The following is a 54,281-nucleotide window of genomic DNA, read 5'->3' on the forward strand; positions in this document are numbered from 1 at the left end:
GGTCTGGCCCTGGTCAGCAACCACCTGTTGACCGCCGATCAGATCCCCGACGCCGCAACGCGCGCCATGGCCTGGCTGGGACTGATGTCCCTGCTGCTCGGTGCGGTGAGTCTGCTGGACTGGCAGCTCACCCGGCGAGCCAAGCTGGCGCGCGACGAGCTCTGGTCGTTCATCCATCGCCAGGTGCTCAAGGTGTGGTGGCTGCTGCTGTCGGCCGGCGTGCTGGGCACCTTCGCCACCTTTTTCTTTGGCGGCGCCTACCTCGTCTTCCCCCTTTGGCTGGTGCTCGTCGGCCTGGGTCTGTATGTGCATGGCCTGTTTTCGGAGCAGACGGTCGAGTGTGTCGGCGGTCTGCTCATCGCCCTCGGGGTGTGCTCGGTGCTGTTTCGTTTGGATGCACAGTCCTTGCAGTACCTGGCTGCAGCCGCCTTCGGCCTCGGAATGCCGCTACTCGCCCTGCTGCAGGGCCAAAGGCATGCAACGTCGACACCGTTTTGGCTGCGCGGCGCCAAGCTGCTGCTCTGGCTGGGCGTGGTGCTTGTCCCGCCGCTGCTGGCACAGCGTCTGGCCGACGCGCAGCAGCCCGCCGCCGCTCCGCTGCAGACCTTACAGGAATATGCCCGCAATCCGCTGACGCGGCAGACCGTGCTACTGCCTGCCGGGCTGTCCATACCGGTGCACGTCGAGGTGTCAGGCGATGCCTTTTCTCCCAGCGACAGTTCGGTGCTGCCCCTGGTACTCAAACGCCCGGTGGAAGTGCTGGTCGAAAACGGTCGGCCGACGGGGCAATGGCGCTACCCCGCAGGTCCTTGGCAGCACGAAGGCTATCCAACGGCCCTGCTCATTCCCTGGATGCGCGCCACGCTGCAACCGGGCATCGGCCCGCAGTTGCAAATCGGGCTGGTGGTGAATATGACCGCACGCGCCCCGTCCTGATCCGCCCTCTTTCAACCCCAACTGGAGTTTTTGATGCGAAACCTGCTCTTACCTCTACTGCTCGCCAGCGCCTCGCTGGCGGCCTGCAGCAGCCTGCCCCCCGGCCCCGCTCCCACGGCGGCCGAAACGTCGAAGCTACCCGTGGTCACCATTGGTCAGCCGCTACCCAGCGGCGACGCCTATGTGCTGTACTTCCCCGCCGGGACGCCGCTGCCCATCCGCACCGTGGTGGACGGCAGCGCCTTCACCCGGGGCGCCGAATCCACCCTGCACATCGTGCTCAAGCGCGGCATTTATGGCTACCGGCAATACGCCAGCCTGGACGGCCAGCACTGGATGCCCTGGGACCAGATGCTCAAGACCCAATTCCAGATGCACATCCCCGGCAAGGACGGAAAAGATGCCGCCGTGCTGCACCTCCAGATGGACGCACTGAATCCGCCCGCGCCGTGAGCATCGACGCCCTTGATCCCTTGCTGCACCAGCCGCTGCGCACGCAGATCGCGGCCTATCTGGCTGGTGCGGGACAAGCCACGTTCTCCGACCTCAAGCGCCTGATCGGGGTGTCTGACGGAAACCTCGATGCCCACTTGAAAAAGCTGCTCGCCGCGGACTATGTGCAGGCACACAAGATCACCGACGGACCACGCCCGCAAACCGTCTACGCGCTAACGACTACGGGTCGTGAGGCACTGCTGGCCTACGTGGCCGCGCTGCAGGGCTTGATCGCTTTCGCGCAGGTCGAGCCGACCCGCCTGCAAGAGACCGATAATGCCGCAGCGCAGCCCGCGCAAGGGGTTACTTGAATCGTGCAGATCGGCCCTACAGACCTGCCAAAGCCGCGAAAACAATCAGCCCGTCACGTCAGGGTTTGATGTATTCAAACCCCGCGTGTTCGAGCTGCATGATGCGCAGCACCCCGGCGGGCACGATGACCGCTTGCGGCACCAGTACCGGCAGGTGGCCGAGTTTTTTCGCCATGCCTTCCATGGTGTTGTGGCAAGCGTCGAATTCGATGCCTTCATCGTTCAACGAGGAAATGCGCTTGGCCTCCGGGCTGTTCTTGAACAGCATCTTCAGCCCCGGGCCATAGGCCACCACCACTACGCGCGCGTTTTCCTGGCCCACGGCGTCGAGAATGTTCTGCGCGTTGTTGAGCACCAGATCCCAGCGGGCGGGTTCATCTTCGCTCACCTGCAACACCACGTCGTATTTGGCGAACGGCAGCTTGTGAATGTAGGTCGGCGCGTCGAACTTGAAGTCGTTGAGCATCGACGGATTGGCCGCCTGGGCCTGCATCAGACCGGCGCCCAGCAGGGCAAAAGCCAGAGTCAGATGGCGCGCGGGGCGCATCAGCTGGCGGTGAAGGGGGGTATGAATCATGTTTGTCTCCTCGGTATGGATTGAATGTTTTTAATGCTTTTTATCACGCGTTGACGACGGCATTTGCATCAGGGTGTATCCCCCGTCACCGGCTGTTGGTCGCCACTTGCCGACGCACTTTGCGCAGGGCCGCCCGGCACGCAGCCAGCCCTGCACAAGCGGGCGCTCAGAAACTGACCACGGGCAGGCCGCGCTGCTCCCACTCGTTCATGCCGCCGGGGTATTCGCGCAGACCCTTGCGCCCCATGATGCGGTCGATCACGAACCAGGCGCCAGCCGCGTACTGCCCGGTGTTGCAGTACACGATGCCCGGAGCGACGCGCTGCACGCCGCCACCAGCCAGCACCTTGCGGTAGACGTGCGCAGAGAGAAACCGCCAGGAGCCGTCATCCGCGTTGCGATAAAGCAGTTCGGCCGGAAGGGGAGAGGCGTCGGCCAGCCTTCCGGCAGCCGGCACCACGGGCGTGCGCTCGAGGCCCGCGATCTGAGCCAACGGGCGTGCGTCCAGCAGCAGACCATGCGCACGCTGCGCCGCCTGCACTTCGGCCGTTGTCGCCAGCAGCGCCGGGTTCGGCGCCCGGGCCTTCCACTTGCTGGAACTCATGGGGGCGATGGCGTCGGTATCCACGTCATAACCGGCAGATGTCCAGGCGTGCATGCCGCCATTGAGAATCGCAATCTGCTCCTGCGGCACGCCGAACACCTGCAGCTCCCAGGCGAAGAACGCCGCCTCCTGCAGCGAGGTGGCGTCGTCGCCGGTAGGCACGATCACAATGGGCTTGCCCGGCTCCAGTTGCACGGCCTGCATGGTTTGTTCAAACTCCTTGGCCGTGGGCAACATGAAATCGATCTTCTTGCCGTCGATCACATGCTTTTGCCGCAGGCCCCAGAAGTTGACCGACAGCGCGTCCGGAATATGCCCGCCCACCTCTTCGAGCACCTTCTGCCCATTGACCGTGGCGTACTTGGGATCGTTGGTGAGCGAGCCCAGGCTGTCGCGGATATCGACGATCTGCACCTGCTTCGCGTGGTCATGCAGCCAGGGCGGCGTCACTAGCGCGCCCGGCAGCACAGCCGCCTGCGCGGCACTCGTCACCGCAGCGAGCGCGAACAGCCATGCCCCTATCCACCCCTTGGGCAAACCCCTTCGAGCGATTTTCATTCGACTCCTCCAGTTGTAATGATGATTGGAGTGCCGATTATTCGCAGAAGCAGCGCAGCAAAAACAGGGATTTCTTTGGCTGACGGATATCGAATTTATGGATGATCCCGCGCGAATCTCCAACTACCGAGTGTTCAACTCTGCACCAGCCGCTTGGATTTGGCGATGGAAAACAACATACCGGCGCCGAGCATGAGGGTGATGAGGGCGGTGCCGCCATAGCTGACGAAGGGCAGCGGCACGCCGACCACCGGCAGGATGCCCGACACCATGCCCATGTTGACGAAGGCGTAGATGAAAAAAATCAGCGTGACCGACGCGGCCAGCAGGCGCGAGAACAGCGTGGGGGCGTTGGCGGCGATCATCAGCCCCCGCACGATAAAGAAGATATAGGCGGCCAGCAGCATGAGATTGCCGGCCAGGCCCCACTCCTCGGCCAGCACCGAGAACACGAAGTCGGTATGCGACTCGGGCACGAAGTTCAGATGCGCCTGGGTGCCGTGCAGATAGCCCTGGCCGAACACCCCGCCGGAACCGATGGCGATCATGCTTTGGATGATGTTGAAGCCCTTGCCCAGCGGATCGCTCTGCGGGTCGAGCAGCATCATCAGCCGTTGGCGCTGGTAGTCGTGCATGAAGTGCCACATCACCGGCGCGCTGGCGGCGGCGAGCGCAAACAGCAACGCGATGACCCGCCACGACAGCCCGGCGAAGAAGATGACGAAGGCCCCGGTGAGCAGCACCAGCAGCGCGGTGCCGAGGTCGGGCTGCTTGGCGATGAGCGCCACCGGCAGCAGCAACAAGGCCGTGGCGATGAAAAAATCCTTCACCCGGATCTGGCCCTCGCGCTTCTGGAAATACCACGCCAGCATCAGCGGCACGGCGATTTTCATCACCTCCGACGGCTGTACCACGGTGACGCCCAGATCGAGCCAGCGGCGCGCACCCTTGCGCACCAGCCCGAACAGGGCCGTGGCGATGAGCAGCGCCACGCCAAAGGTGTAGACCGGCACGGCGATCTGCATCAGCCGCTGCGGCGGCACCTGCGCCGCGACGAACAGCACCAGAAAACCGATGGCCAGATTGCGCAGATGATCGTCGAACGGCACATGCGCATCTTGCAGCGCGGAAAACAGCACGATGCAGCCGATGGCCACCAGCCACAGCAGCGCCGCGGCCAGTGGCGCATCGAAGCCGGTGAGATAGGGGCGCACTCGCCGCCAGAGCGGCGGACGGCCGAAGGTCGCACTCATAGCCTTACCCCTTCCGATTCATCACTCACATCGGGCCGGGCGCCGAAGCGGGTGAACAGCGGCGCGCGCAAACCACCCGTGCAGGCGGTGCGCGGGTAGTTGCCCACGGCCTCCGCATCGAAGGCGGTGGGCTGGGCGCGTGCCCGAGACGCAGCCGCCGGTGCAGGTGCGGGCTTCGCCGCAACTCCTGCGGCCCCCATCGCGGCGGCTCCAGAAGCAGATCCAGAAACCGAACCAGAAGCAGCGCCCGCCGGGGCGGATGTCGCCGGAACAGGCGGTGTCTTGGCGCCAGGAATGATCGGCACGCCTTCACGCTCGCCCGCATAGGCAAACTGCACCGGCTGCGGCTTGGCGCCGCTGATCTTCTCGATTTCCTCGTCGGTGGGGTAGAGGCCGAGCAGGTGATAGTCGAGCGCCTTGCGCGCGATGGGCGCGGCCGCAACCCCGCCAAATCCGGCGTTCTCCACAATCATCGCCAGGGCGATCACCGGGTTGTCGGCCGGGGCGTAAACCACATACAGCGCATGGTCGCGCAGATGATGGGCGATGTCCTTGGCGTCATAGGTCTGGTTTTGTCCCACGCTGAACACCTGCGCGGTGCCGGTCTTGCCCGCGGTGGTGTAAGGCGCGCCCTTGAAGGCTTCCGCCGCCGTGCCGCCGGTCTGGTTCACCGCCATCATGCCGCCGTGCACCACCTGCCAGTACGCCGGATCGAGGTCGATGCGCTGGGCCACTGGCGCGACCACCGGCGTGAAGCGGCGCGTGCCCATGTCTTCGATCGCACGCACTACGCGCGGCTCGTAGCGCGTGCCCTGATTGGCCAGCGTGGACAGCGCCGTGGCCATCTGCAGCGGGGTGAAGCTGTTGTAGCCCTGGCCGATACCCAGACTGATGGTGTCGCCGGGATACCAGCGCTGCTGCGCCGGGCTGCGAAAGGCCTTGCGCTTCCACTCGCGCGAAGGCAGCACGCCCTTGGCCTCGCCCTTGAGATCGATGCCGGTGGCCTGACCGAAGCCGAACTGCTGCGTCCACTTGGCCATGCCGTCCACGCCCCAATCGTGCGCGACCATGTAGAAATACACGTCGCACGACACCTGTATGGCCTTGTGCATGTCGACGATGCCATGCCCTCCCGGCACGTCATCGCGAAAACGGTGTCCGGCGAACATGAAAAAACCGGGGTCGTGAAAGCTCCACTGCGCGGTGCGGATGCCGTCGGTCAGCGCGCCCGTCGCCAGATAAGGTTTGTAAGTCGAGCCCGGCGGAAAGGTACCGCGCAACACGCGGTTGAGCAGCGGCCGGTCGGGCGAGGTGTTGAGCGCGTCCCAGTTGACCTGATCGATGCCGTCGACAAACAGGTTGGGATCGAAGGTGGGCATGGAGACAAAGCTCAGCACTTCACCGTTGCGCGGATCGATGGCCACGCAGGCCCCGCGCCGCTTGCCGTAGAGGTCTTCGATGAGCTTTTGCAGGCGGATATCGACTCCGAGCACCAGATTCTGTCCGGGCGTGGCGGCCACGGTCTTGATCTTGCGCACCGGCCGCCCCACGGCATTGACCTCGACTTCCTCATAGCCGGTGATGCCGTGCAGCTGCGTCTCGTAAGCCTGCTCCACGCCCAGCTTGCCGATATGGTCGGTGCCGAGGTAGTTGCTGGCGTCGTCACTGTCGTCGATGCGCTGCTGCTCGGTCTGGTTGATGCGGCCGATATAGCCCAGCAGATGGCAGCCCAGCGCGCCCAGCGGATAGTTGCGAAACAGCCTTGCCCGCACATTCACGCCCGGAAAACGAAAGCGCTGCGCCACGAAGCGAGCCACCTCATCATCGCTGAGCTTGTTGAGAATCGGCAGCGACTGAAAGCGCCGCGACTGCCCCAGCAGATTGTTGAAGCGCCGCTCGTCGAACGGCGTGATGGGCACGATGGCCTTGAGCGCCTCAATGGTGTCCTGCAACGTGCCCTTGACCTTCGACGGCGTGATTTCCAGCGTGTAAGCCGCGTAGTTGTTGGCCAGGATGATGCCGTTGCGGTCGAGAATCAGCCCGCGCTGCGGCGGAATCGGCACCAGCGCAATGCGGTTGTCCTGCGCCTGGGTCGAAAACTGCCGATGCCGCACCACCTGCAGCCACACCCAGCGACCGATCAGCAGCGCAAAGCTCAGCACCACCACGGCCGCGGCCAGAATCAAGCGTCGGCGAAAGCGGAACAGCTCGCGTTCGATGTTGCGCAGCTCGGTCATCGCAAAGAGGCGTAAATAAAGATTGAGCCCGTTGCGGGCACAAGGTTCAGCACGGTCGCCATCACAAAGGCCGATTGCGGTCGGAATCCGGCGCGCGCCGCTGCGGCGCCAGCAGCAGCCAGGACAACAAGGGCCACAGCGCCGCCTGCACAACCGGCGCCAGCAAAAATGCCCAGCCTGGAAAGCTGCCGCCGGCCCACATGCCCACCAGCAGCAATAGCACCTGCGTGGCCACGAACAGCGGCAGCACATGCAAAGCCTGCTGCAGCGGCGGAAACCACAGCAGCCGGCGGTGCAGCGTGATGGCGAAATAGCTCAGCACCGTGTAGACCAGCGCATGCTGCCCCAGCACCGAACCCTGCTGCACATCCACCGCCAGCCCCAGCACGAACGCCACGGCCATGCCCACGCGGCGCGGCTGATGCACATTCCAGAACACCAGGGTGAGCGCGACGAAATCGGGCATCCACGCCAGACGGCCCAGCGGCAAAAAGTCGATCAGCAGCGCTATCAGCAGACTCAGCGCGATGAACCAGGGGTTGACCGGCAGCAGCAACACCTCGCGCGCGCCGCCCGCAGGAGCCTGCGCGGAAGGCATGGCGCCCTGATCGGAGCGACGGCGGCGGGGCAGGAAAGACACGGCAGTCAGATTAGCGTGAGGCGGCAGCGGCAGGCTTGGGCACCGCCTTGCCCGACTTTTGCACCTGCGGCTCGGTGGCCTTGACCGATGGCCCCGCCACCAGCGGCGTGAGCGGCTGAAGCACCAGCACATGCCGTCCGCCTTCGACATCGGCAAGCGGCGCACACATCACCCGGGCAAACGCGGTATCGCGCTGGCGCGTGACGGCAGTCACCCGCGCCACGCGCAGGCCCGCCGGATAGATGCCGTCCACCCCGCTGGTCACTAGCACATCGCCCACGCGCACATCGGCGGCAGCGGGCATCCAGCGCAGCTCCATGCCGCCCTGGCCCAGCCCCGGCTCGCCGTACACCACGCCGCGCTCGCCGGTGCGCTGGTTTTGCACCGGCACCACGGCGTCGCGGTCGGTGATGAGGGTGACTTCGGCGCTCCACGGGTAGTCGCGCGTGACCTGGCCGAGCAGCCCGGTTTCGTCGATCACCGGCGAGCCGAGTTCAACGCCCTGCAGACTGCCGCGGTCGATCACCACGGTGCGGCTGAACGGATCGCTGGCCTGCGCACTGATCTGCGCCGCCACCGACTTCGGCGGCAGGCTCTGCTGCAACTGGAGCAAACCGCGCAGGCGGTTGTTTTCCAGCCGCAACTGCGCTTCGAGCTGGGACTGCAACGACAAGGCCACATTGGCGCGTTGCAGTCGGCTGATTTCAGCTTGCGCCTTGGCCGGCGCTTCAAGATAGCCGCTCAGTTGCCGCGACCAGTCCACCGGCGCCTGAGCCATGCGCTGCAGCGGATAGATCGCCACCGACAGGCCCTGGCGCAGCATGGGCGTGACCTTGAACCGCACGTCCAGCGCCATCAGCAAAATGGCCAGCGCGGAGAACAACACCAGCCGCGTGAGCGCAGAAGGCCCCTGCCGGAAAAACGGCGGAGGTGAACGCTCAAGAGTGCCGTAGGCCATGGGAACGAGAACAAACGCAGGGCGGAAAGGGCTCAAATCGAAGCGGCTCGAATCGAAACGGCCCGGCTCGGGGGCGCAGCGCGATCAGTGAAGTACTGCGGAGCGCCGAGAGAAGATCGCCGATCAAAAAACCGCCGCAAAACAACCGCAAAAGGCGCCGCTTACTCCGACGTGAAAATGGTGCCCAGCCGATCCATGCGCTCCAGCGCCATGCCGCTGCCACGCGCCACGCAGGTCAGCGGGTCTTCGGCCACCAGCACCGGCAGGCCGGTTTCTTCGGCCAGCAGGCGGTCGAGGTCGCGCAGCAGCGCACCGCCGCCGGTGAGCATCATGCCGCGCTCGGCGATGTCGGCGCCGAGTTCGGGCGGGGTTTGTTCGAGCGCGTTTTTCACCGCCGAGACGATCTGGTTGAGCGGATCGGTCAGCGCTTCGAGAATTTCGTTGGAACTGATGGTGAAGCTGCGCGGCACGCCTTCGCTCAAGTTTCGGCCCTTGACTTCCATCTCCTTGACCTCGGAGCCGGGAAAGGCCGAGCCGATTTCCTTCTTGATGGCTTCGGCCGTGGGCTCGCCGATCAACATGCCGTAATTGCGGCGGATGTAGTTGATGATGGCCTCGTCGAACTTGTCGCCGCCCACGCGCACACTGCCCTTGTACACCGTGCCGCCCAGCGAAATGACGCCCACTTCCGTGGTGCCGCCGCCGATGTCGACGATCATCGAGCCGGTAGCTTCACTGACCGGCAGCCCGGCGCCGATGGCCGCAGCCATGGGCTCTTCGATGAGGTACACCTCGCTGGCGCCCGCGCCCAGCGCCGACTCGCGAATGGCGCGGCGCTCGACCTGGGTGGAGCCGCAGGGCACGCAAATGATGATGCGCGGACTGGGCCGGAACATCCGGGTGTCGTGCGCCATTTTGATGAACTGCTTGAGCATCTGCTCGGTCACGGTGAAGTCGGCGATCACGCCGTCTTTCATCGGGCGGATGGCCTCGATATTGCCAGGCACCTTGCCCAGCATCTGCTTGGCTTCCTTGCCCACGGCCTGAATGGTTTTTTTGCCGCTGGGGCCGCCCTCGTGGCGGATGGCGACAACCGACGGCTCGTCGAGCACGATGCCCTTGCCGCGCACATAAATGAGCGTGTTGGCGGTGCCGAGGTCGATGGCCAGATCCGTCGAAAAATACTGCCGGAATGTTCGGAACATGGAATATGGGGGCGCCAACCGCGCGCCCGGCTTTCTGGAGGTGTGTGAAATAAGCAACAAACAGGCTTGATTTTTCGGTCAAATCCCGTGCGCCAAATCGAAGCATCATAACCCATGCATGCGCATAAAATGACGTTTTCCGCACCCATCTGCAGGGGAAGCTCCCCGATCCGCCCGCTCGCCGAGCGGCATGTTTTGCGTCCCTGTTTTGCGTCCCTGATTGCCGCCGCCCCACCATGTCACTCACTCTTCCCGATATCGACCGCCTGGCGCAACTCGCCCGGCTGGATCTGACCGCCAGCGAGCGCGACCACATGCTGACCGATCTCAACGCGTTTTTCGCCGTGGTCGAGCAAATGCGTGCGGTCAATACCGACGGCGTCGAGCCGCTGGCGCACCCGCTCTCCGCCGTGCAGGACATGCCGTTGCGCCTGCGCGAAGACGCCGTGACCGAGGGCAATATCCGCGACGCCGCGCTGCGCAACGCGCCCGACGCACAAGACGGCCTGTTCCTCGTGCCGAGGGTGGTCGAATGAGCACATCCCTGACCGATTTCGCCACGGCCGACCTGCGCACCCTGTCCGCCGCGCTGGCCGCACGGCAAGTGTCCAGCGCTGAGCTCACCCGCGCGGCGCTCGACCGCATCGCCGCCCACGCCGATCTGGGCGCTTTCCTCCACGTCGATGCTGACGGCGCGATGAAGTCCGCGCAAGCCGCCGACGCCGCCCGCGCCGCGGGCGACACCCGGCCGCTACTGGGCGTGCCGGTAGCGCACAAAGACGTGTTCGTCACCCGCACCCTGCCGGCCACCGCCGGTTCACGCATGCTGGCCGGTTATGTCAGCCCGTTCGACGCCACCGTGGTCGCCCGTCTGGGCTCGGGCGCGGACGACTTTGCAGGCGCGGGCATGGTCACGGTCGGCAAGACCAATATGGATGAGTTCGCCATGGGCTCGGCCAACGAAAACTCGGCTTACGGCCCGGTGCGCAATCCTTGGGACTTGGCGGCCATTCCCGGCGGCTCCAGCGGCGGCTCGGCTGCTGCGGTGGCGGCAAGGCTCGTCCCCGCCGCCACCGGCACCGACACCGGCGGCTCAATCCGCCAGCCCGCGGCCATGTGCGGCATCACCGGCATCAAGCCGACCTACGGTCTGTGCTCGCGCTACGGCATGATCGCCTTCGCCTCCAGCCTCGACCAGGCCGGCCCGATGGCGCAGACCGCGTGGGACTGCGCCGCCCTGCTCACCGCGATGACCGGGTTCGACCCGCGCGACGCCACCAGCGTGGAGCGCGCCGTGCCCGACTATGTCTCCGCGCTCGATCAACCCCTGCCCGGCGCCACCGCCGCGCAGCCGCTCAAAGGCCTGCGCATCGGCCTGCCGCGCGAGTACTTCGGCACGGGCCTTGCCGCCGATGTCGAAGCCGCCGTGCGCGACGCCCTCAAGACCATCGAGAACCTGGGCGCCACCTTGGTGGACGTCTCGCTGCCGTTGACAGAACTCTCCATTGCCGCCTACTACATCATCGCGCCCGCTGAGGCCAGCTCCAACCTGAGCCGCTTCGACGGCGTGCGCTTCGGCCATCGCACGGCGCAATACAAAGACCTGGCCGAGATGTACGGCAAGAGCCGCGCCGAAGGCTTCGGCGCCGAGGTCAAGCGACGCATCATGATCGGCGCCTACGTGCTGTCGCACGGCTATTACGACGCCTACTACTTGCAGGCGCAGAAGATCCGCCGCCTCATCGCCGACGATTTCGTCCGCGCCTTCACCCAGTGCGACGTGATCGCAGGCCCGGTGTCGCCCACCGTCGCCTGGAATCTGGGCGACAAGGCCGACCCGCTGGCCAACTACCTGGCCGACATCTACACCCTCTCGGCCAGTCTGGCCGGGCTGCCGGGCATGAGCGTGCCCGCGGGCTTCGGCGCGGGGGCCAACGCGCGCCGCCCGGTCGGCCTGCAACTCATCGGCCCGCACTTCGCCGAAGAGCGTCTGCTGCAGGTCGCACACCAGTTCCAGCAGGTGAGCGACTGGCATCGCCGCAGCCCCTTCTGAGCCCACCGATGGATCTGCACACCTGGCTGACGTTCTTCGCCGCGAGCTGGCTCATCAGCCTCTCGCCCGGCGCGGGCGCGATTTCGTGCATGACCACGGGGCTGCGGCACGGCTGGCGTGTGGGGGTGTGGAACATCTTCGGCCTGCAACTGGGCATCGCCGCCATTCTGGTGGTGGTTGCCGCTGGGCTGGGCGCGCTGCTGGCCGCGAGCGAAACCGCGTTCAGCGTGATCAAGTGGTTCGGCGTGGCTTATTTGCTGTGGCTGGGCATCCAGCAATGGCGCGCCCCGGCGCATGGGCTGGTCGATGCCGACGGCAGCGCAAAAAACACCACGCCTCCCACGCGTGGCCAGCTCGTGCTGCGCGGCTTTCTCATCAACGCCAGCAACCCCAAGGGGCTGGTGTTCATGCTGGCGGTGCTGCCGCAGTTCATCAACCCGGCAGCGCCGCAACTGCCGCAATATCTGCTGTGCGGGCTGTCGCTGTTCATCACCGACATCGTGGTGATGAACGGCTACACCTTGCTGGCCGCGCGGGTGCTGCGCGCCCTGCGATCAAAGCAGCATCAACTCTGGCTGCAGCGCAGTTTTGGCACCCTGTTCATCGGCGCCGCGCTGCTGCTTTCGGCGTTTCGCCGTTCAAACTAATCAAGGAATCTTGTCATGCAATGGGAAGTGGTCATCGGGCTGGAAACCCACGTTCAGCTCTCCACCCAGTCCAAGATGTTTTCCGCCGCGTCCACCGCGTTCGGCGCCGCGCCCAACACTCAGGCCTGCGCCGTCGATCTGGCGCTGCCCGGCGTGCTGCCGGTGGCCAACCGCGCTGCGGTGGAACGCGCCATCCGCCTCGGTCTGGCTCTGGGCGCCACCATCGCGCCGCGCTCCGTCTTCGCGCGCAAGAACTACTTCTACCCTGACCTGCCCAAGGGCTACCAGATCAGCCAGTACGAGATTCCCGTGGTGCAGGGCGGGGTGGTCGAGTTTCTGGTGGACGGCAAACCGCGCCGCCTGCAGCTCACCCGCGCCCACCTCGAAGAAGACGCGGGCAAGTCGCTGCACGAAGCCGGGCTGTTCGACCGCGCGGGCAACGCCGCCAGCGGCATCGACCTCAACCGCGCGGGCACGCCGCTGCTCGAAGTCGTCACCGAACCCGACATGCGCAGCGCCCGCGAAGCCGCCGAATACGCCCGCGCGCTGCATGCGCTGGTCATGTGGCTGGACATCTGCGACGGCAACCTGCAGGAAGGCTCATTCCGCTGCGACGCCAACGTCTCGGTGCGCCGCCCCGGCGAACCCTTGGGCACGCGCTGCGAAATCAAAAACCTCAACAGCTTTCGCTTCCTCGAAAAAGCCATCGAATTCGAGGTGCGCCGCCAGATCGAACTCCTCGAAGACGGCGGCAAGGTGGTGCAGGAAACTCGGCTGTACGACCCCGACAAGGGCGAGACCCGCACCATGCGCACCAAGGAAGACGCGCACGACTACCGCTACTTCCCCGACCCCGACCTGCCGCCGCTGGTCATCTCGCCCGAGTGGATCGAGCGGGTGCGCGCCGACATGCCCGAGCTTCCCGGCCAGATGGCCGCGCGCTTCGTCGCATCCCACGGCCTGAGCCTGGATGCCGCGGCGCAGATGACCCAGACCCGCGCCCACGCCGCCTATTTCGAGGCCTGCGTCGCCGGGGGCGCCGCGCCCAAACTCGCAGCCAACTGGATCATGGGCGAACTTGCCGCCCAGCTCAACCGCGACGAGCGCGACATCGGCGCCAGCCCCGTGAGCGCCGCGCAACTCGCCGCGCTCACCCGAAAAATCGACGACGGCACCCTGTCGAGCAAGACCGCCAAGGAAGTCTTCGCCGCGCTGTGGGCGGGCGAGCAGGGCGGCGATGTGGCCGCCATCATCGACGCCCGCGGCTTGGCGCAGGTCAACGACAGCGCCGCGCTGCAGGCCGCCGTCGACGCCGTACTCGCCGCCAACCCGAAGAACGTCGAGGAATACCGCGCCGGCAAGGACAAAGCCCTCAACGCCCTGGTCGGCCAGGTCATGAAAGCCACCGGCGGCCGCGCCAATCCACAGCAGGTCGGTGAGATGCTGAAGAAAGCCGTGGGTTGATGCTGTTTTGCCTCGGCGTGCTCTTGGTACGAAAACCAGCGGGCAAGTGCTGTGAAGCGAGACCTGACCTCAAACTCTTTCTTGTGGCCCGCTCATTCGGCCTGGTGGCAAGCCACGCATAGCTTGTTGCCATCGGGATCACGGAAATACGCGCCGTAGTAGTTGGCGTGGTACTCAGGCCGCAGTCCAGGCTTGCCTTCGCATATACCCCCGCTGGCGAGAGCCAAGGCGTGAACCTGATTGACTTGCTCTCGGGAATGAGCGAGGAACGCGACCATTTGCCCATTGCCGGGCTGATGCGGTTGTTGGTTGTAGGGACGGCCGATCAAAAACAAGGGCCTCGGATCCGGCGAAGATTCCCAACCAGCCCAAGGGCGCTCGGGCTCTTGGAAACGGAATTGCACGCCAAGTGCATCGAGCACCGGCTTGTAAAACGCCATTGCTCGGTCGAAGTCGGTGACGCCGACCATAACGTGCGAGAACACTTGCCTTCTCCTTCGACAGCAAGCTTGGGGGCTAGCTTGATCGCTTTCAACCGTTCTGCCTAAGCTCAAATCGTAGCCTCTCGCCCTGCCGCCCCCCCTTATTCCTTCCGGCTGGCCCCCGCAGCCGATTCCAGCCACTGCCTCGCGGCCTGTGCCAAGATGGCATTCACACCGCCCTCGACGGTCACAGCCTGCTCGCGCAGGCGTTGCGCCAGATCGGCGGGCAGTTTGCAGGTGAGTTGCACCTGCTTGGGCGCACTCTCCTTGGGTTTGGTCTCGGCTTTCGCGGCCACGGCCTTGGCGCCCTGACCGAAGCGCTGCGGGATCGTGCCCGACTTCAGCTTGCCGTCGAGTTTCTTGGCAAGGTGCTTTTCAAGGTCTGTCTTTTTCATGCTCATGGGCTACCCCCGGTGGTGTGGACGGGCATTGTCCTCCACACAGGCCCCCCACCTCGGCGCGGCGCAAGGTGACCCGAAAGACGAGGCCCTGCGCCTACAAGGTGTTTTTCACCACCCGGCCGTTCTTGATGATGCACTTGAGATGCTGATCGGGTTCGAGCAAGGGCTTGAGCGAGCGCGACACATCGCCATCGACCACCAGCAGATCGGCCCAGGCGCCGGGTTCGATCACCCCCAGTTTGGCGCCGAGATAGGGATTGCGCTGACCGGCAAGCGCCAGCAATTCGCCGTTTTGCGAGGTGGCCTGTTTGAGCGCGTCCAGGGGCGAATACCAATTTTCCAGGGCGACCAGCCGCACGGTTTGGTAATGGGTTTTTCCCGGCGCGAACAGAATGTCGCTGCCCCAGCCGGTTTGCATCTTGTGTTTGATCGCCAGTTCGTAGGCCCGGCGCGTTCCGGTGGCGATCTCGTCGCTCTTCGCCTGCGAGCCGGGATCGGCCATTGGCGTCGGGGCGGCCTCCGGCAGGAAGGGCTGCAAAGACCACCAGATGCCTTTGTCTGCCATCAGGCGCACGGTGGCCTCGTCGGTCAGCTGGCCGTGTTCGATGACCTTGATGCCGGCCTCGATGCTGCGCTGCATGCCCTTGGGTAAATAGACGTGGGCCATGACGTAAGTGCCCCAATCCTCGGCGGCTTCCACCGCCGCGCGCAGTTCGGGCAGGGTGAACTGCACCGAATCGAGTGGATCGTAGAGCGACGACGCGCCGCCTCCGGCCATGAGCTTGATCTGCGAAGCGCCGCGCAGCAATTGCTCGCGGGTGGCCTTGCGCACACTGTCGGCGCTGTCGGCAATGGCCGACGCGCCCAGATGTTCGGCATGGCCTACCGCGCTACAGGCCGCGCCCGGCCCGACCTCGTGCAAAAAGCGGAAGTCGCCGTGCCCGGCGGTCTGCGAAATCATGGCGCCACTTGGAAAAATGCGCGGCCCCTGCACCAGTCCTTGGTCGATGGCGCTCTTGAGCGCAAACACCGGCCCGCCTGCGTCGCGCACCGTAGTGAAACCTCGCAGCAAGGTGCGCTGCGCCTCAGAACCAGCCGCCAGGTGAATCAGCGCGGGATCGGCCATGAGCAAGTGCTGCATGGACATGGCCGCCATCAGGCTGTGCCAATGCGCATCGATCAGCCCCGGCATGAGCACCCGGCCGCCGCCGTCGATGATCTGCGCACCCTGCGGTGCACCTTGCCCCTGCGGCTCGACGGCCCGAATCCGCGCGCCTTCGATCACGACTTGCAGGCCTGGCTGCAAGCGGGTGCGCCGACCATCGAAAAGCTGCACATTGCGCAAAACCATAGGCGCTGCAACTGCCGTTGCCGAACCAGAGGGCGCTGGCTGCGCAGAAGCGGCAGGGCTGAGCCCGCCAACGCCTGCAGCCAAAACCAGCGCGCTCTGCAAAAAATCGCGGCGCGAAAAAGCCCGCTCAAGTCGTCGCTGCACCTGCGAGGCCTCATCGCCACCGCAGCGGCAATAAAAGGCGGAACGCGGCGAGGTTTGAGCGCCGGGATGGGGAGTGGAAGGTTTGCGCATGGGAGTCCTTCAAATACACCAGAGCACTTGGCCAGCGGGCTGCTAAGGAACCAGGCGCCATTCGCCCGCGGGCTGGCGGCAGGCCCGCAAACGGGCGGACTTGGCCGGGTCACGCGGGGTGTAGAGCGTCACCCGAAAGGTCTTGCACAACCGCCCTTCTTGCGTGTTCGAGGCGATCAACTTGAAACTGCCGCCCGCGCGGCTCTCGGGGTTGCGCCATTCCAGAAGTGTGGCATCGCTGCCCAAAAATGCCGCACCTTCTTCCGATAGCTGGTTGATGTCGGCTTGGCTGAAGCGCTGCAGCGGCGTGTTCTTGAGCACGGGCATCCAGTTGTCTGCCCATGCTGTTGAAACCATGGCTACCGTGGCGAGCGCCATAAACCACGATTTGTGTCGCATGTGTTGTCTCCTCGTCGTGTGACTCAGCGTAGGGCCTGTTCACGCTATTAATGCCCCCGCGCCGGGGGTCTGGGCGGAGGCAACGCGAGGCGCAGGCCGCGCCGTGGTGTATTGCACCACAAGCGGACTGCAACGTGGCAGTGCGCCGCCCAGACCCCCGGCCCGAAGGGTTGCCAGCTGAGCAATGCGGGTTCAACTCAATGCAGCTTGATGCGCGGCTCGGTGGTGCGAGAGATCATGCGCGCCAGGGTGAGGAAGGCGGTCTTCCAGAAACCGTGCAGGGCGTGCAGGTGCATGCGGTAGAGCAGCCAATAGATGAAGCGGGCGAAATGACCTTCGATGAAAAGAGTGCCCTTGGACAGGCCGCCCATGAGATTGCCCACGGTGCTGTGCTCGCCCAGCGACACCAGCGAGCCGAAGTCGCGGTAGTGAAAGGTCAGCAGCGGCTTGCCCTGCAGTTGCCGTGTGATCTGTCGGGCGATGAGGCTGGCCTGCTGGTGCGCGGCCTGGGCGCGCGGCGGCACGTTGCCGGCATGGCCTTCCCAGACGCAGGCGGCACAGTCGCCCAGCGCGTAGATGGCGTCGTCGCGGCTGGTCTGTAGCGTGGGGCGCACGACCAGTTGGTTGATGCGGTTGGTCTCGAGCCCGTCGATGTCGCGCAGGAAATCCGGGGCCTTGACGCCCGCTGCCCAGACCACCAGTTCGGCGGGCAGAAAGTCGCCGTCGGCGGTGCGCACGCCGGTGGCGGTGACTTCGGTCACGCGCTTGCCGGTATGCATCTGCACGCCGAGTTTGGCCAGTTCGCCTGCGGCTGCGGCCGACAGCCGCTCGGGCAACGCGGGCAGGATGCGGGGCGCGGCCTCGACCAGGCTCAGGCGCACGTCGCGCTCCGGGTCGATGCGGTCCAGGCCATAGGCGGCCAGCACGCGCGTGGAGTTGTGCAGCTCGGCCACCAGTTCCACCCCGGTGGCTCCGGCGCCGATAGCCACGACCTTGAGCTGCTCCGGGCGCAGCGGCTCGACCTGGGTGTTGGCGGCGATGCAGGCATTCACCAGCCTCCGGTGAAAACGCCGGGAGTCTTCGGGCGTGTCCAGCGCAATCGCATGTTCGGCCGCACCGGGCGTGCCGAAGTCGTTGTTCTGGCTGCCCACGGCGATCACCAAAATGTCGTAGCCGATGCGCCGCCGCGGCACGATTTCGCGCCCGGTCTCATCTAACGTGGGCGCGACCAGCACTTCACGACGCGCGCGGTTCAGCCCGTCCATGGCGCCGAGGCGGTACTTGAAGTGATGCCAGGTGGATTGGGCGAGGTAGTTCAGCTCGTTGTCGTCGATGCCCAGGGTGCCGGCCGCCGCCTGGTGCAGCAGCGGCTTCCAGAGATGGCTGCGGCCGCGTTCGATCAGCGTGATATCGGCCTGACGACAGCGACCCAGGGTGTCGCCCAGCCGGGTAGCCAGTTCCAGCCCGCCGGCGCCGCCTCCGACGATGACAATGCGAGGCAGCGGGGAATCAGTAGAAGTCTGGGACATGATTATGGGTTGTCGGTGCAAGGCCTTATTGGAGACCGGCTTGCGTGCGGGCGCAAGCGGCTGCGCGACCACTAACATGCAGCCTCACGCCGCAGCCCGCTTAACCATCCTTGTCCGGGCGCCCGCGCGGCCTCAACCTGCAAGCCTCACGATGAACGAGAAGTATGACGCCAGCGCGGTGGAAGCCGCCGCGCAAGCCCACTGGCAAAGCACCGACGCCTACCGCGTGCGCGAAGACAAGCCGGGCGAAAAGTTCTACGCCTGCTCCATGCTGCCCTACCCCTCGGGCAAGCTGCACATGGGCCATGTGCGCAACTACACCATCAACGACATGCTCACCCGCCATCTGCGGATGAACGGTCACAACGTGCTCATGCCCATGGGCTGGGACGCCTTCGGCCTGCCCGCCGAAAACGCGGCGATGAAAAACAAGGTGCCCCCGGCGAAGTGGACCTATGACAACATCGCCTATATGAAGCGGCAGATGCAGGCCATGGGTCTGGCGATCGACTGGAGCCGCGAGGTGGCGACCTGCTCGCCCGAGTACTACAAGTGGAACCAGTGGCTGTTCCTCAAGATGCTGGAAAAAGGCATCGCCGAGCGCCGCACCCAAGTGGTGAACTGGGACCCGGTGGACCAGACCGTGCTGGCCAACGAGCAGGTGATCGACGGCCGCGGCTGGCGCAGCGGCGCCGTGGTGGAAAAGCGCGAGATTCCCGGCTACTACCTCAAGATCACCGACTACGCCGAGGAACTGCTGGCCGCCGTGGCCGATCCCGAAGACAAGAACTATCTCGCCGGCTGGCCCGAGCGGGTGCGGCTGATGCAGGAGAACTGGATCGGCAAGAGCGCCGGGGTGCGTTTTGCCTTCCCGCACACTATCGCCGACGATTCGGGCGCGCTGATTCAGGACGGCCGCCTGTATGTGTTCACCACCCGGGCGGACACCATCATGGGCGTGACCTTCTGCGCCGTGGCGCCCGAGCACCCGCTGGCCGCGCATGCCGCGGCGGGCAACGCCGAACTCGCCGCTTTCATCGAGCGCTGCCAGCAGGGCGGCACCACCGAAGCCGAACTGGCGCTGAAAGAAAAAGAGGGCATGCCCACCGGGCTGTTCGTCACTCATCCGCTCACCGGCGCGCAAGTGCCGGTGTGGGTCGGCAACTATGTGCTGATGAGCTACGGCGACGGCGCGGTGATGGGCGTGCCCGCGCACGACGAGCGCGACTTTGCCTTCGCCAAAAAGTACGGCCTGCCCATTCAGCAAGTCGTCGCGGTGGAGGGCGAGACCTTCAGCACGGACGCCTGGGCCGATTGGTATGGCGACAAACAGCGCGCGGTGTGCGTCAACTCGGGCGATCTCGACGGCCTGCCCTACAAAGACGCGGTGGACAAAGTCGCCGAACTGCTCGCCGCCAAGGGTCTGGGCGAGAAGCGCACCACCTGGCGCCTGCGCGACTGGGGCGTGAGCCGCCAGCGCTACTGGGGCACGCCCATTCCCATCATCCACTGCGATCACTGCGGCGCGGTGCCGGTGCCGGAAAAAGACCTGCCGGTCGTCCTGCCCGAAGACCTGATTCCCGACGGCAGCGGCAATCCGCTGCACCAGTGCGCGACGTTCGTCGACGTGGCCTGCCCGCAGTGCGGCAAACCGGCCAAGCGCGAGACCGACACCATGGATACCTTCGTCGATTCGAGTTGGTACTTCATGCGCTACACCTGCGCCGACAACCACGACGCCATGGTGGACGGTCGCACCGACTACTGGATGCCGATGGACCAGTACATCGGCGGCATCGAGCACGCCATCCTGCACCTGCTGTATGCGCGCTTCTGGACCAAGGTAATGCGCGACCTGGGGCTGGTCAAGGCCGACGAACCCTTCACCCGTCTGCTCACGCAGGGCATGGTGCTCAACCACATCTACTCGCGCAAAACCCCGCAGGGCGGCATCGAGTATTTCTGGCCGCACGAGGTGGAAAACGTGTTCGACGCGCAGGGCAAGATCATTGGCGCCAAGCTCAAGGCCGACGGCTCGGCGGTGGACTACGGCGGCGTGGGCACCATGAGCAAGAGCAAGAATAACGGCGTCGATCCGCAAGACCTGATCGACCGCTACGGCGCCGACACCGCCCGCCTGTTCACCATGTTCGCCGCGCCGCCCGAAGCCACGCTGGAGTGGAACGACGCCGCGGTGGAGGGTGCGCATCGCTTCCTCAGACGGGTGTGGGCCTTCGGGCTGAAATTGAGCGCCCTGGCCGCGCCCGCAGCCGAGGCGGGTGACGCCGCACGCAAGCTGCGCCGCGAGGTGCACCAGATCTTGCAGCAGGTGAATTTCGACTACGGCCGCATGCAATACAACACCGTGGTGTCGGGCGCGATGAAACTGCTCAACGCGCTGGAAGGCGCGGACGCCGCCGCTGCGGGCATGCCCGCCGCGCTGCGCGAAGGCTTCGGCATTCTGCTGCGCGTGCTCTACCCCGCCACGCCGCACATCGCCCACGCCTTGTGGCTGGAACTCGGCTACGGCGCCGAGTTCGGCGATCTGCTTGATGCCCCCTGGCCGCAAGTGGACGAAGCCGCGCTGGTGCAAGACACCATCGAACTCATGCTGCAGGTCAACGGCAAGTTGCGTGGCGCCATTCAAGTGGCGGCCAGCGCCGACAAGGCCGCTATCGAAGCCGCCGCGCTGGCCAGCGCCGACTTCGCCAAGTTCAGCGAGGGCAAGGCCGCGAAGAAGGTCATCGTGGTGCCGGGCCGACTGGTCAATGTGGTGGTCTGAATGAAGCGCCGCAGCGTCCTCATCTTCGCACCGCTTCTGGCCTTGAGTGCCTGCGGTTTTCAGCTGCGCGGCTCGACCAATCTGTCGTTCAGCACCCTGTATGTGGCGGGCTCGGAGACCTCGGCCTTCGTCGTGGCACTCAAGCGGCAGATCGCCGCCACCACTTCGACCCGCATCGCGCCAGACGCCCAGTCCGCTCAGGCGGTGTTCACCCTGCTGGGCGAATCGCAGACGCAGGCCGCACAGGCCTACAACGCCGATGGCACGGTGGCGCAATATCTGTTGCGCTACACCGTGCGCTTCGAGCTCACCACGCCGCAGGGCAAGGTACTGATCGCCCCGACCGACCTGAGCCAGACCAGCAATCTGAGCTACAACTCCAGCGCCACGCTGGCCAAGGCCAATGAGTCCGATCTGCTCTATCGCGGCATGCGCCAGGAACTAATCAACCGTCTGATGTTCCAGCTTGCCGCGGTAAAGGTGAATTGATGCAGCTCGCGGCCGACCAACTCGACGCCCATCTCGCCAGCAAGCTCGGCGCGCTGTACGTGGTGTATGGCGACGAGACCCTGCTGGTCGGTGGAACGCGGCTTCGACTGGAGCCACTTACTCGCAGGTAGCCGCGAGATCAGCCTGTTCGGCGGTCGGCGGCTCATCGAACTGCGCATCCCGAGCGGCAAGCCCGGACGCGACGGCGGCGAAGCCTTGGCGGCGCTGTCCGGGCATTTGTCGCCGGATGTGATGGCGGTGGTCATCCTGCCCCGTCTGGATGCAGCCACCCAGAAGTCGGCCTGGTTCAGCGCCCTGAGCCAGGGTGGCGTGGCGGTGCGGGTGCGCTGGATCGCGGCCCGACTGCAGCGCCACGGCTTTACCCTGCCCGCAGGCGACGCGGGGAGGGCGCTCACCGATTTTCTGGTGGCGCGGGTGGAAGGCAATCTGCTGGCCGCCCATCAGGAGATCGAAAAGCTCGCGCTGCTGTGCCCGCCCGGCCCGCTCGACCCAGACACGGTGGAGCAGGCGGTACTGAACGTGGCGCGCTACAGCGTGTTCAAGCTCGGCGAAGCGGTGCTGGGCGGCGATGTCGCCCGGCTGCGCCGCATGCTCGACGGCCTGCAGGCCGAAGGCGTGGCCCCGGTGCTGGTGCACTGGACGCTGGCCGACGACATCCGCGCCTGGCTGCGCATCCGTCAGGGGCTGGACGCGGGGCAGGCGCTGCCCGCGCTGCTGCGCGCCAATCGCATCTGGGGCGTGAAGGAAAAGCTGCTGGAACGCGCCTTGCCGCGCCTGCGCACGCCCGATCTGGAGCGGCTACTGCAACTCGCGGCGCAGTGCGATCTGGCGGTCAAGGGCTTGCGCCCTGACTTCCTGCCGCGCGCACCGTGGGAGGCGCTGCAAGTGCTCGCCCTGTCCATGCTCGACGCCCTCTGGCCCACGCCACCAAGCGCCCGGCAGGGCCGCAGGCTGGTGCTGCACCCGGCGCTTTGAGTGCATCCCTCAAGGCCGCGAGTTGCGGGCTTGTGAACTCTGCGGCCTTGCCCGGCTCTGAGCAAAGTCCGACACGCTTCGTGGCCTTCTTCGCTGTCTTATTCGCGGCCTTTTTTGCAGCCTCTCTCACCCAAACGTCATGCCCTCTTTCCCGCCTCGCTCCCCCTACTCTGGCCGACTGAGCCACACCCTGGCCGCACTCGGCCTGTCGGCTGCCGCGCTGCTGCCCGCTGCCTTCGCGCAGGCCGCGCCCGCGCCCGTACCCGACAACGCGCCCAGCTTCACCGCAGGCCCGGATGATGTGATGCGCGTGCTGCCCGCGCAACTGCTGCCCGCGCTGCAGGTCAACTGCCACGGCGTGAAGATCGCTGCGCCTGCCTGGCGCGCGCAGCTCGACGCCTCTGCCGCCTTGCTGGTCAACCTCAATCAGGTGACGGTGCCGGAGAAGCAGGCGGTCTTGCCGATGGCCCTGTTGTGCCCCGCGCCCAGCCCGCTCGCCGCCGCGTGGAGCCGGGCTGCGGAACAGGCCAGCAATCTGGTCAAGCTCGATTTTCCCGGTGCGCCTGAGCAGGTCACCGGCGCCAGCTTCATCGGCCCCAAGGGCGGGCGGGTGCTGATCGTCAACCGCAGCGCACAGGCGGTGCGGGTCAATCTGGGAACCTGGGTGAGCAAGACCTCGCGGCTGGATCAATACACCGAACCGGGGGCGGCAGCGCAGCCACCCAAGGTCGAACATCTGCGCCGCGCCTTGGGCACGCAGGATGCGCAAGGCATTTTGTTGCCGCCGATGTCGCTCAGCGTGGTCGGCTGAACAACGGCGTTGTTGCCGGGCCGGAATTTCACCAGATCACGGGATGATGGCGCGGCAGGCCGTGCATCCCCCTCCCGGCCTCCCCCACGAGTGGGGGAAGTGCAAAAAGACTCCCTCTCCACTTGTGGGGAGGGCTGGGGAGGGTTTGGCCCAGCGCTTCGCGCCCGCCAGCGCCTGCATAGAAGCGAAGGACAGACTGATGGGCAATCTGGGTTCAACCCAGATTCAGTCAGCCCACTGCCGCAGCTCGTTCAACCCGACCACACCGGACCAAGGCTGGCTGCCGATGCGTCCCGTAGCGGGAGCGCCCGCCTCGCCCAAACCGTCGAGCCAAGCCAGCGCGCCGTCGAAATTTTCGTGGTGGGTGTAAGCGCCGGTGGTGACCACGGTGCGCAGCCCGGCGCCGTGCGCCGCGCGCAGGCCGTTGGTCGAGTCTTCGAACGCCAGGCATTGCTCCGGGGCCAGCCCCATGCGTTCGAGCACCCAGGTGTAGATGCCGGGATCGGGTTTTTTGCGCGGTACGGCGTCGCCCGCGCCCACTACTTCGAACCAGTCCATGCCGCCTGCGCCCAGGGTGGCGTGAATCAGCGCTTCGACATTGTCGGGCGTGGTGGTGGTGGCGATGGCCAGGCGCAGCCCGGCGCTACGCGCCTGCTCCAGCAGCCGACGCACGCCCGGACGCAGGGCGATGCCGCCCTCCGCCACCAGTCGCACATAGTGCGCGGTTTTGCGACGGTGGAGCTCGGCGATCAGCCCCGCCGCCTCGGGCGCAGCCGCGGCTTGCGGATCGATGTCCTGCCAATAAGCCAGCATGCGCTCTTTGCCGCCGGTAATGGCGAGCAGACGGCCGTAGGTCGGCACGTCCCAATGCCAATTCAGCCCGGCATCGGCGAAGGCCTGGTTGAAAGCGATGCGGTGACCGTCGCGCTCGGTTTCGGCCAAGGTGCCATCGACGTCGAAAATCAGTGCGCGCAAGGGCGTTGAATTCATGCCTCACCTTTCCATTTGATGGAGCAGCCGATGCTGGGATATTGCTCCACGGGGCCGATGCCGGTTTCGGCGATCTGCTTCATGGCCTCGAACAAATCGCGGCGGGCGTCGGCGGGGGCGGCCTGCTTGCGCGAGGCGTCGAGCTGGCCGCGGTATTGCAGCTTCAAATCGGCGTTGAAGCCGAAAAAATCGGGCGTGCAGACTGCGCCGTAGGCCTTGGCCACAGCCTGCGTTTCGTCATACAGGTAGGGAAATCCGAAGCCGTGCTGCGCGGCGAACAGCTTCATGTTGTCGAAGGAGTCTTCGGGATAGGCGCTCACGTCGTTGCTGTTGATGGCCACCGCATGCACGCCCAGAGCGCGCAGCTCCCGGGCATCGCGCACCATGCGGTCGGCCACGGCCTGCACATACGGGCAGTGATTGCAGATGAACATCACCAGCAGTCCCTTGGGGCCGCGCAGTTCGGCCAAGGTGTAGTTGCGGCCATCGATGCCGGGCAGGTGGAAATCGGGCGCGGGAAATCCGCGCTGCAAGGGATCGGCGGTTGCGGCCATGACAAAACTCCTTTGCTGGGTTGTCGGGGAATGCAATGCACAGACGACAACCCCGGCTGAGGCCGGGGTTGTCGATCCAATCAAACTCGGACAGAAACTGCCCTAGGCGTCAGTTGATCTTGGGATCGAGCGCGCCCTTTTCGTACAGCGCCACCATGGCATCGAGCGTGATGGGCTTGATCTTGGACGCATTGCCCGCGGTGCCGAAGGCTTCGTAACGCGCCTTGCAAATCTCTTTCATGGCCTTGGTCGAAGCGATGAGGAATTTGCGCGGATCGAACTCTTTCGGGTGTTCGGCGAGGAACTTGCGGGTGGCGCCCGTGGAGGCCATGCGCAGATCGGTGTCGATGTTGACCTTGCGAACGCCGTGCTTGATGCCTTCGACGATCTCTTCCACCGGCACACCATAGGTCTCGCCCATGTCGCCGCCGTAGGAGTTGATGATTTTGAGCCACTCTTGCGGCACCGAGGAGGAGCCGTGCATCACCAGGTGGGTATTCGGAATGCGGGCGTGAATTTCCTTGATGCGGCCGATGGCGAGGATGTCGCCGGTGGGCGGACGGGTGAACTTGTACGCGCCGTGGCTGGTGCCGATGGCAATGGCCAGGGCGTCGACCTGGGTCTTTTTCACGAAGTCAGCGGCCTCTTCCGGGTCGGTCAGCAGCTGGCTGTGATCGAGCGTGCCTTCGGCGCCGATGCCGTCTTCTTCACCGGCGGTGCCGGTTTCGAGCGAGCCCAGGCAACCGAGTTCGCCTTCCACCGACACGCCGCAGGAGTGCGACATTTCCACCACGCGGCGAGTGACATCGACGTTGTACTCGTAGGTGGTCGGGGTCTTGCCGTCGGTGCCCAGCGAGCCGTCCATCATCACCGAGCTGAAGCCCAGCTGGATGGAGCGCTGGCACACGCCGGGGCTGGTGCCGTGATCCTGGTGCATGACCACGGGGATGTGCGGCCACTCTTCAACCGCCGCCTCGATGAGGTGGCGCAGAAAGGGGGCGCCAGCATACTTGCGCGCGCCAGCGGAGGCCTGCAGGATGACCGGCGAGTTGGTCTCGTCGGCGGCTTCCATGATGGCGCGCACCTGTTCGAGGTTGTTGACGTTGAAGGCGGGGACGCCGTAGGAATGCTCGGCCGCATGGTCGAGCAGTTGACGCAGGGAAATCAGGGCCATGACGGACTCCTCAAGAGATAGGGAACAGGTTCAAAACGATCAAAGCATGGGCTTCAAGACAAGGGCTGCTTGGCGCGCTGCTGCAGGATCTCGAAAGCGGGCAACTGCTTGCCTTCGAGCACTTCCAGGAAGGCGCCGCCGCCGGTGGAGATGTAGCCGATGCGGTCGGTGATGCCGTATTTGGCAATCGCCGCCAGGGTATCGCCGCCGCCCGCGATGGAGAAGGCAGGGCTGCTGGCGATGGCCTCGGCCAGCACCTTGGTGCCGTTGGCGAAGGCGTCGAACTCGAACACGCCCACCGGGCCGTTCCAGACGATGGTGCCCGCGGTCTTGAGCTTGGCCGCCAGCTTGGCCGCAGTCTTGGGGCCGATGTCGAGTATGAGGTCGTCAGCGGCCACATCCTTGGCGTCTTTGACGGTGGCCTCGGCGGTAGCGCTGAACTGCTTGGCCACCACCACATCTTCGGGAATGGGCACTTCGGCGCCGCGTTCCTTCATTTTGGTGATGACCTTCTTCGCCTCATCCACCAGATCGGGCTCGGCCAGGCTTTTGCCGATGGGCAGACCTTCGGCCAGCATGAAGGTGTTGGCGATGCCGCCGCCCACGATCAGACCATCGACCTTGTCGGCCAGGGCCTGCAGGATGGTGAGCTTGGTGGAGACCTTGGAGCCTGCGACGATGGCCACCAGCGGGCGCGCAGGTTTTTCCAGCGCGCGGCTGATGGCGTCGATCTCGGCCGCCAGCAGCGGGCCCGCGCAGGCGATTGGCGCGTACTTGGCGATGCCATAGGTGGTCGCCTCAGCGCGGTGGGCGGTGCCGAAGGCGTCGTTCACATAGATGTCGCAGAGCTTGGCGATTTTTTGCGACAGTGCGTCGTCGTTCTTTTTCTCGCCCTTGTTGACGCGAGCGTTTTCGAGCATGACCACTTCGCCAGGACGCACGTCAAAGCCGCCGTCCACCCAGTTGGCCTGCAGCTTGACGGGCAGGCCGAGCAGCTCGCTCAGGCGCTTGGCCACGGGGGCCAGCGAATCCTCGGGCTTGAACTCACCTTCGGTCGGGCGGCCCAGGTGCGAGGTGATCATCACTCCGGCACCGGCGTCGAGCGCCATTTTCACTGCGGGCACGGAAGCGCGCACCCGGGTGTCTTCGGTGATCTCGCCCTTGTCGTTGAACGGCACGTTCAGATCGGCGCGAATGAATACGCGCTTGTCCTGGGCGAAGCCGCGCTTGCACACTTCTTCAAAGGTCAGGATTTGCATCAGTCTCTCCTCGGTTGCACCCCGCTGACGGGTGTTTTGATGAATCGTCAAGGCAGCGGGGCTGGCGGCATCAGTTGCTGGCGACGTGCTTGACGAAGCGCATCATGTTGCAGGTGTAGCCGTACTCGTTGTCGTACCAGGACACGACCTTGACAAAGGTGGAATCGAGGGCGATACCGGCCTCGGCGTCGAAGATCGACGGCATGGAGCAGCCGCGATAGTCGGTGGAGACCACCTTGTCTTCGGTATAGCCGAGCACGCCCTTGAGCGGACCTTCGGAAGCGGCCTTCATCGCCGCGCAGATGTCGGCGTAGCTGGCTTCTTTGTTCAGCTCGACGGTCAGGTCGACCACTGAGACATCGGGCGTGGGCACGCGGAAGGCCATGCCGGTGAGCTTTTTGTTCAGCTCGGGAATGACCTTGCCCACCGCCTTGGCCGCGCCGGTGCTCGACGGGATAATGTTGTCCAGAATGCCCCGGCCGCCGCGCCAGTCTTTGCTCGACGGGCCGTCCACGGTCTTCTGCGTGGCGGTAGCTGCGTGCACCGTGCTCATCAGGCCGCGCTTGATGCCGAAGTTGTCGTTGAGCACCTTGGCCACGGGAGCCAGGCAGTTGGTGGTGCAGGAGGCGGCGGAGACGATTTTCTCGCCAGCGTACTTGGCGTGGTTCACGCCATAGACGAACATCGGCGTGTCGTCCTTGGAGGGGGCGGATTGCACCACTTTCTTGGCGCCAGCGTCGATATGCTTCTGGCAGGTATCGAGGGTGAGGAAGAAGCCGGTGGCTTCAACCACCACGTCGGCATTCACTTCGTTCCACTTCAGGTTGGCGGGATCGCGCTCGGCGGTGAGGCGGATTTTCTTGCCGTTGACCACCAGATTGTTGCCTTCCACGCCCACCGTGCCGTTGAAGCGGCCATGCACCGAGTCGTACTGCAGCATGTAAGCCAGGTAGTCCGGCTCGAGCAGGTCGTTGATGGCGACGATCTCCAAGTCTTTGAACTCGGCTTCCTGCGCCACGGCGCGGAACACCATGCGGCCGATGCGGCCGAATCCATTGATGGCGATGCGAATGGTCATATGAGATCTCCTGAATGAAGGTTGAGAAAAAGTGGGGGGTGGCGTGTGCAGGCGGCGTTTTGAGCGCGCCCTCAATCGGAAGCGTGCAAGGCCGACGCCCGCACGGCCTCGGCGACTGCGGCCACGGTGGGAATGATGCGATCGGGCTCGGCCAGGGCGATCGACTTGCCGTGGTTGTAGCCGTAGGGCACCGCCCAGACCGCCACGCCGGCGGCACGCGCGGTAGCGACATCAATCTCGGAATCGCCGACGAACAGCGCGCGGTTTGCCCGCAGCTTGAAGGCGTCGAGGCAGTAGCGCACTGGCAGCGGATCGGGCTTCTTGGCTTCGAGCGTATCCCCGGCCACCACCATGTCGAAGTAGTGACGGATGCCGTGCACCATGAGCACCGTGGTGGCGAAGCGCTGTTCTTTATTGGTGACCAGCGCGATGCGTACCTGCGCCGCGCGCAAAGCCTTGAGCGTACTGAGCACATCGGGATAGAGGCGGCTGCGCTGCCCGGTACGCACGGCATAGAACTCGGCAAAGCGCGGCATCAGGATGTCGAGCGTGCCGGTGCGCCGCACCGTCTCTTCTTCGAGGCCGGTGGCGTGCGCATAGGCGTGCAGCATGAGTTCGCGCGTGCCATGTCCGATCCAGGCGCGGATCAGATGCTCGGAGACTTCGGGCAGTTGCTGATCGCGCAGCAGGTCGTTGACCGCGTCGGCGATTTCCGGCGCGGTTTCCACCAGCGTACCGTCGAGGTCGAACATCACCAAATCGAACATGGCTTGCGTCATCCTGTTGCGTGTCGGGTCAGACTCAAGCGGCTTGCAGCACGGACTTCGCCACGGCGACCGCATGCTCTGCGGTCACCTTGAAGTACTGATAAAGCTGGGGCGCGGGGGCGGATTCGCCAAAGGTGGCGATACCGACGATGCCGCCGTTCAGGCCGACATACTTGTGCCAGAAGTCCGGGTGACCCGCCTCGATGGCCACGCGCGGCAAGCCTGCGGGCAGCACCTCGTTGCGGTAGGCCGCATCCTGGCGGTCGAAGGCGTTGGTGCAGGGCATGGAGACCACGCGCGCGGCGACGCCCTGTTCGGCCAGCATGCCTTGCGCCTTGAGCGCAATTTCCACTTCGGAGCCGGTGGCGATCAGCACGATCTGCGGCTTGCCGCCCTGGGCTTCGGACAGCACATAGCCGCCGCGCGAAATGGTGCGCTCGGCGTCTTCCGGGTGCGGGGTGGAGACGAGATTCTGCCGCGACAGCAGCAGGGCGCTGGGGCCATGCTTGCGCTCGATGGCGTGCTTCCAGGCCACCGCGGTTTCGAGCACGTCGGCCGGGCGCCACACATCCAGATTGGGGATGAGGCGCAGGCTGGACGGCTGCTCGATCGGCTGGTGGGTCGGGCCGTCCTCACCCAGACCGATGGAGTCGTGCGAGAAGACGTGAATGACCCGCTGCTTCATCAGCGCGCTCATGCGCACGCCGTTGCGCGAGTAGTCGGAGAACATCAGGAAGGTGCCGCCGTAGGGCAGGAAGCCGCCATGCAGCGCCATGCCGTTCATCATGGCCACCATGCCGAATTCGCGCACGCCATACGACAGATAGTTGAACGCCGTGCCGGGCGCGGCCTTCTCGAAGGAATGCGAGGCCTTGACCGCGGTGAGGTTGGAGCCGGTCAGGTCGGCCGAACCGCCGAACAGGCCGGGCAGCGCGGGCACCAGGGTTTCAAGCGCGATCTGCGAGGACTTGCGGGTGGCGGTCGCCGCAGTGACCTCGCGCGCCTTGGCGTACAGGGTCTGCACGGTCTGGCCCCAATCGGCGGGCAGATCGCCGGCCATGCGGCGCTTGAATTCGGCGGCCAGTGCGGGATGGGCCTTTTCATAGGCGGCGAAGCGCTCGTTCCAGTCGGCTTCGAGCTTGGCGCCGTGGAATTTGGCGTCCCAGGCCTGGTAAATGTCGGCGGGAATTTCAAACGGGCCGTAGTCCCAGCCCAGGGCCTTGCGGGTGGCGTCGGCCTCGGCCTGGCCGAGCGCGGCGCCGTGCACATCGTGCGTGCCGGCCTTGTTGGGCGAGCCCCAGCCGATGGTGGTGCGGCAAATGACGAGGGTGGGCTTGTCGCTGGTCTTGGCTTCGGCGGTGGCCTTCTCGACGGCAACGGCGTCATGGCCGTCGATCGGGCCGATGACATTCCAGCCATAGGCCTGAAAGCGCTGGGCGGTGTTGTCGGAGAACCAGTGCTCGACATGACCGTCGATGGAAATGCCGTTGTCGTCGTAGTAGGCGATGAGCTTGTTGAGCTTGAGCGTGCCGGCCAGCGAGCAGACCTCGTGGCTGATGCCCTCCATCAGGCAGCCGTCGCCGAGGAACACATAGGTGTGGTGGTCGACGATGGCATGGCCGGGCTGGTTGAACTGCGCGGCCAGCACTTTTTCGGCCAGCGCCATGCCGACGGCGTTGGCGATGCCCTGACCCAGCGGGCCAGTGGTGGTTTCCACGCCCGGCGTGTAGCCCACTTCGGGGTGGCCCGGCGTTTTGCTGTGCAGTTGGCGGAAGCGCTTGAGTTCGTCGATCGGCAGGTCGTAGCCGGTGAGATGCAGCAGGGCGTAGATCAGCATCGAGCCGTGGCCGTTGGACAGCACGAAGCGGTCGCGGTTGGCCCAGTGCGGATTGGCCGGGTTGTGGTGCAGGTGATTGCGCCACAGCACTTCGGCGATGTCGGCCATGCCCATGGGGGCGCCGGGGTGGCCGGAGTTGGCGGCCTGCACGCCGTCGATGGCGAGAAAGCGGATGGCGTTGGCCAGACGGCGGCGTTGTTGGGTGTCGATTTGAACGGTAGTCATGTTGAAATTTTTCCGGGTTTGGACAACGCGGTTAACCTGCGCGACGCTTGAGGTCCATCAGACGCAGAATCATCGGCGTGAAAATGAGCTGCATGGCAATGCCCATCTTGCCGCCGGGCACGACCAGGGTGTTGGGGCGGCTCATCCACGAGTCGTGGAGCATGGACAGCAGGTAGGGAAAATCGATGCCCTTGGGGTTCGCGAAGCGGATGACCACCATGCTCTCGTCGAGCGTGGGAATGTCTTTGGCGATGAAGGGGTTGGAGGTATCGACCGTGGGCACGCGCTGGAAGTTGACGTGGGTGCGCGAGAACTGCGGCGCGATGTGATGCACATAGTCGGGCATGCGGCGCAGGATGGTGTCCATCACCGCCTCTTGCGAATAGCCGCGCTGGATCTGGTCGCGGTGCAGCTTTTGAATCCACTCCAGGTTGATGATGGGCACCACGCCCACCAGCAGGTCCACCTGCTTGGCCACGTTGATCTCGCCAGAGGCGTAACCGCCGTGCAGACCTTCGTAGAACATCAGATCGGAACCCGGCTTGATGTCCTTCCACTCGGTGAAGTTGCCCGGTTCGACGCCAAATTCGGCCGCCTCGCCCGCATCGTGGATGTACTTGCGCACCTTGCCGCCGCCGGTCTCGCCGTAGGTCTTGAACACGGTTTCCAGTTCGCCCAGCAAGTTGGCGTCGGGGCCGAAATGGCTGAAGTGACGGTTGCCCGCGGCTTCCTGCTTTTTCATCTCCTCGCGCATTTCCATGCGGTTGAACTTATGAAAGGAATCTCCCTCGACGATTTGCGCGGTGAGCTGTTCGCGGCGGAAGATGTGCTGGAAGCTGCGCATCACCGTGGTGGTGCCGGCGCCCGACGACCCGGTGATGGCAATGATGGGATGTTTGACAGACATGGTGCGAGCCTCTTTTCAAGACAAGGAAATCAATGCATGCAGCGCCCGTCTTGATGCGGGTCGCTGCCAGGTTTGATCCGGCGCAAAGCGCAGCAATGGCGGCGGGGCCCTACGCTTCGATGCTGCCGAAGCAAACCGACCCGGCGGCCGCAACGCTCAACGGCTGGCTTCGTCGCGGTACAGCGAACGCTCTTTGAACAGCGGCGACTCAAAGGCTTTGTCTTCGCCCCGGTCGTATTCGGCGTGATAGCGCTCCAGACGCTCGATCTCGTTCTTGGAGCCCAGCATCACCGGCACGCGCTGATGCAGCGAGCTTGGCTGCACCTCAAGAATACGCCCGCGCCCGGTGGAAGCCGCACCGCCCGCCTGCTCGATGATCATGCCGATCGGATTGGCTTCGTACATCAGGCGCAGACGGCCCGGCTTGCTCGGGTCTTTGGTGTCTTTGGGGTACATGAAAATGCCGCCGCGCATGAGAATGCGGTGCACGTCGGCCACCATCGAGGCGATCCAGCGGGTGTTGAAGTCGCGCCCGCGCGGACCGGTCTTGCCGGCCTTGCACTCGGCAACATAGCGCTGAATCGGCGGCTCCCAGAAGCGCTCGTTGCTGGTGTTGATGGCGAATTCGCTGGTGTCTGCGGGAATCTGCAGATTGGGATGGGTGAGAATGAAGTTGCCGATTTCGCGGTCAAGGGTAAAGCCGTGCGTGCCTTTGCCCACGGTCAGCACCAGCATGGTGGCCGGGCCGTAGATGGCGTAACCCGCAGCGACCTGCTCCACGCCGGGGCGCAGATAATCGGCCACGGTGGGGTCGCCGATCTTGGTGTGGCGCAGCACCGAAAAAATGGTGCCGACCGAGACGTTGACGTCGGTGTTGCTCGACCCGTCGAGCGGATCGAAAATGAGCATGTAGGGGCCGCGCTCGAATTCCTTCGGCAGGGTGTACGGGTCGTCCATTTCTTCGGACGCCATGCCGGCGACCAGGCCGCCCCACTCGCACGCCTGGATCATGGCGTCGTTGGAGAGCACGTCGAGCTTTTTCTGCACTTCGCCCTGCACGTTCTGCGTGTCGAGCGCACCGAGGAAGCCGCCGAGCGCCCCCTTGGAGGTCATGGCGGAGATGGCCTTGACCGCGGCGGTCACATCCACGAGCAAGGCAGCGAGATCGGCCTGATCATCGGTGCCGTGCAATTGCTCGATGAGGAATTTTGAGACGGTGGTGCGACCTGACTGCATGGTGGAGCTCCCAATGGTTATGGGCCAGGGACAACAGACCTGCCCCGCACTTCAGACGTGCGGGTGAATCTGCTGGCTCGAGGCCCGATGACTTTTTGAAGCAACCTGCGGTCGGCGGACCAACCCCTGAGAAATCACTGAGACGTCAGCAGGACGCCCATCAGCGCAAGTCACTTCAAAAAGCCCGCAGCCCCAAAACGGAGACTCGCATGAACAGACTTCATTGGCTGCGGCAAAAGCTCCTGAAGTAGAACTTCGGAGCCCGTTCACAAACGGTGCGACCCATGACCATGGAGAAAAGGTGAATGACAAAATTCATTCCTAATCTTTATCGCTTAGGCCGAATATAAGCGGTGGCTCGAATTAAGGTAAATTCACGATTTGTTGATGTTCAGATCAGGAATTTTGATGAAAAACGCGACCATCCGTCAGCTCCGCGTCTTCAGCGCCGCTGCGCGCCACCTGCATTTTGGCAAGGCGGCCCAGGAAATGCACCTCACGCCGCCTGCTGTCTCCATGCAAATCAGAGAGCTGGAGTCGCAGGTCGGGCTCCCCCTATTCGAGCGCCAGGGCAAGTCCGTCAGTCTGACCTTGACGGGAGAGTATTTGGTGGTCTATGCCCGCAAGGTTCTTGCAACGCTCAAAGACGCCGAGGACGCCATGGCGCGTCTGCGGGGCATCAAGGCCGGCCGACTGACCATTGGCATGGTGAGTACGGCTCAGTATTTCGTGCCCCGCTTGCTGGCGCGCTTTCACGCCGAGTATCCCCATGTGGAGGTCCGGCTCTCGGTGGGCAACCGTGAACAATTGGTGAGTCATCTCCAGAACAGCGAGCTGGATCTCGCCATCATGGGCCGACCGCCGCGAGACGTCGCCACGCGCGCCGAACCCTTTGCCGCCCACCCCATGGGCATCATCGCGCCGCCACAGCACCCGCTATCGACCGGAGGGCCGCACTCGGCCACACTGCTGACGCAGTTCAACTTCATCATCCGCGAACCCGGCTCGGGCACGCGCGCCACTTTTGAGGAGTATCTGCACCAGCATCAGATGGAGCTGCCCCTGTTCACCGAAATGCAGAGCAACGAAACCATCAAGCAGGCGGTCATGGCGAATATGGGCATCAGCTTCCTGTCGCTGCACACCATCGACCTGGAATTGCGCAACAACCTGCTGACCGTGCCGTCGATCGAGGGCATGCCCTTGCTGCGACGCTGGTACGCGGTGAACAGTCTGGCCAAACTGCTGTCACCGGGGGCGGAAGCATTCCGCTATTTCATTCTGGAGCATGGCGAATCGTTTCTGGCGGAAACCTTCGGCACCGACATTCTGGCACCCGGCAAGGACTTGGCCAACGCTGAGCCGTAGTCGCAGCGCCGGTCGCTGCGCTCAGCCGCAGGCGCGCATCAGCGCAGCTAGCGGCGCCGTGTCGGCGCGCAACACGCGCGGCCCCAGGCTGACAGCGCGAAACCCTGAGCGCTGCAGCAAGGCGATTTCGTCTTCGTCCAGTCCGCCCTCGGGGCCGGAGACCATCCATCCTGATTCGCCCGAGGCAAAGGGCCGAAGCGGATTCGTCGCCAACGGGCTCAACACGCAGCGATGCAACTGAGCGGTGTCGTTGCCGAGGTGCTGCAGCCAATCGGACAGTGTCGCCACCGGCGCCACCTCGGGAGACGTAGCACGCTGCGCCGCGTAATCAAGGGCTGAATGGCCGCGACACCCAGTTCCACCGCCTTTTCCACCAAAGCATCCATGCGCTCGTTGGCCGGCATGCCCACGGCCAGCATGACGCGCACGTCCGCTTCGCGCTCCACCGCATGGTGGGCGCGAAGCAGCAAGGTTTGGGGGTCGATGACCTCGCCCGACCACTCGCCGCCGGTGCCGTCGAACACGGCGACCGGTTCGCCCTCCTTCAATCGCAAGACCTTGACATGCTTGGCCGTCGCCGCGGGCAGGGTCAACAGGCCGGGCGCCAGCGTGGCCTCAGTGGGCGGAATGTAAAAGCGCAACGACACGAAAGAGCGACCGTAGGAACTGCGCGCTTCACGCCGCGGCCAGTTGAGACAGCACCGCTTCAGTGTCTGCGCTGAACACGCGCACGCCCTCTTGCAGCTTTTCGGTGGCCATGCGGTCGGTGCGCATGCCCTGCTCAAAGTCCTGCTGGCTCAGCACGGGCGGCAGGGGGTCGATCGCCGGGCCTGCCTGCGCCGCGTCGAGTTGACGCGGCATCGCGCGGTCGCTGGCCGCCAGGGCATCGAGCAAGGCCGGTGGAATGGTGAGCAGGTCACAGCCTGCCAGGGCAGCGATCTGGTCCAGGTCACGAAAGCTCGCCGCCATCACCTCGGTCGGCACGCCTTGCTGCTTGTAGTAGTGCCAGATGCGCCTGACTGCCTGCACGCCGGGGTCGTTGGCGCCGCGCCGCTGCTCGGCGTCCCAGGCCCCGCCAGCCTGAAGGCGATGCCAGTCGGTGATGCGTCCCACGAAAGGCGAAATCAACTTCACACCCGCCGCGGCGCAAGCCTGCGCCTGGGCGAAGCTGAACAACAGCGTGAGGTTGCAGTAGATGCCTTCGGCTTCGAGCATGCGGGCCGCGACAATGCCTTCCCAAGTGGCGGCAATCTTGATCAGCACGCGCTCGCGCGGCACGCCCTGCGCCGCGTATCGCGCCATCAACGCGCGCGCGCGCCGCAAGGTGCCTTCGGTATCGTGGGACAGGCGCGCATCGACCTCGGTGGACACCCGGCCCGGCAGACGCTGCAGAATTTGCACCCCGAACGCCACGAGCAGCGCGTCCAGACGATCATTGACGTCGGCAGAACCGCTCACTGCAGCCGCGACGAGCCGGGCATAGCGCGGATCGGCGGCCGCCTTGCGAATCAGACTGGGATTGGTCGTGGCATCCCGCGCGCTCCAGCGGGACAGCAGATCCAGATCGGCCGTATCGACCACGACGACAGTGGAAGCAGCCAGCGAATCGAGTGCAGACATGAGTGAGGAGTGAGACGGCGATGCGAAGCGATCATCTTAGGCGAGCTTCGACTGCTCTCACATGAGATCAGTCTTCGTCGTCGAGCTCGGCGTTCCAGCCCTTGCTCTGCGCACGCTGCATGGCGCGCTCATACAGGGCGCGGTGACGCTCGGCGAGTTCCGGCGGCAGGCGGCTGGGCAGATTGCCGTACTGATCCCATTCGGCCTCCACTTTCTGCATCAGCCCCTGCATGCGCTGCAGGTCCCAGCCTTTGCAGTCTTCGGCTTCGGGCAGCAGCCCGAAAACCCAGGCGTCAAGCACCACTCGGCCAAGCTGGGTCATGCCGTGCGCGTCGGCGTGATAGCCGGGATAAATCGGTTTTTCTTGCATGTTGAGCTCGTTTCGGTCGGGCGGTCGTCGGTCGTTGAGACCGATGTGGTCGCCGCTCAGGCCACCCAGCGCTGAAGGTAAGAGTGGATGAGCTCGAACACTTTATCGGATTTGATGATCAACCCCAGATCGATCATCTCAGAACCCAGCGCCATGCCCCGGTTGTTGGCAGGCACCGGGGCGGGCACGATGTGGTGCGCTTCCTCACGGAAAAACACCGCGGCAACCACCCCGGCGAACAGCAGATCGCGCGTGGCCTCGCGCCGTGAAATCTGGCCGCCTCGGCGTTCGATGAACACCGGGCTGCCGCTGGAGCCGGGATAGACCGCGGCGTCGATGAGAAACTGCCGATGCCCTTCAAAGTCGAGTGCGGCGGGCGTCGCCGTGGTCCCTCGGCGCAGGATGGGCATGAGGTTGACCTGATCCCACACGCCGCTGGGATAGCCGACGAACAGCACGTCTTCCAGGGCGTCGAACTGCTGCCAGGTCGCGGCGTCGGGAATGAGTCGGCTGTCGATCGGCTCGAAATAAAGCTCCACGCCTTGCTGCTCAGCCGCCTGCTGCAGCGGCGCGAGCGGCACCAGGGCCAGATCGACCTCGGCGTCGGGGTGTAGATGCCAGGCGGCGGGGAACTCGTCGATGTTGAGCTGGAAGCGCTGGCCGAACGCGGGCCGACCCTGGCGCTTTTGCGTGAACACCAGCCCGCCACGCCGCACGCCCTCCACCAAATGGCGGTTGGTGACGACGAAGTCCGTCACGCCGCGGGCATGCGTATGGCGCACGACGAAGGCGGTGCCGGAGCCTTCGCTGCCGTCGTCGAGCACGGTGTCGACCCGGACGGTGGAAAACAGCAGCCGCTTGGCGGTGGAATCGATGTCCATGTGGAGGCGGCTCGTTCAGTGATGCGTCGCGGACTGGTTCAGCCGCTCGATGGCGGCAATCGCCGCCCGCTGCGCCTCGGCGGCTTCGGCCTCGTTGCCCATCATGGTCAGCCGCCCGAAGGTGCCGAACGGCCGCACATCGACCAGGGTGACCTGGGCCGCCTTCTCCGCCTCGTTGGCGGCGTAGACGATGTAACCCGCGGGCTCGACTTCGAGGATGAACATGCTCTTGCCCGGCAGGATCATCGAGCCCTTGCGAAACTGGCGGTTGATGAGGGTGGCGTGGTCGGGGGTGATGGCGCGGATGATTTCGTTCCACGCCACTTTGCAGCGCAGCCGCGACTGCTCGCTGGCCCCGAGCTGCTGCAGGATCACGCCGCCGGCAGCCAGCACCTCGCTTTGGTTGCGGTAGTGCAGCTCCATCGAGCCGAAAGAGCGCTCGACCACCTGCTCGCCCATGCGCACGTTGGTTTTTTTCAGCGCCGCATCCGACAGGCTGTGCACCGCCATGCCCGGCCCCACCTCCACCCAAAGACAGGCATCGCCGGCCACGGGCAAGAAGCCTTGCGACGAAGTGGCCAGATAGGACGCCAACTGCGGCTGCAGGGCGTCGATGAAGACGAAAGTGCGCAGGGAGATTTTCATGCCTGGCGCGCCTTCAGCGGGTGAGGCTCATGTAGAGCATAGGAAGCTTTTCGGGCAGGCGTTCGACCTTGTCGATCACCGTGAAGTTCTTGACGCCGAAAATACGCGAGACGTACAGATCGGCGTGCGGATCGAGCGACAGCGCGTAGACCGTGACGCCCTGCTGCAGCAGTTGTTCGACTGCGCGCTTGGTGTCGTGCCGCAGGTATTGCGGATCGCGCACATCGTTGTCGGCGGGCTCGCCGTCGGTGACGACGAAGCAGATTTTCTTGCGCTTGGGCTGCTGCTCCAGATAGTGCCCGGCATGGCGCAGCGCCGCGCCCATGCGGGTGGAGTAGCTGCCCTTCATGCCGGCCAGCCGCGCACGGGCGAGATCGCCATAGGGCTGGTCGAAATCCTTGAAGCGGTAGTAGTGCACATCGTGCCGCCCGTCGGAGCAGAAGCCGTGGATGGCGAACGGGTCGCCGATGCGTTGCAGCGCTTCGGCCAGCAGCACGGTGGCGGCGCGGGTGAGATCGAGCACGGAATAGTCGTGGCCGCGCACCTTGTCGTTGGACGACTCGGACATGTCGAGCAACACCATCACGGCCAGATCGCGCTGCGCACGCTTGAGCCGCACCATGATGCGCGGGTCGGGCTGAACGCCCATGCGCACATCGGTCATGGCGCGCACGGCGGCATCGATGTCGATGTCGTCGCCGTCTTCCTGGCGCCGGATGCGCTGCAGCCCCTGCGGAATCATCGACTCGATGAGAAATTTCAGACGCGACACCACGGGTTTGTGCTCGGCCAGAATGGCGTCGATCACCGCCAGGTCGCCCACCGGCGGATGACGCTCGAGCACGGTGGCCCAGCTTGGGCGGTCGAGCTGGATCTGATAGTCCCACTCGGGATAGTGAAAGGGCTCGGAAATCGGCGGGCGGCCTTCGAGCGAGTTGATGGTCACCCCTTCCTGGTCGAGATAGAACTCGGTGGGCAGAATCCAGACCTCCTGCGCGTCGTCACCGGCGAATTCGTTATCGACCTCGTTGACCATCTCCATGACGCTGACCTTGCGCCGCACCTGCTGCTGCGTCTCCCAGGTGGCCTGCAACGCCTGCGCTTCGTCGTACTCCTCCAGCTCCCAGATGGCGCGGTTGTCGTCGCGATAAAGCGCGCGCAGACCATCGGTGCGGCGGTTGTATTCCGGCAGATCCAGCGCCGCCAAGGGGTGTGAGAGGTCGATGCCTACGTTCCAGCTGAATTTCGCATCCAGCAAGTCGGGCTGGGCGCGAAAATGGGCCACGCCCTGTTGTACCCAAGGATGCGGATCGGCGCTGTGCTCCTCCAACAGCGCGCGCGCGAGTCGGTTGAGCAGATCGCCCACGGTCTTGGGCTCGCTGTAGTCGGCAGGCGGCTGCAGGGCCAGCCACGCCTCACGCATATTGGGAAACTGAGCAATAGCCAGCGCCTCGACCCGTGCGTCTTCGATGACTTCGATCAGGCCGATCTGCAGCGGCGACAGGGCCTGCATGGACAGCGGCTCGGTGGTGAACACCAGATGCGCGGCGCAGTGGTTGGCCGCAGCGCGATAGACGTCCAGCGCGCTGACGACCTGCTCTGACGGCGTGTCGGGGCCGAGAGGGCGATAGTCGTCGTAGGCATCGGCGATGTGAATGACGTAGCGCTCGATGAAGGGCTTGAGACCTTCGCGGTTTTCGTAGTCGCCCGCGGTCGGGCGCATGAAAAAGTCGCGTCCCCACATCGCCCGCAGGTAGATGTTGAGCCGACGCTGCACGTCCACGAACAGCGTGCCTTTGCGCTCTTGCTGCAACATCGAAAGCGCATCGGGGCTTTGCAGCGAAAAGTAGGCGACCTGCCCGTCAAAATCAGCCTTGTAGGCCTGCGCGCCCCACTGGGCCCAGCGCCGCAGCCCGCCCAGGGTGAGCTGCGACAGCAAACGCTCCAGGTTTTCGAGCATGGGCCGCAAGCCTCGCGGCGCCTGTGCCAGCATCAGCGACAGCACGCTGAGAAACTGCCGAAACAACTCTTCGTCGCCCAACCGCTGACCGGCCAGGGGCGCAGTGGCAGCAATCAGCGCCAACACCTGGCCAGAGGTCTTGGAAGCCATGGCCAACAGAAAATTGACCAGATCGGGCAGCACGTCCTCACCGATGGCGCGGGCCAGTTCGGGCATGGACTGCAGGTAGGTGATCACCAGCTCTTCACCGCGGCCAAGCTGGTGCAGCGCGGCAGCTCCCTTGAGGAAGTTGTCTAGGCCGCGCGAGGAGAAGACGCGCGCAGCCTCGTTCCAAGACGCGCGCAGGACGTCCTGCGCACCGCTCGGCAGCTCGTCGACGAGTTCCTGGAATTCTTCGAGGTGAATGGCCATGATGGACTCACTGCGCGCGGCCTGCCGCCCGTGGCGACTGGGGGCCGCAGCGCTAGCGAAGGTCAGAAATAGGTGGTCACCGCGGCGTCCAGCGCATCGCGCATGTCCGGGTCATCGGTGATCGGGCGAACCAGCGCCATGCGGCAGGCTCCCAGCGGCGCCACACCCTGCGCGATCAGCGAGCCGGCGTAGATGAGCATGCGGGTGGAGATGCCTTCGTCGAGCCCGTGCCCCTTGAGATTACGCGAGCGTTCGGCGATGTGCACCAGATTCTTGGCCACCTCCAGACCCACACCGGATTCATGCGCCACGATCTCGGCTTCGACTTCGTGCTCGGGGTAGTGGAAATCGAGCGCGGCAAAACGCTGCTTGGTGGATTGCTTGAGGTCCTTCATCAGGCTCTGATAGCCGGGGTTGTAGGAGATGACCACCTGGAAATCGGGATGCGCCTCGATGATCTCACCCTTCTTCTCCAGCGGCAGAATGCGCCGCGCATCGGTGAGCGGGTGAATGGCGACCGTGGTGTCTTGCCGCGCCTCGACCACTTCGTCGAGATAGCAGATGGCGCCCAAGCGAGCGGCCATGGCCAGCGGGCCGTCTTGCCAGCGGGTGCCGTTGGCATCGAGCAGATAGCGGCCCACCAGGTCGGAGGCGGTCATGTCTTCGTTGCAGGCCACGGTAATCAAGGGCTTGCCCAGCTTCCAGGCCATGTATTCGACGAAGCGGGTTTTGCCGCAGCCCGTGGGGCCCTTGAGCATGACCGGCAGGCGCACGGAATAAGCCGCCTCATACAGCTCGACTTCGTCGCTCAGCGCACGGTAATAGGGCTCGCGGGCGACACGGTAGGCGTCTAACCCGCTCGCAGGCGCTGCGCTCAGATCGGCCGCCGGGCGATGGGCGGCAGGCATGACGGAACCGGCTCGCGCAGGACGTGCATCCTGACGGGGGGCATAAGTGCGAACGTAGTCTTCGTGACGCATGGCAATCTCTCTCGACAAAGCGCGGCACGGCTCGGGGCCGACCGGCGCGAAAAACACAATCGGGCAATCAATCGGGCCAGACGCGCTGCGGGAACAGCGTAGAGGCCGACGAGGCAGGCTCTGCCGCCAGGGGCATTGCCGACGCCTTGGCGACCGTGCGCGGAGCAGGCTTGGCGACTGCGACTGCCTTGACTGCGGGCGCGGGCTTGCTCGCCGCCTTAGTGGCGGGCGTTGCGGCGCGAGCCGGGGCGCCGGCTGTCTTGGCGGGTTGGGTAGAGCGTGCCTGACGCACGCTTTGGGTCAACTTTTCCTTGATGCTGCTCATGATGGGTAAACCTCCTTGAGTATGGCGTCGATTTCGTCCGCAGCGCCCTGGCCGCGGGCGCCCATCTGGTAAACCGACAGGCCGTCAAGCGCCGAGGCGCGATAGATGGCGCGGCGGCGCATGGCGGCCTGCAGCACGGGCAGGCCGAACTCGGCCAGCGCATCCTGCATGGCGGCCGAAAGGGCGCTGCGTTGCTCGATCTGGTTGAGTACCAGAAAGGCACGCAGCCCCGGGTTTTGCGTGCGCGCGGCTTCCACCTCTTGCGGCAGGCGCAGGCTGGCCCAAAGATCCACCGGCGAGGGCAGTACGGGGATGAGCGCGACATCGGCGGACCGCAGCGCCTGGCTGGAGGCATGACTGTCGAGCGAGGGCGGACAATCGAGCACGATGTGCTGATAGGCCTTGTAAGTCTGTCGAAGCCCGGCGCCGTCCCAGCGGCCCGAGATCTGTTTGACCGTGGCCGGGTAGGGCTGCGCGCCTGCGCCACCCCATTGCAGCGCAGAGCCTTGCGGATCGAGGTCCACCACCACCGTCGGCCCGCGCCGGGCCAGCCCGGCAGCCAGATTCATGGCCAGCGTGGTCTTGCCAGCGCCGCCCTTCTGGTTGATGACGGCCAGCACTTGGGCGGCTGCCATGACTCAGCCCGAACTTCCCGCCAAGGCATCCACCCGGGCGGCAAAGGCGCGCTCGGCCTCGCCCAGCGTGGCGCCGTCGGCCGCATCGAGGGTGATGTTGACGTAGGTCGTGCCGAAGTTGATGTTCTGCGGATGCTGCCCGGTTTCTTCGGACAAGGCCGCCAGCGCATCGAGAAAGGCGCGCGTCTGGGCGTAACTGCCGAAGGCGAAGCGCTTGAACAGCATCGGCGGTTTGCCCTGCTCGCGCCACGAGGCGGTTTGTTCATCCATGTGAGGCTCCTTCGGTATGCTGCACCCGCTGCAGATGTTGCGATTCTTCGTTGAGCAGGCGCGCAAACAAGGCGGCCGATTCGCCATCGCGCACCCGCTGCGCATGACGCAGGGCGTCTGCATACAAATGCACCGCCGAGGTCTCCAACTGCGCATCATGCACCTGCAACTCGGCCGGACTGCGCCCCAAACGAGCGGGCGGCAAATTGCCCGCGCAAGGCGCGATGCCGTGCAGAATGAGTTGTTCCATCAGCGCGCTGGCGTGATCGAGTTCTTCGAGCGCCTCGCGCCGCAGCTCAGCGGCCAAGGCCGCATCGCCCCACAGCCGGGCCAGCACGCTTTGGGCAAGGTACTGCTGCACTGCGGTCATTTCATGACCGAGTGCGCGCGTCAACCAACCCAGGGTGCGGGAATCTACCGGCATATGGACCTGCGTGCTTAGCTGCGTATTTAACTGCGGGTGGAGGTGATTTCCGCGTCGCGGCCACCGCCCTCTGCATCGGGGCTGGTCGGCAGTATGCCTTCCACCTCGTTGTGCACGCGGGCGATGATGTGCGCAGCCACCAGGCCGTCGCCCACGCGCTCGCACGCATCGGCGCCTGCACGCACCGCCGCGTTCACCGCACCGGTTTCGCCACGCACCAGTACGGTGACGTAGCCTCCCCCTACGAACTGGCGACCGATCAGTCGCACTTCCGCTGCCTTGCACATCGCGTCGGCCGCTTCGATCGCGGGCACCAGGCCACGCGTTTCGATCATGCCAAGGGCAATACCCGTCACACTTGCCATTTCCAAATCTCCATCAGGTTTCACCTCATCCGCCGCTGGGCGCAACCATGCGGGCGGGGTCGGCGCATTCATGCTGAACACCAATCAGCGCCAATCAGCGCCGATCAGGCGCTCGGCGTGGAAGGCAGAATACCTTCGACTTCGCTATGCACGCGGGCGATGATGTGCGCAGCCACCAGGCCGTCACCCACGCGCTCGCAGGCATCGGCACCCGCGCGCACCGCCGCGTTGACCGCGCCGGTTTCGCCGCGCACCAGCACGGTGACGTAGCCGCCGCCCACGAACTGGCGACCGATCAGTCGCACTTCCGCTGCCTTGCACATGGCATCAGCCGCTTCGATCGCCGGCACCAGTCCGCGCGTTTCGATCATGCCCAGGGCAATTCCATTCACGTTCGCCATTTCTCGCTCCTCAAAGGTTTGCAATTACCAATGCCTGCCGCCAGCTCAGGCCGACGGCGCTTCGGGCAGAATGCCCTCGACTTCGCCATGCACGCGGGCGATGATGTGCGCAGCCACCAGGCCGTCACCCACGCGCTCGCAGGCATCGGCGCCCGCACGCACCGCCGCATTCACCGCGCCGGTTTCACCACGCACCAGCACGGTAACGTAGCCGCCTCCCACGAACTGGCGGCCAATGAGGCGCACGTCCGCCGCCTTGCACATGGCATCCGCTGCTTCAATCGCCGGCACCAGGCCGCGTGTTTCGATCATTCCCAGGGCAATGCCCATCCGTTCAGCCATTTGTCACTCCTTGTCTAAAAGTCGACTTCCCACCCATAAGCACCGAGCCCGGTGCCCGAGGTGCCCTCTTGCTCACACGACTGCACGGAAAACCCGTTGACGGGTTCACTCCTCCCAGCCCTCGATAATTCCGCAGATGGTCAGATCCGTGGTGACGGTCGGGTCGGGCATGGCCAGCCTTGCTGCACTGCCCAGGGTGGTAAACACCCATTTGCCCACCGGCGCACCCACCGGATCGGTGGCCACCTGAATATTGCCTGTCTGTCCCTGCAAAACGCGCAACGAAGCGGACTTCAGCCCCGGCGCACGCCGGGTACAAACCAGTTCGTCCTTGACGCGCCAGATTTCCATCAGCCCTCCGCAGTCCAATGGTCGATGATGCCGACGATGGTCAGATCGGACGGAAAATCCTTGGCGCCTGCTGCATCCCGCGCAGCAGAAGAACCCACACAGATCACCCAATCTCCCGGCACACAGCCCACTGCATCGACCGCCACGCTGCGCGTGCCACCCGCTTTTTCCTGGACGACGAGCAGCGGACGATGACCGAACGAATCGATCCGATTCGTCGATACCAGCGTCTTTTCCACTCGCATGATGCGCATCTGTCTTCCCTCAATGTCCTGAGTCCGCCTCCGCCTCGTCAACGAACACGCAGCGTTCGGTGTCGAAACGGTCGGACAGCGCCATGCGGCAGGTCAGCAGTTCCCGCGCCACCAGCGCCGGATACCTCGCTTCGATGGCCGCCTTGACCTGTTTTGCGCGGTTGAGCGCGCGTTCGCGCGAGCCGGGCACGCGCGACGAATAGTAAAAATGCACCAACACGGGCACGCTCAGGCCATGCCGCACGTTCAGGCCGGTAAAAATCTTGATGCCGACATCGACATCGGCCGCACCTTCCTCGACCGTATCGAGATGGGCGAAGTAATACTTATTGCGCATCTGCACATACTGCGTGGCCTCGCCGGCGCAGATGAACTCTTCGTCGTGGCCCAGCACGGTGTAGCGGCCCTGATGGTGATGGATCACATACTCGATCTGCGACAGATTGGCCTCAGCCAGCGCCAGTACTAGCTGGCGCATGCCCGGGATCATCACGCCGCGTCCCTGCGCCCAACCGTCCATGTTCTGCGCTTCGTCCACCCGCTGCGCAATGTGAGCCCGAGCGGCTTGTGCCGTCAGCCCCACGGTTTCGCGGTACAGCTCTGCCGTATCGACGTAACGGTAGGGATTCACATCGCCGTCGGCATCCGGCAGGTGGATGCGCAGCGCATCCACATCCGTGTCGAGGCCGACGAGCAGAATGTCCGGCGCGGCGCCCACGCCATAGGTACGTTCGATGGCGATGCGCAATTCGTCCAGACGCTGCTTGGCCGACTCCACCGCCTGCTTGTCATTGCTGGCATGAAAGGCGCAGCCCTGTTCATGCGAGTGCGAGCTGCTGAAGTGGTACACCGCGATCTTCAGATAGTTCTGCGATTCGCCACCGGGAATTCCGCCGCTCAGTCGCTCGATCTCGCGATGACCCCAATCGACCATATCGGCTTCGACATCGAACATCGCCCCCGCATACGCCTTGAGATAGACGTTGCGGTTGGGCGCCATGCGAAAGACGAAAGGCAGCAAACCTTGCAGGCGACCGTCGGCGCAGGGAGTGACGTCCACGGTGTGATAACCGCAGGCGGCGAGAAACTCGGGCGTGAGCGCCATGCGGTTCAGCCACAGCGACTGGTCGGCATCGGTGCGATCCACGCAAACCTTGAAACTTTGGAAAATGCAGTGCGTATGCAGCGCCTTCATGTCCAGGCCCGATACCCAGGCATCGTCGAGCAATTGCTGCGGCAAGGCATAGCCCAGCCGTTCCTGCGCCAGCCGCTGCGCGCGCTCGGCGAAGTCTCGCTCGTGCTGCAGCGCGGAGATTTCCTTGAGCACGTCGACAATGCCGCTGAAGCGGCCGCGCACGATGCGCTCATAGTCGGACAAGCGGCAGTTGAGCTCGGAATCGACCAAGGCATGTTCGCAGCGCTGCCCGGGGCCGATGACACAGGCCGGGTTGTCGATCGCATGCTCGCCTGCATGCAACGCGGGGCGGACGGCGTGCAAATGCGGCGCGGAGACCTCCTGCGTCGGCAGGTAGGCGCCACTGGCCTGGAGAGCCGTTCTGCGCTTGAGCGTGTTCATCGGACTTGCCCTCGCCTCAGCCGCGCGCGCCGCCGGAAACGGTCACCGGCGCACCGCGTTCGGTGTTGCCTGACGAGCCGGTCACACGCGACGCAGGCACCTCGGGACGCTCCACCTCGCGGAACGTGGTGGCATTGGCGCCCGCACCACGGGGCTGGCCGCGCATCGACAGATTGCGCATCAAGCTCGACGTGCCTTCCGTGCCGGTTACGCGCGATTTGTCGAGCCACACGTCACCCGAAACTTTGGTGCCTTGCTGACTGCCCTCGCCACTCAGGCGCTGCGCCGCACGTTGCAGCAGGGCGTCTTTCTGCACCTGCTGCTGGGCTTGCAGTCGCTGCACATCCTGCTTGCGGAACTCGGGGGTGCCGGTAATCAGACCTTCGGCCTTGTTGATCGAGCCGGAGATGCGCTCCGAGCCCATACCGTTACCGGTCACAGCTTGATCGCGTTCACGTCCCAGCGAGGCATGCCCGCGGGTCAGAATGCTGAAGCCCGCAGGAGCCGGATCGCGCACAGGCTCCTCGACCGGTCGAGCGCGCGAGACGAAACGGCCACTGGTGGCGCATTGGCCCGGCATGGTGTCCATGCCCAGATAAGGCGTGCCAGTCACCGGCTCGCAGGCGCCACGTTCGTCACCGGTCATCACCGAACCTCCGGCACCAGGCCGGTCTCCGGTAATGGCGCGCAGCGAAACCGTGGTGCTGTCACGTTGCAGGTTGCGCTGTTGCTGCAGCGCAGGCGCCGCGCAGAACTCGGCATACTGCCCCTGGCCGAAATAGCTGTTGCCGCTGATGGGCGCACAGGCGCCGGCCTCGTTGCCGGTGACGCGCTGACTACGGCCCGCATGGCTTCCTGTGACCTTCTGACCCTTCCAGGTCTGGTCGACCGCCACTTTCGCGACGGGCGCGATGGCCGGTGCGGTTTCGCACACTGCGGCCAGTTGTTGGGTGCCGATATAGTCGACGCCGGTGACGGGTTGGCACCCGTATGACTCATCACCGGACAATTTTGGGCTGGGCGCGACCTCTGAACCGGTCACCGACCGGCCACTGAGCGTCTGCATCGTACTGACCTTGGCCGGAGCCGCAGTGGAAGCGCCGCCGAAGTCTTTGGCATTGAAATACTGATTGCCCGTGATGGCGCGAGCGGAACCCGCTTCACTGCCGGTCACTTGCGAACTGCGACCCACATCGGTGCCGGTCACACTCTGACCTTCTCGGCTGGACATCACGCTGACCTTGCGCGGCTGCGCCGGGGCTTCGGTGCCGCAGACCTGCACGAACTGCTCGCTCGACAAGTATTGCGTGCCCGTCACCGGGCGGCAGGCGCCGGCCTCATCGCCCGTCATGCCTTTGCGCGCACCCAGACCCGTTCCCGTCACGGCCTTGCCTTGCGCCGTCGTGGAAATCTCGACCTTGTTCGGCGCGGTATCCGCACTGGCCATGCTGTAACTGGTGCCGGTGACGGTGCGATCCGAGCCTTGCTCGCCGCCGGTGACTTTCACCGGGCGATCCACCAAAGTGCCGGTGAAGCGCTGACCCATTTCGGTGGTGCCGCGGCCGACCTTTTGAGCGCCGGGTTGAGGGCGGGTGTCGCAGAATTCTTGGTAACGCTCTGCGCTCAAATAGTCGGTACCGGTGATGGAGCGGCAAGAACCCGGCTCGTCGCCGGTCATTTTGGAGGACCGGCCCACTTCGGTGCCGGTGACCCGCTGTTCGCGCAGCGTGGTGCTCACACCCACCTTCGGCGGATTGGGAGCGGGGCGGGTCTTGCACAAGGTGTCGAATTGCTCGGAGCCGATGTATTCGGTTCCGGTGATGGCGCGGCAGGAGCCCGGCTCGTTGCCGCTGACGCGCTGGCTGCGTTCGACTTGAGTGCCCGTCACGCGTTGGCCCGAAAGGGTGTGACCTTCCTCGACCTTCATCGGCACGGGAGCCTGCGTGTTGCGAGCCTTCATGCGACCACTGGGGCGCGAGGACTCGGCAGAGGCGCAGGCGCCCGCGCGGCCGACGAGCGACTGCACATGACGACGCTGCATCGCCACTTGGCGAGCGGTTGCTCCCTTGCTCATGGCGACTTGCCAATCCTGCCCCGGAAGCGACGCCGCAATCTTGGTGGCCTGCGCCACACGACGCAGACCAGCCTTGCCATCCTGCGCCAGCGCGGCACGGCGGGCCTGCGCCAGGGCGCGACCTCCCGCCATCGGCACCGCGCGAACAGCGTTTGACACCTCGGCAGCGGGTGCGAACATCGCGCTCTGGGTGGATGGCGCCGCAGCCGCATCGGCGCAACCGCAACCACAGGACTGCTCGGTGGCGCAGCCGCAACTCGCGGATGCATCACGAGAAGAAGCCTCACTAGAGATCGCAGCGACCGAGGGGCGCAGATGCGCGCTCGGGCCGCCGCTTCCAGCCAGTTTGATCGCTGCCTTGCCCTGCTGCGACAGCGCCTGGCGGCGCGCACGCGCTGGACTGAGCTGCGCCTGCGGCGGATTCAAGGACGCGGTGGGCGCAGAGGCGGAGGCAAAGGCGGCCGCACGCACGACAGGGGCTGCCGATACGGCGGAGGCGGGCCGCGACTGCGAAGAAGCAGCAGAAGATGCGGCAGCCATCTCCGGCCTTTGGCGCGCAGGGGCGCCAGCAGGCTTGGCCGAACCGGCCTTGCCATGCAGCGCCATGGCCTGGCGCCGCTTGAGTGCCAGCTCGCGACCCGAAAGGGTCGCCTGCGCATGGCGTTCGGCAGGATATGTCATGGTGGACCTCGAAGCAGAGAAGTCGTGAATTCAGAAAACTCGGAGCCTGAACCCGAGGCACGCGGCCCCGGAAAACCGGCGCGACGGCATCCATGCCATCACGCCAGATCCGCGATCAGCGGTAGACCACGAACGCGAGACCCTGGCTCTGGGCGTAGTTGTCATAAGCGACAAAACGCACCATGTGGTCAGGAAATTCGCGGTGGCAGGCCTCAAGTTCAGCCAGCACCGCATCTACGGACTGCTCGCCGAACAGCGGCAGCTTCCACATGTACCAGAAGCTCACGCGAGCTGAGGTGCCCTTTTCGGTGTGCTCCACCGCGGGGTTCCAGCCCTGGGCGATGGTGTAGGCAATCTGGCGACGCACCTGTTCGGGCGTCATTTGCGGCAGATAAGAGAAGGTTTCGTACTTCTTGGTGGCTTTGTAGGCTTGCACAGTGGCCATGATGAATTCCTTTGAGAGCAAACGGTGTCAGGCAGCGGCGGCCTCAGCGGCCGCCGCACCGGGATCGGTCACTTGTTGGTGACGTCCAGCTTGTCGACGGTGTCGAACTCGAACTTGATTTCTTTCCAGGTTTCCATGGCGATTTTCAGTTCGGGCGAATGCTGGGCGGCTGCGGTGAGAATCTCGCGGCCTTCCTTTTCAACCTGACGACCTTCATTGCGGGCTTGCACGCAGGCTTCGAGCGCCACGCGGTTGGCTGCGGCGCCGGCCGCGTTGCCCCAGGGGTGGCCGAGGGTGCCGCCGCCAAACTGCAGCACGGAATCATCGCCGAAGATGGTCACCAGCGCGGGCATGTGCCACACGTGAATGCCACCGGAGGCCACGGCGAAGGCGCCGGGCATGGAGCCCCAGTCTTGATCGAAAAAGATGCCGCGGCTGCGGTCTTCCGGCACATACGATTCGCGCAGCAGGTCGATCCAGCCCAGAGTGGAAGCGCGGTCGCCTTCGAGCTTGCCCACCACGGTGCCGGTGTGCAGGTGGTCGCCACCCGACAGACGCAGGATCTTGGTCAGCACGCGGAAGTGGATGCCGTGGTGCGGGTTGCGGTCAAGCACGGCGTGCATGGCGCGGTGGATGTGCAGCAGCATGCCGTTGTCGCGGCACCATTGCGCCAGGCCGGTGTTGGCGCAGAAGCCGCCGGTGATGTAGTCGTGCATGATGATGGGCGCGCCGATTTCCTTGGCGTACTCCGCACGCTTGAACATTTCGTCCGGGGTCGGGGCGGTCACGTTCAGGTAGTGGCCCTTGCGCTCGCCGGTTTCCTGCTCGGCCTTGAGCGTGGCTTCCTGCACGAAGTCGAAACGCTGCTTCCAGCGCATGAAGGGCTGCGAGTTGATGTTCTCGTCGTCCTTGGTGAAATCCAGACCGCCGCGCAAGCATTCGTACACGGCGCGGCCGTAGTTCTTGCCCGACAGACCCAGTTTGGGCTTGATGGTGCAGCCCAGCAGCGGACGGCCGTATTTGTTGATCACGTCGCGCTCGACCTGGATGCCGTTGGGCGGGCCGTTGCAGGTCTTGACGTAGGCGATCGGGAAGCGGATGTCTTCCAGGCGCAGGGCGCGGATGGCCTTGAAGCCGAACACATTGCCCACCAGCGAGGTGAACACGTTGACCACCGAGCCTTCTTCGAACAGGTCGATCGGATAGGCGATGAAGGCGTAGAAGCAGGTGTCGTCGCCGGGCACGTCTTCGATGCGATAGGCGCGGCCCTTGTAGTAGTCCATGTCGGTCAGCAGATCGGTCCACACCGTGGTCCAGGTGCCGGTGGACGACTCGGCCGCCACAGCGGCTGCAGCCTCTTCACGATCGACGCCCGCTTGCGGGGTGATCTTGAAGCAGGCCAGTAGATCGGTGTCCAGAGGGGTGTACTCCGGCATCCAATAGGTTTGCCGGTACTCCTTAACGCCGGCCTGATAGGTCTTAACTGCCATATCGATCACTCCTTAGCGATGAAACGTGACAAAAATTTCAATGTTCTGGCCAACAGGTACGGGCGGCCAACAAAAAGTCTCTTTGATACCGCAACACAGAACAAGTCGGGACGACCCGTCTTGCGTTGCGCTGCTTGGAATTCCAAGCAGCCGTGAGAGGTCAGAAGATCTCTGCACAAACCGCATATCCTTGAAAGCGGATTGAAGAATACCGCCCCGCTCACATAAGAATCAATTTATATCGACAACACTTTCGTTCAGGAAAACTAAATCATCCGATCCGTCTCGGCGCCGATCAGTTGCGGAATTTGATGGGGCGCCCGACCTGAATGTCGTGCACGAACACCACGCCGGAGTGCGCCTCGAAAAAGGGCTGGAAGCCTTCGAGCAGCGGGCCCACGAGTTCTTCGGGCACCGCGGCGATGATCATGATCAGCGCATCGTCCTCATTGAACATGAGGTGGCCTTCGTACATGCCGTGGCTGCCTTTGCCCGACAGGTTGCCGACGATGGTGTAACCCTTCACACCGGCGCGGTCGAGCAGGTCGGTGGCGAATTCCTTGTGCGCTCCTTCCAGGATGATTTCCAGCTTTTTCAGCGGATACAGCTTGATGGCGTTCATGCGACGAGATCCTCCTGAGTCTGGGCAACGAGCGGTGCGCGCTCCTCCCATTGCCCGTTGTTGTAGACGAAAGGTTTGTAGCCCTGAGTGGGGTCGATGACGATGGCGCGGATCCAGCCGCCGAGCACCAGGCTCTTGACCTTGACCACGCTTTGCAGCGCCCGCCCGGCAAAGTCGAGCGGAGCTTCAATTAAGGCGATCAGCCGCATCGGCTCGTGGTAGGGGCGTCCTTCGCGCATCACCGTTTGCATCGGCAGGCCGGTGCGCAGGTCGCTCAGATTGCCGGTCATCACCCCGAAGCGTCCAGCGACGTTGTGATAGGCCTTGCTGCCACTGCCCATGTGGGCGTTATCGACGGTAGAGAAAAAATGCTCCAGGTTGATCCACTCGCCCACCACGACGGGCGCCGCGAGAATGTTCTCGAGCAGACGCCCCTTTGGGTCACAGCGCCAGTCGTAGGACTGCAGAAAGGGCCGCCCTTCCAGATCGGCGCCCTCAGTCAGACTGCGGCGACCGATGATGCCGTATACGTTCTTCGACAGCCCCCACTCGGGCCGCGTCTGCGACCAATCGACCGCCAGACGGTGTGCCAGGCGGTAAGCATGGGCCGGATCGAGTTCACGCGGGCTGGACATCAACTTAGGCATGCGCTCGGCTGCGGCCAGGCGCGAAGCCGCCCGCAGGCCGTTGCGCAAGCGCTCCAGATAGACGAGCAGCCGCGGGGGCAGCAGGTCGAGGTCGAGCAGTTCGATGGAATCGGTGGTGGTGGTGTGCACGGCCGGCAGGAACCAGGTGTCTTCCGGGATGGTGATGCCCATGGTCGCAAGGCGCTCCCGCACCGCCGTCTTGTTGGCCATCTGGGACAGCACCCGGGCGTTGACCAGACCGCTGCCGCCACCGCAGGCGCCGCAATCCAGCGCCGACTCGTAGGGGTTGTTCTCGGTTTGACCCTGGTGGCCGACGATGAGCACGAAGCGTGAGAAGGTCTGGGTCAAACCGATCATGGTCAGCGCGGTATGCACATAGTTGACCTGCTCGTCGAGCGAGTAGCCAATTCGTCCCAGCCGCACCAGTTGGTAGCCGGCAAAGTCGGGATCGACGCGGTACACCTCGCGCAACTTGTCGATGAATTCGGCTTCTTGCTTGTCCGACACGCCGAACGACTCGCGCAGACGCGTGGGTCCGCTGCGGTGGCGCAGCGCGGTTTCGCGCAGTTCGCGGATCATGGCGTCATCGACCCGTTCGCGGTCGATGTGCAACTCGGCATGCAGCGCCTTGACGATCATGGCCCGCTGCAGGGTGCGGATGATGGAATCGGCCTGCTCGCGGGTGAGCTTGTCGACCAGCAGGCGGGTGACGGGCTTTTCGGCGTCGATGCGACTGCGCCAGCGGCTGTAGCCCAGCGGCGCCAGAGTCTTGCCGAACAGATCGAGACCGAACAACATGCCCACCGCCTCGACGGTGACGTAGGGCGAGAGCACCGAGCTTTTGAGGTCGTGCAGCACGTGCCCCAGCGTGCTGACAAAGTCTTCGTCGTTGGGATCGAGGGCCGCGGGCAGTTCGAGCACCAGATTCTTGGGCGTGACCACCGCCGGGCAGAAGTGGCTTTCGCTGCCTTTGCCGTATCCCAGAAAGCCCACGGGCACGCCGAAAAATCCGGCGATGCCGAAGGTCTGATAGTCGCCCACGCGCTCCAAATGGCGGCGAATGGGTTCAGAGCGCACGTCGATGCAAAACCAGGCCTGGGCAAACGGACGCTTGTCGGCAGGCAGGTCTTGGGGCACCTGCACCCGAGCCAGCAGATGGTCGATGGACTGCGCCTCCATCGCCAGAGTCCAGACCATGCCCTCCTGCTCGCCAAATTCCTGCAAGCCCTGCAGCAGCCCTTGCACCCCGCTGGGGTCGAGCGCTTCGAGCGCGGGCATGGCTTTGGCGGCAACGGCCAGCGCTCGCAACGCGTCGGCCTGCTCCTGCGCGAGTTTGCGCTGCCACAGCGGCCAGTAGCGCTGCAGCAGGTCGTCGCAGCGGGCGCAGTGGCCACGCGCCAGCGTGTCGTCGATGCGCTGCGCCCAGTCGGGCAGCACCGCGCCACTGTGCAGTGCTTCGCGCAGCAGACATTCGGCACTGCGCTCTTGCAGCAAGGCGTCGAGTTGCCCGCGCTCCACCGGCGTGCCGCGATGGCGCGCGCTCTCTTGCAACAAGGCGAGCCCCACGATCAGCCGAATGGCCAGCAGATCGACGATATCGGCCGGGTAGCGCTGCGCCCAGTAGTAATGCTTGGCCGAGGCCCGCCAGCGCACGAAGCCGGTCCAGCCGTGCAGGCGGGTGAGCTCGCGGGTGAAATAGGCCGAC

Annotated in this window: 53 protein-coding genes and 2 pseudogenes; 12 read left to right on the plus strand and 43 right to left on the minus strand. The window is 64.8% G+C overall.

Annotated features, from left to right (window positions below):
• The 3 genes from B7X30_RS08995 to B7X30_RS09005 all read left to right on the plus strand — a co-directional run.
• Positions 1 to 936, plus strand: a 936-nt coding sequence (locus B7X30_RS08995; RefSeq protein WP_286730298.1) for an MFS transporter permease, incomplete at its 5' end; no start/stop codon positions are given.
• Between the two features lie 33 nt (positions 937 to 969).
• Entirely contained in the window at positions 970 to 1,389 is a 420-nt protein-coding gene (locus tag B7X30_RS09000) for a hypothetical protein (protein ID WP_286730299.1), read from the plus strand.
• Entirely contained in the window at positions 1,386 to 1,742 is a 357-nt protein-coding gene (locus B7X30_RS09005) for a transcriptional regulator (protein WP_286730300.1), read from the plus strand. Before B7X30_RS09000 ends, B7X30_RS09005 begins: the two co-directional genes overlap by 4 nt.
• Before the next feature lie 58 nt (positions 1,743 to 1,800).
• On the opposite strand, the gene B7X30_RS09010 is transcribed toward B7X30_RS09005, so the two are convergent.
• The 7 genes from B7X30_RS09010 to B7X30_RS09040 all read right to left on the minus strand — a co-directional run bounded on the left by B7X30_RS09010 (position 1,801) and on the right by B7X30_RS09040 (position 9,774).
• Positions 1,801 to 2,319 carry a DsrE family protein gene (locus B7X30_RS09010; protein WP_013104327.1) on the minus strand — a complete coding sequence of 173 codons (519 nt, stop codon included), beginning with the start codon at positions 2,317 to 2,319 and terminating at the stop codon, positions 1,801 to 1,803.
• Positions 2,320 to 2,485: 166 nt separating this feature from the next.
• Positions 2,486 to 3,481: a sulfurtransferase gene (locus B7X30_RS09015; protein WP_286730301.1), complete on the minus strand. Its 996-nt coding sequence runs from the start codon at positions 3,479 to 3,481 to the stop codon at positions 2,486 to 2,488.
• Between the two features lie 134 nt (positions 3,482 to 3,615).
• Positions 3,616 to 4,734 (minus strand): rod shape-determining protein RodA, encoded by a 1,119-nt coding sequence (gene rodA, locus B7X30_RS09020; RefSeq protein ID WP_286730302.1) that lies wholly within the window; start codon positions 4,732 to 4,734, stop codon positions 3,616 to 3,618.
• Complete coding sequence (mrdA, locus tag B7X30_RS09025; protein WP_286730303.1) at positions 4,731 to 6,971, minus strand: penicillin-binding protein 2; 2,241 nt, start codon at positions 6,969 to 6,971, stop codon at positions 4,731 to 4,733. Before mrdA ends, rodA begins: the two co-directional genes overlap by 4 nt.
• A 61-nt stretch (positions 6,972 to 7,032) precedes the next feature.
• Positions 7,033 to 7,569 carry a rod shape-determining protein MreD gene (mreD, locus tag B7X30_RS09030; RefSeq protein WP_286730329.1) on the minus strand — a complete coding sequence of 179 codons (537 nt, stop codon included), beginning with the start codon at positions 7,567 to 7,569 and terminating at the stop codon, positions 7,033 to 7,035.
• Positions 7,570 to 7,621: 52 nt separating this feature from the next.
• The gene (mreC, locus tag B7X30_RS09035; protein WP_286730304.1) at positions 7,622 to 8,569 is read right to left on the minus strand and encodes a rod shape-determining protein MreC; all 948 of its coding nucleotides are present in this window, start codon (positions 8,567 to 8,569) and stop codon (positions 7,622 to 7,624) included.
• Between the two features lie 161 nt (positions 8,570 to 8,730).
• Positions 8,731 to 9,774, minus strand: a complete 1,044-nt coding sequence (locus tag B7X30_RS09040) for a rod shape-determining protein (protein WP_013104321.1) — start codon at positions 9,772 to 9,774, stop codon at positions 8,731 to 8,733.
• A 236-nt stretch (positions 9,775 to 10,010) separates the two neighbouring features.
• Here B7X30_RS09040 and gatC point away from each other — a divergent pair, with 236 nt between their 5' ends.
• From gatC to gatB, 4 genes are read left to right on the plus strand one after another with little or no spacing between them, the layout of a single operon-like run.
• Positions 10,011 to 10,310, plus strand: coding sequence for an Asp-tRNA(Asn)/Glu-tRNA(Gln) amidotransferase subunit GatC (gatC, locus tag B7X30_RS09045; protein WP_286730305.1), 300 nt, complete (start codon positions 10,011 to 10,013; stop codon positions 10,308 to 10,310).
• Positions 10,307 to 11,827: an Asp-tRNA(Asn)/Glu-tRNA(Gln) amidotransferase subunit GatA gene (gene gatA, locus B7X30_RS09050; RefSeq protein WP_286730306.1), complete on the plus strand. Its 1,521-nt coding sequence runs from the start codon at positions 10,307 to 10,309 to the stop codon at positions 11,825 to 11,827. Before gatC ends, gatA begins: the two co-directional genes overlap by 4 nt.
• Positions 11,828 to 11,835: 8 nt before the next feature.
• Positions 11,836 to 12,474 carry a LysE family transporter gene (locus tag B7X30_RS09055; RefSeq protein ID WP_013121957.1) on the plus strand — a complete coding sequence of 213 codons (639 nt, stop codon included), beginning with the start codon at positions 11,836 to 11,838 and terminating at the stop codon, positions 12,472 to 12,474.
• Between the two features lie 15 nt (positions 12,475 to 12,489).
• Positions 12,490 to 13,938, plus strand: a complete 1,449-nt coding sequence (gene gatB, locus B7X30_RS09060) for an Asp-tRNA(Asn)/Glu-tRNA(Gln) amidotransferase subunit GatB (protein ID WP_286730307.1) — start codon at positions 12,490 to 12,492, stop codon at positions 13,936 to 13,938.
• Between the two features lie 92 nt (positions 13,939 to 14,030).
• Here the strand turns inward: gatB and B7X30_RS09065 are convergent, their stop codons facing one another.
• From B7X30_RS09065 to B7X30_RS09085, 5 genes are all read right to left on the minus strand, one after another.
• On the minus strand, positions 14,031 to 14,423 hold the full coding sequence (locus tag B7X30_RS09065) for a VOC family protein (protein WP_286730308.1): 393 nt from the start codon (positions 14,421 to 14,423) through the stop codon (positions 14,031 to 14,033).
• 98 nt (positions 14,424 to 14,521) lie between these two features.
• Complete coding sequence (locus B7X30_RS09070; protein WP_286730309.1) at positions 14,522 to 14,821, minus strand: hypothetical protein; 300 nt, start codon at positions 14,819 to 14,821, stop codon at positions 14,522 to 14,524.
• Between the two features lie 94 nt (positions 14,822 to 14,915).
• Positions 14,916 to 16,406 (minus strand): metal-dependent hydrolase family protein, encoded by a 1,491-nt coding sequence (locus B7X30_RS09075; protein ID WP_286730310.1) that lies wholly within the window; start codon positions 16,404 to 16,406, stop codon positions 14,916 to 14,918.
• A 42-nt stretch (positions 16,407 to 16,448) separates the two neighbouring features.
• Positions 16,449 to 16,805, minus strand: a complete 357-nt coding sequence (locus B7X30_RS09080) for an RT0821/Lpp0805 family surface protein (RefSeq protein ID WP_286730311.1) — start codon at positions 16,803 to 16,805, stop codon at positions 16,449 to 16,451.
• A 197-nt stretch (positions 16,806 to 17,002) separates the two neighbouring features.
• Entirely contained in the window at positions 17,003 to 18,334 is a 1,332-nt protein-coding gene (locus B7X30_RS09085; protein WP_286730312.1) for an NAD(P)/FAD-dependent oxidoreductase, read from the minus strand.
• A 151-nt stretch (positions 18,335 to 18,485) separates the two neighbouring features.
• On the opposite strand from B7X30_RS09085, the gene leuS reads away from it, so the two are divergent.
• From leuS to B7X30_RS09105, 4 genes and pseudogenes are all read left to right on the plus strand, one after another.
• Complete coding sequence (gene leuS / locus B7X30_RS09090) at positions 18,486 to 21,116, plus strand: leucine--tRNA ligase (protein ID WP_286730313.1); 2,631 nt, start codon at positions 18,486 to 18,488, stop codon at positions 21,114 to 21,116.
• Positions 21,117 to 21,605, plus strand: a complete 489-nt coding sequence (locus tag B7X30_RS09095; RefSeq protein WP_286730314.1) for an LPS-assembly lipoprotein LptE — start codon at positions 21,117 to 21,119, stop codon at positions 21,603 to 21,605.
• Positions 21,605 to 22,601: pseudogene (gene holA, locus B7X30_RS09100) on the plus strand (DNA polymerase III subunit delta). The gene B7X30_RS09095 and the pseudogene holA overlap by 1 nt, the downstream one beginning before the upstream one ends.
• A gap of 139 nt (positions 22,602 to 22,740) precedes the next feature.
• Positions 22,741 to 23,412 (plus strand): hypothetical protein, encoded by a 672-nt coding sequence (locus B7X30_RS09105; RefSeq protein WP_286730316.1) that lies wholly within the window; start codon positions 22,741 to 22,743, stop codon positions 23,410 to 23,412.
• Positions 23,413 to 23,637: 225 nt separating this feature from the next.
• Here the strand turns inward: B7X30_RS09105 and B7X30_RS09110 are convergent, their stop codons facing one another.
• The 9 genes from B7X30_RS09110 to B7X30_RS09150 all read right to left on the minus strand — a co-directional run bounded on the left by B7X30_RS09110 (position 23,638) and on the right by B7X30_RS09150 (position 33,439).
• Positions 23,638 to 24,402, minus strand: a complete 765-nt coding sequence (locus tag B7X30_RS09110; RefSeq protein WP_286730317.1) for an HAD family hydrolase — start codon at positions 24,400 to 24,402, stop codon at positions 23,638 to 23,640.
• Positions 24,399 to 24,956 carry a thioredoxin family protein gene (locus B7X30_RS09115; protein WP_286730318.1) on the minus strand — a complete coding sequence of 186 codons (558 nt, stop codon included), beginning with the start codon at positions 24,954 to 24,956 and terminating at the stop codon, positions 24,399 to 24,401. Before B7X30_RS09115 ends, B7X30_RS09110 begins: the two co-directional genes overlap by 4 nt.
• Before the next feature lie 109 nt (positions 24,957 to 25,065).
• Positions 25,066 to 26,130 (minus strand): class II fructose-bisphosphate aldolase, encoded by a 1,065-nt coding sequence (gene fba, locus B7X30_RS09120; RefSeq protein ID WP_286730319.1) that lies wholly within the window; start codon positions 26,128 to 26,130, stop codon positions 25,066 to 25,068.
• A gap of 53 nt (positions 26,131 to 26,183) precedes the next feature.
• Positions 26,184 to 27,389, minus strand: a complete 1,206-nt coding sequence (locus B7X30_RS09125) for a phosphoglycerate kinase (RefSeq protein ID WP_286730320.1) — start codon at positions 27,387 to 27,389, stop codon at positions 26,184 to 26,186.
• A 70-nt stretch (positions 27,390 to 27,459) separates the two neighbouring features.
• A complete protein-coding gene (gap, locus tag B7X30_RS09130) occupies positions 27,460 to 28,467 on the minus strand; it encodes a type I glyceraldehyde-3-phosphate dehydrogenase (protein WP_013121942.1) in 1,008 nt (335 codons plus the stop codon).
• Between the two features lie 71 nt (positions 28,468 to 28,538).
• Positions 28,539 to 29,246 (minus strand): phosphoglycolate phosphatase, encoded by a 708-nt coding sequence (gene gph / locus B7X30_RS09135; RefSeq protein WP_013104302.1) that lies wholly within the window; start codon positions 29,244 to 29,246, stop codon positions 28,539 to 28,541.
• Between the two features lie 22 nt (positions 29,247 to 29,268).
• A complete protein-coding gene (gene tkt, locus B7X30_RS09140; protein ID WP_286730321.1) occupies positions 29,269 to 31,296 on the minus strand; it encodes a transketolase in 2,028 nt (675 codons plus the stop codon).
• A gap of 31 nt (positions 31,297 to 31,327) precedes the next feature.
• Positions 31,328 to 32,203, minus strand: a complete 876-nt coding sequence (locus B7X30_RS09145) for a phosphoribulokinase (RefSeq protein WP_013104300.1) — start codon at positions 32,201 to 32,203, stop codon at positions 31,328 to 31,330.
• A gap of 156 nt (positions 32,204 to 32,359) precedes the next feature.
• Positions 32,360 to 33,439 carry a class 1 fructose-bisphosphatase gene (locus B7X30_RS09150; RefSeq protein ID WP_013104299.1) on the minus strand — a complete coding sequence of 360 codons (1,080 nt, stop codon included), beginning with the start codon at positions 33,437 to 33,439 and terminating at the stop codon, positions 32,360 to 32,362.
• Positions 33,440 to 33,847: 408 nt separating this feature from the next.
• Between B7X30_RS09150 and B7X30_RS09155 the strand changes: the two genes are divergently transcribed.
• Positions 33,848 to 34,807 carry a LysR family transcriptional regulator gene (locus B7X30_RS09155; protein WP_013104298.1) on the plus strand — a complete coding sequence of 320 codons (960 nt, stop codon included), beginning with the start codon at positions 33,848 to 33,850 and terminating at the stop codon, positions 34,805 to 34,807.
• A 21-nt stretch (positions 34,808 to 34,828) separates the two neighbouring features.
• Here B7X30_RS09155 and B7X30_RS09160 read toward each other — a convergent pair.
• From B7X30_RS09160 to B7X30_RS09265, 22 genes and pseudogenes are all read right to left on the minus strand, one after another.
• Positions 34,829 to 35,454, minus strand: a pseudogene (locus B7X30_RS09160) (RsmE family RNA methyltransferase).
• A gap of 28 nt (positions 35,455 to 35,482) precedes the next feature.
• Complete coding sequence (locus B7X30_RS09165) at positions 35,483 to 36,427, minus strand: transaldolase family protein (protein ID WP_286730322.1); 945 nt, start codon at positions 36,425 to 36,427, stop codon at positions 35,483 to 35,485.
• Positions 36,428 to 36,494: 67 nt separating this feature from the next.
• A complete protein-coding gene (locus tag B7X30_RS09170) occupies positions 36,495 to 36,797 on the minus strand; it encodes a hypothetical protein (protein ID WP_286730323.1) in 303 nt (100 codons plus the stop codon).
• A 56-nt stretch (positions 36,798 to 36,853) separates the two neighbouring features.
• Entirely contained in the window at positions 36,854 to 37,678 is an 825-nt protein-coding gene (locus tag B7X30_RS09175) for a S1 family peptidase (RefSeq protein WP_013104294.1), read from the minus strand.
• 15 nt (positions 37,679 to 37,693) lie between these two features.
• Positions 37,694 to 38,323, minus strand: coding sequence for a microcompartment protein (locus B7X30_RS09180; protein ID WP_013104293.1), 630 nt, complete (start codon positions 38,321 to 38,323; stop codon positions 37,694 to 37,696).
• Positions 38,324 to 38,336: 13 nt separating this feature from the next.
• Positions 38,337 to 40,694 carry a nitric oxide reductase activation protein NorD gene (locus B7X30_RS09185; protein WP_286730324.1) on the minus strand — a complete coding sequence of 786 codons (2,358 nt, stop codon included), beginning with the start codon at positions 40,692 to 40,694 and terminating at the stop codon, positions 38,337 to 38,339.
• 62 nt (positions 40,695 to 40,756) lie between these two features.
• Positions 40,757 to 41,674 carry a CbbQ/NirQ/NorQ/GpvN family protein gene (locus B7X30_RS09190; protein WP_013104291.1) on the minus strand — a complete coding sequence of 306 codons (918 nt, stop codon included), beginning with the start codon at positions 41,672 to 41,674 and terminating at the stop codon, positions 40,757 to 40,759.
• A 67-nt stretch (positions 41,675 to 41,741) separates the two neighbouring features.
• On the minus strand, positions 41,742 to 41,999 hold the full coding sequence (locus tag B7X30_RS09195) for a hypothetical protein (protein ID WP_286730325.1): 258 nt from the start codon (positions 41,997 to 41,999) through the stop codon (positions 41,742 to 41,744).
• Positions 41,996 to 42,634, minus strand: coding sequence for a ParA family partition ATPase (gene parA / locus B7X30_RS09200; protein ID WP_013104289.1), 639 nt, complete (start codon positions 42,632 to 42,634; stop codon positions 41,996 to 41,998). Before parA ends, B7X30_RS09195 begins: the two co-directional genes overlap by 4 nt.
• A gap of 3 nt (positions 42,635 to 42,637) precedes the next feature.
• Positions 42,638 to 42,904, minus strand: coding sequence for a 4a-hydroxytetrahydrobiopterin dehydratase (locus B7X30_RS09205; RefSeq protein WP_013121933.1), 267 nt, complete (start codon positions 42,902 to 42,904; stop codon positions 42,638 to 42,640).
• The gene (locus B7X30_RS09210) at positions 42,897 to 43,328 is read right to left on the minus strand and encodes a ferritin-like domain-containing protein (protein WP_013104287.1); all 432 of its coding nucleotides are present in this window, start codon (positions 43,326 to 43,328) and stop codon (positions 42,897 to 42,899) included. The genes B7X30_RS09205 and B7X30_RS09210 overlap by 8 nt, the downstream gene beginning before the upstream one ends.
• A gap of 26 nt (positions 43,329 to 43,354) precedes the next feature.
• Positions 43,355 to 43,693, minus strand: a complete 339-nt coding sequence (gene csoS1, locus B7X30_RS09215) for an alpha-carboxysome major shell protein CsoS1 (protein WP_013121931.1) — start codon at positions 43,691 to 43,693, stop codon at positions 43,355 to 43,357.
• A 104-nt stretch (positions 43,694 to 43,797) separates the two neighbouring features.
• Positions 43,798 to 44,094: an alpha-carboxysome major shell protein CsoS1 gene (gene csoS1, locus B7X30_RS09220; RefSeq protein ID WP_013104285.1), complete on the minus strand. Its 297-nt coding sequence runs from the start codon at positions 44,092 to 44,094 to the stop codon at positions 43,798 to 43,800.
• A gap of 45 nt (positions 44,095 to 44,139) precedes the next feature.
• A complete protein-coding gene (gene csoS1 / locus B7X30_RS09225; RefSeq protein ID WP_013104284.1) occupies positions 44,140 to 44,436 on the minus strand; it encodes an alpha-carboxysome major shell protein CsoS1 in 297 nt (98 codons plus the stop codon).
• A gap of 105 nt (positions 44,437 to 44,541) precedes the next feature.
• Complete coding sequence (locus B7X30_RS09230; RefSeq protein ID WP_276707390.1) at positions 44,542 to 44,787, minus strand: carboxysome peptide B; 246 nt, start codon at positions 44,785 to 44,787, stop codon at positions 44,542 to 44,544.
• Positions 44,787 to 45,041, minus strand: coding sequence for an alpha-carboxysome shell vertex protein CsoS4 (gene csoS4, locus B7X30_RS09235; protein WP_013104282.1), 255 nt, complete (start codon positions 45,039 to 45,041; stop codon positions 44,787 to 44,789). Before csoS4 ends, B7X30_RS09230 begins: the two co-directional genes overlap by 1 nt.
• Before the next feature lie 10 nt (positions 45,042 to 45,051).
• The gene (locus tag B7X30_RS09240; protein WP_286730326.1) at positions 45,052 to 46,617 is read right to left on the minus strand and encodes a carboxysome shell carbonic anhydrase; all 1,566 of its coding nucleotides are present in this window, start codon (positions 46,615 to 46,617) and stop codon (positions 45,052 to 45,054) included.
• Positions 46,618 to 46,633: 16 nt separating this feature from the next.
• Positions 46,634 to 49,372, minus strand: coding sequence for an alpha-carboxysome scaffolding protein CsoS2 (locus tag B7X30_RS09245; RefSeq protein ID WP_286730327.1), 2,739 nt, complete (start codon positions 49,370 to 49,372; stop codon positions 46,634 to 46,636).
• Positions 49,373 to 49,487: 115 nt separating this feature from the next.
• Positions 49,488 to 49,817, minus strand: a complete 330-nt coding sequence (locus B7X30_RS09250) for a ribulose bisphosphate carboxylase small subunit (protein ID WP_013104279.1) — start codon at positions 49,815 to 49,817, stop codon at positions 49,488 to 49,490.
• Positions 49,818 to 49,885: 68 nt separating this feature from the next.
• Positions 49,886 to 51,307, minus strand: a complete 1,422-nt coding sequence (locus B7X30_RS09255) for a form I ribulose bisphosphate carboxylase large subunit (RefSeq protein WP_013104278.1) — start codon at positions 51,305 to 51,307, stop codon at positions 49,886 to 49,888.
• A gap of 295 nt (positions 51,308 to 51,602) precedes the next feature.
• Positions 51,603 to 51,929, minus strand: a complete 327-nt coding sequence (locus B7X30_RS09260) for a P-II family nitrogen regulator (RefSeq protein WP_013104276.1) — start codon at positions 51,927 to 51,929, stop codon at positions 51,603 to 51,605.
• The coding region (locus tag B7X30_RS09265) for a putative inorganic carbon transporter subunit DabA (protein WP_286730328.1) at positions 51,926 to 54,281 on the minus strand (2,356 nt) is incomplete at its 5' end. The genes B7X30_RS09260 and B7X30_RS09265, both read right to left, overlap by 4 nt.

The organism is Thiomonas sp. 13-64-67 (genome assembly GCF_002282795.1).
In the GTDB taxonomy this organism is placed as follows: domain Bacteria; phylum Pseudomonadota; class Gammaproteobacteria; order Burkholderiales; family Burkholderiaceae_C; genus Thiomonas; species Thiomonas arsenitoxydans.

Excerpts from the sequence above, each read along its gene's own strand:
- B7X30_RS09000 (WP_286730299.1), top strand. The coding sequence starts at position 970 with ATGCGAAACCTGCTCTTACCTCTACTGCTCGCCAGCGCCTCGCTGGCG.
- B7X30_RS09010 (WP_013104327.1), bottom strand. The coding sequence starts at position 2,319 with ATGATTCATACCCCCCTTCACCGCCAGCTGATGCGCCCCGCGCGCCAT.
- B7X30_RS09015 (WP_286730301.1), bottom strand. The coding sequence starts at position 3,481 with ATGAAAATCGCTCGAAGGGGTTTGCCCAAGGGGTGGATAGGGGCATGG.
- rodA (WP_286730302.1), bottom strand. The coding sequence starts at position 4,734 with ATGAGTGCGACCTTCGGCCGTCCGCCGCTCTGGCGGCGAGTGCGCCCC.
- mrdA (WP_286730303.1), bottom strand. The coding sequence starts at position 6,971 with ATGACCGAGCTGCGCAACATCGAACGCGAGCTGTTCCGCTTTCGCCGA.
- mreD (WP_286730329.1), bottom strand. The coding sequence starts at position 7,569 with ATGCCTTCCGCGCAGGCTCCTGCGGGCGGCGCGCGCGAGGTGTTGCTG.
- mreC (WP_286730304.1), bottom strand. The coding sequence starts at position 8,569 with ATGGCCTACGGCACTCTTGAGCGTTCACCTCCGCCGTTTTTCCGGCAG.
- B7X30_RS09040 (WP_013104321.1), bottom strand. The coding sequence starts at position 9,774 with ATGTTCCGAACATTCCGGCAGTATTTTTCGACGGATCTGGCCATCGAC.
- gatC (WP_286730305.1), top strand. The coding sequence starts at position 10,011 with ATGTCACTCACTCTTCCCGATATCGACCGCCTGGCGCAACTCGCCCGG.
- gatA (WP_286730306.1), top strand. The coding sequence starts at position 10,307 with ATGAGCACATCCCTGACCGATTTCGCCACGGCCGACCTGCGCACCCTG.
- B7X30_RS09055 (WP_013121957.1), top strand. The coding sequence starts at position 11,836 with ATGGATCTGCACACCTGGCTGACGTTCTTCGCCGCGAGCTGGCTCATC.
- gatB (WP_286730307.1), top strand. The coding sequence starts at position 12,490 with ATGCAATGGGAAGTGGTCATCGGGCTGGAAACCCACGTTCAGCTCTCC.
- B7X30_RS09070 (WP_286730309.1), bottom strand. The coding sequence starts at position 14,821 with ATGAGCATGAAAAAGACAGACCTTGAAAAGCACCTTGCCAAGAAACTC.
- B7X30_RS09075 (WP_286730310.1), bottom strand. The coding sequence starts at position 16,406 with ATGCGCAAACCTTCCACTCCCCATCCCGGCGCTCAAACCTCGCCGCGT.
- B7X30_RS09080 (WP_286730311.1), bottom strand. The coding sequence starts at position 16,805 with ATGCGACACAAATCGTGGTTTATGGCGCTCGCCACGGTAGCCATGGTT.
- B7X30_RS09085 (WP_286730312.1), bottom strand. The coding sequence starts at position 18,334 with ATGTCCCAGACTTCTACTGATTCCCCGCTGCCTCGCATTGTCATCGTC.
- leuS (WP_286730313.1), top strand. The coding sequence starts at position 18,486 with ATGAACGAGAAGTATGACGCCAGCGCGGTGGAAGCCGCCGCGCAAGCC.
- B7X30_RS09095 (WP_286730314.1), top strand. The coding sequence starts at position 21,117 with ATGAAGCGCCGCAGCGTCCTCATCTTCGCACCGCTTCTGGCCTTGAGT.
- B7X30_RS09105 (WP_286730316.1), top strand. The coding sequence starts at position 22,741 with ATGCCCTCTTTCCCGCCTCGCTCCCCCTACTCTGGCCGACTGAGCCAC.
- B7X30_RS09110 (WP_286730317.1), bottom strand. The coding sequence starts at position 24,402 with ATGAATTCAACGCCCTTGCGCGCACTGATTTTCGACGTCGATGGCACC.
- B7X30_RS09115 (WP_286730318.1), bottom strand. The coding sequence starts at position 24,956 with ATGGCCGCAACCGCCGATCCCTTGCAGCGCGGATTTCCCGCGCCCGAT.
- fba (WP_286730319.1), bottom strand. The coding sequence starts at position 26,130 with ATGGCCCTGATTTCCCTGCGTCAACTGCTCGACCATGCGGCCGAGCAT.
- B7X30_RS09125 (WP_286730320.1), bottom strand. The coding sequence starts at position 27,389 with ATGCAAATCCTGACCTTTGAAGAAGTGTGCAAGCGCGGCTTCGCCCAG.
- gap (WP_013121942.1), bottom strand. The coding sequence starts at position 28,467 with ATGACCATTCGCATCGCCATCAATGGATTCGGCCGCATCGGCCGCATG.
- gph (WP_013104302.1), bottom strand. The coding sequence starts at position 29,246 with ATGACGCAAGCCATGTTCGATTTGGTGATGTTCGACCTCGACGGTACG.
- tkt (WP_286730321.1), bottom strand. The coding sequence starts at position 31,296 with ATGACTACCGTTCAAATCGACACCCAACAACGCCGCCGTCTGGCCAAC.
- B7X30_RS09145 (WP_013104300.1), bottom strand. The coding sequence starts at position 32,203 with ATGTCTGTCAAACATCCCATCATTGCCATCACCGGGTCGTCGGGCGCC.
- B7X30_RS09150 (WP_013104299.1), bottom strand. The coding sequence starts at position 33,439 with ATGCAGTCAGGTCGCACCACCGTCTCAAAATTCCTCATCGAGCAATTG.
- B7X30_RS09155 (WP_013104298.1), top strand. The coding sequence starts at position 33,848 with ATGAAAAACGCGACCATCCGTCAGCTCCGCGTCTTCAGCGCCGCTGCG.
- B7X30_RS09165 (WP_286730322.1), bottom strand. The coding sequence starts at position 36,427 with ATGTCTGCACTCGATTCGCTGGCTGCTTCCACTGTCGTCGTGGTCGAT.
- B7X30_RS09170 (WP_286730323.1), bottom strand. The coding sequence starts at position 36,797 with ATGCAAGAAAAACCGATTTATCCCGGCTATCACGCCGACGCGCACGGC.
- B7X30_RS09175 (WP_013104294.1), bottom strand. The coding sequence starts at position 37,678 with ATGGACATCGATTCCACCGCCAAGCGGCTGCTGTTTTCCACCGTCCGG.
- B7X30_RS09180 (WP_013104293.1), bottom strand. The coding sequence starts at position 38,323 with ATGAAAATCTCCCTGCGCACTTTCGTCTTCATCGACGCCCTGCAGCCG.
- B7X30_RS09185 (WP_286730324.1), bottom strand. The coding sequence starts at position 40,694 with ATGGCCATTCACCTCGAAGAATTCCAGGAACTCGTCGACGAGCTGCCG.
- B7X30_RS09190 (WP_013104291.1), bottom strand. The coding sequence starts at position 41,674 with ATGCGTCACGAAGACTACGTTCGCACTTATGCCCCCCGTCAGGATGCA.
- B7X30_RS09195 (WP_286730325.1), bottom strand. The coding sequence starts at position 41,999 with ATGAGCAGCATCAAGGAAAAGTTGACCCAAAGCGTGCGTCAGGCACGC.
- parA (WP_013104289.1), bottom strand. The coding sequence starts at position 42,634 with ATGGCAGCCGCCCAAGTGCTGGCCGTCATCAACCAGAAGGGCGGCGCT.
- B7X30_RS09205 (WP_013121933.1), bottom strand. The coding sequence starts at position 42,904 with ATGGATGAACAAACCGCCTCGTGGCGCGAGCAGGGCAAACCGCCGATG.
- B7X30_RS09210 (WP_013104287.1), bottom strand. The coding sequence starts at position 43,328 with ATGCCGGTAGATTCCCGCACCCTGGGTTGGTTGACGCGCGCACTCGGT.
- csoS1 (WP_013121931.1), bottom strand. The coding sequence starts at position 43,693 with ATGGCAAGTGTGACGGGTATTGCCCTTGGCATGATCGAAACGCGTGGC.
- csoS1 (WP_013104285.1), bottom strand. The coding sequence starts at position 44,094 with ATGGCGAACGTGAATGGAATTGCCCTGGGCATGATCGAAACGCGCGGA.
- csoS1 (WP_013104284.1), bottom strand. The coding sequence starts at position 44,436 with ATGGCTGAACGGATGGGCATTGCCCTGGGAATGATCGAAACACGCGGC.
- B7X30_RS09230 (WP_276707390.1), bottom strand. The coding sequence starts at position 44,787 with ATGGAAATCTGGCGCGTCAAGGACGAACTGGTTTGTACCCGGCGTGCG.
- csoS4 (WP_013104282.1), bottom strand. The coding sequence starts at position 45,041 with ATGCGCATCATGCGAGTGGAAAAGACGCTGGTATCGACGAATCGGATC.
- B7X30_RS09240 (WP_286730326.1), bottom strand. The coding sequence starts at position 46,617 with ATGAACACGCTCAAGCGCAGAACGGCTCTCCAGGCCAGTGGCGCCTAC.
- B7X30_RS09245 (WP_286730327.1), bottom strand. The coding sequence starts at position 49,372 with ATGACATATCCTGCCGAACGCCATGCGCAGGCGACCCTTTCGGGTCGC.
- B7X30_RS09250 (WP_013104279.1), bottom strand. The coding sequence starts at position 49,817 with ATGGCCACTGTGCAAGCCTACAAAGCCACCAAGAAGTACGAAACCTTC.
- B7X30_RS09255 (WP_013104278.1), bottom strand. The coding sequence starts at position 51,307 with ATGGCAGTTAAGACCTATCAGGCCGGCGTTAAGGAGTACCGGCAAACC.
- B7X30_RS09260 (WP_013104276.1), bottom strand. The coding sequence starts at position 51,929 with ATGAACGCCATCAAGCTGTATCCGCTGAAAAAGCTGGAAATCATCCTG.